This window comes from Paracoccus sp. (in: a-proteobacteria) (assembly GCF_035556475.1).
Taxonomy (GTDB): Bacteria; Pseudomonadota; Alphaproteobacteria; order Rhodobacterales; family Rhodobacteraceae; genus Paracoccus.
Genome location: NZ_DATMFA010000103.1, coordinates 1 through 48,715, shown reverse-complemented (window position 1 = coordinate 48,715; position 48,715 = coordinate 1). Strand labels below are relative to the sequence as shown.

At 66.0% G+C, this 48,715-nt stretch carries 41 protein-coding genes and 2 pseudogenes; 16 read left to right on the top strand and 27 right to left on the bottom strand.

The window, feature by feature from the left end:
* The 7 genes and pseudogenes from VNQ78_RS14180 to VNQ78_RS14150 all read right to left on the bottom strand — a co-directional run.
* Window positions 1-690, bottom strand: a pseudogene (locus tag VNQ78_RS14180) (hypothetical protein); the annotation flags it as partial.
* A 477-nt stretch (window positions 691-1,167) separates the two neighbouring features.
* Entirely contained in the window at window positions 1,168-2,295 is a 1,128-nt protein-coding gene (locus VNQ78_RS14175; protein WP_325690871.1) for a glycoside hydrolase family 19 protein, read from the bottom strand.
* 225 nt (window positions 2,296-2,520) lie between these two features.
* Complete coding sequence (locus VNQ78_RS14170) at window positions 2,521-3,564, bottom strand: carbohydrate kinase family protein (RefSeq protein ID WP_325690869.1); 1,044 nt, start codon at window positions 3,562-3,564, stop codon at window positions 2,521-2,523.
* 22 nt (window positions 3,565-3,586) lie between these two features.
* The gene (locus VNQ78_RS14165; RefSeq protein ID WP_325690867.1) at window positions 3,587-4,579 is read right to left on the bottom strand and encodes a hypothetical protein; all 993 of its coding nucleotides are present in this window, start codon (window positions 4,577-4,579) and stop codon (window positions 3,587-3,589) included.
* Window positions 4,579-5,415, bottom strand: a complete 837-nt coding sequence (locus tag VNQ78_RS14160; protein WP_325690865.1) for an ATP-binding cassette domain-containing protein — start codon at window positions 5,413-5,415, stop codon at window positions 4,579-4,581. Before VNQ78_RS14160 ends, VNQ78_RS14165 begins: the two co-directional genes overlap by 1 nt.
* The gene (locus VNQ78_RS14155; RefSeq protein WP_325690863.1) at window positions 5,391-6,413 is read right to left on the bottom strand and encodes an ABC transporter permease; all 1,023 of its coding nucleotides are present in this window, start codon (window positions 6,411-6,413) and stop codon (window positions 5,391-5,393) included. The genes VNQ78_RS14160 and VNQ78_RS14155 overlap by 25 nt, the downstream gene beginning before the upstream one ends.
* A 64-nt stretch (window positions 6,414-6,477) precedes the next feature.
* Complete coding sequence (locus VNQ78_RS14150) at window positions 6,478-7,512, bottom strand: sugar ABC transporter substrate-binding protein (RefSeq protein WP_325690861.1); 1,035 nt, start codon at window positions 7,510-7,512, stop codon at window positions 6,478-6,480.
* Window positions 7,513-7,664: 152 nt separating this feature from the next.
* Here VNQ78_RS14150 and VNQ78_RS14145 point away from each other — a divergent pair, with 152 nt between their 5' ends.
* Window positions 7,665-8,792 carry an ROK family protein gene (locus VNQ78_RS14145; RefSeq protein WP_325690859.1) on the top strand — a complete coding sequence of 376 codons (1,128 nt, stop codon included), beginning with the start codon at window positions 7,665-7,667 and terminating at the stop codon, window positions 8,790-8,792.
* Between the two features lie 36 nt (window positions 8,793-8,828).
* A complete protein-coding gene (locus tag VNQ78_RS14140; protein WP_325690857.1) occupies window positions 8,829-9,470 on the top strand; it encodes a nucleoside triphosphate hydrolase in 642 nt (213 codons plus the stop codon).
* A gap of 17 nt (window positions 9,471-9,487) precedes the next feature.
* Here VNQ78_RS14140 and VNQ78_RS14135 read toward each other — a convergent pair whose 3' ends face one another.
* Window positions 9,488-9,925 (bottom strand): helix-turn-helix domain-containing protein, encoded by a 438-nt coding sequence (locus VNQ78_RS14135; protein WP_325690855.1) that lies wholly within the window; start codon window positions 9,923-9,925, stop codon window positions 9,488-9,490.
* Between the two features lie 98 nt (window positions 9,926-10,023).
* Here VNQ78_RS14135 and VNQ78_RS14130 point away from each other — a divergent pair, with 98 nt between their 5' ends.
* Entirely contained in the window at window positions 10,024-12,249 is a 2,226-nt protein-coding gene (locus tag VNQ78_RS14130) for a heavy metal translocating P-type ATPase (RefSeq protein WP_325690852.1), read from the top strand.
* Window positions 12,250-12,299: 50 nt separating this feature from the next.
* Here VNQ78_RS14130 and ilvD read toward each other — a convergent pair whose 3' ends face one another.
* Window positions 12,300-14,135 (bottom strand): dihydroxy-acid dehydratase, encoded by a 1,836-nt coding sequence (ilvD, locus tag VNQ78_RS14125; protein ID WP_325690850.1) that lies wholly within the window; start codon window positions 14,133-14,135, stop codon window positions 12,300-12,302.
* A 164-nt stretch (window positions 14,136-14,299) separates the two neighbouring features.
* Complete coding sequence (locus VNQ78_RS14120; RefSeq protein ID WP_325690848.1) at window positions 14,300-15,832, bottom strand: winged helix-turn-helix domain-containing tetratricopeptide repeat protein; 1,533 nt, start codon at window positions 15,830-15,832, stop codon at window positions 14,300-14,302.
* Between the two features lie 133 nt (window positions 15,833-15,965).
* On the opposite strand from VNQ78_RS14120, the gene VNQ78_RS14115 reads away from it, so the two are divergent.
* The 6 genes from VNQ78_RS14115 to VNQ78_RS14090 all read left to right on the top strand — a co-directional run bounded on the left by VNQ78_RS14115 (window position 15,966) and on the right by VNQ78_RS14090 (window position 22,199).
* A complete protein-coding gene (locus tag VNQ78_RS14115) occupies window positions 15,966-17,045 on the top strand; it encodes a PLP-dependent cysteine synthase family protein (protein ID WP_325690846.1) in 1,080 nt (359 codons plus the stop codon).
* Window positions 17,046-17,056: 11 nt separating this feature from the next.
* Window positions 17,057-18,517, top strand: a complete 1,461-nt coding sequence (locus VNQ78_RS14110; protein WP_325690844.1) for a pyridoxal phosphate-dependent decarboxylase family protein — start codon at window positions 17,057-17,059, stop codon at window positions 18,515-18,517.
* Between the two features lie 196 nt (window positions 18,518-18,713).
* Window positions 18,714-19,643: a sulfurtransferase gene (locus tag VNQ78_RS14105; protein WP_325690840.1), complete on the top strand. Its 930-nt coding sequence runs from the start codon at window positions 18,714-18,716 to the stop codon at window positions 19,641-19,643.
* Entirely contained in the window at window positions 19,643-20,767 is a 1,125-nt protein-coding gene (locus VNQ78_RS14100) for a YeeE/YedE family protein (protein ID WP_325690838.1), read from the top strand. The genes VNQ78_RS14105 and VNQ78_RS14100 overlap by 1 nt, the downstream gene beginning before the upstream one ends.
* A complete protein-coding gene (locus VNQ78_RS14095; RefSeq protein WP_325690836.1) occupies window positions 20,764-20,928 on the top strand; it encodes a hypothetical protein in 165 nt (54 codons plus the stop codon). Before VNQ78_RS14100 ends, VNQ78_RS14095 begins: the two co-directional genes overlap by 4 nt.
* 74 nt (window positions 20,929-21,002) lie before the next feature.
* On the top strand, window positions 21,003-22,199 hold the full coding sequence (locus VNQ78_RS14090; RefSeq protein ID WP_325690833.1) for a winged helix-turn-helix domain-containing protein: 1,197 nt from the start codon (window positions 21,003-21,005) through the stop codon (window positions 22,197-22,199).
* 19 nt (window positions 22,200-22,218) lie between these two features.
* Here VNQ78_RS14090 and VNQ78_RS14085 read toward each other — a convergent pair whose 3' ends face one another.
* The 6 genes from VNQ78_RS14085 to VNQ78_RS14060 all read right to left on the bottom strand — a co-directional run bounded on the left by VNQ78_RS14085 (window position 22,219) and on the right by VNQ78_RS14060 (window position 27,677).
* On the bottom strand, window positions 22,219-23,307 hold the full coding sequence (locus tag VNQ78_RS14085; protein WP_325690830.1) for a mechanosensitive ion channel family protein: 1,089 nt from the start codon (window positions 23,305-23,307) through the stop codon (window positions 22,219-22,221).
* Window positions 23,308-23,480: 173 nt separating this feature from the next.
* Complete coding sequence (gene tam, locus VNQ78_RS14080) at window positions 23,481-24,254, bottom strand: trans-aconitate 2-methyltransferase (protein ID WP_325690828.1); 774 nt, start codon at window positions 24,252-24,254, stop codon at window positions 23,481-23,483.
* Window positions 24,255-24,263: 9 nt separating this feature from the next.
* A complete protein-coding gene (locus VNQ78_RS14075; RefSeq protein ID WP_325690826.1) occupies window positions 24,264-25,322 on the bottom strand; it encodes a 4-oxalomesaconate tautomerase in 1,059 nt (352 codons plus the stop codon).
* A complete protein-coding gene (locus tag VNQ78_RS14070; RefSeq protein WP_325690823.1) occupies window positions 25,315-25,986 on the bottom strand; it encodes a 4-carboxy-4-hydroxy-2-oxoadipate aldolase/oxaloacetate decarboxylase in 672 nt (223 codons plus the stop codon). The genes VNQ78_RS14075 and VNQ78_RS14070 overlap by 8 nt, the downstream gene beginning before the upstream one ends.
* Window positions 25,987-25,989: 3 nt before the next feature.
* Window positions 25,990-26,943: a VOC family protein gene (locus VNQ78_RS14065; protein WP_325690821.1), complete on the bottom strand. Its 954-nt coding sequence runs from the start codon at window positions 26,941-26,943 to the stop codon at window positions 25,990-25,992.
* Window positions 26,943-27,677, bottom strand: a complete 735-nt coding sequence (locus VNQ78_RS14060) for a PIG-L deacetylase family protein (protein WP_325690819.1) — start codon at window positions 27,675-27,677, stop codon at window positions 26,943-26,945. Before VNQ78_RS14060 ends, VNQ78_RS14065 begins: the two co-directional genes overlap by 1 nt.
* A gap of 316 nt (window positions 27,678-27,993) precedes the next feature.
* Here VNQ78_RS14060 and ahpC point away from each other — a divergent pair, with 316 nt between their 5' ends.
* The 4 genes from ahpC (at window position 27,994) to VNQ78_RS14040 (ending at window position 32,611) form a co-directional block, all read left to right on the top strand.
* On the top strand, window positions 27,994-28,557 hold the full coding sequence (ahpC, locus tag VNQ78_RS14055; RefSeq protein WP_325690817.1) for an alkyl hydroperoxide reductase subunit C: 564 nt from the start codon (window positions 27,994-27,996) through the stop codon (window positions 28,555-28,557).
* A 55-nt stretch (window positions 28,558-28,612) separates the two neighbouring features.
* Complete coding sequence (gene ahpF / locus VNQ78_RS14050; protein WP_325690815.1) at window positions 28,613-30,178, top strand: alkyl hydroperoxide reductase subunit F; 1,566 nt, start codon at window positions 28,613-28,615, stop codon at window positions 30,176-30,178.
* 9 nt (window positions 30,179-30,187) lie between these two features.
* Complete coding sequence (locus VNQ78_RS14045) at window positions 30,188-31,105, top strand: LysR substrate-binding domain-containing protein (RefSeq protein ID WP_325690813.1); 918 nt, start codon at window positions 30,188-30,190, stop codon at window positions 31,103-31,105.
* 153 nt (window positions 31,106-31,258) lie between these two features.
* Window positions 31,259-32,611, top strand: a complete 1,353-nt coding sequence (locus VNQ78_RS14040; RefSeq protein ID WP_325690811.1) for an amidohydrolase family protein — start codon at window positions 31,259-31,261, stop codon at window positions 32,609-32,611.
* A 48-nt stretch (window positions 32,612-32,659) separates the two neighbouring features.
* On the opposite strand, the gene VNQ78_RS14035 is transcribed toward VNQ78_RS14040, so the two are convergent.
* The 4 genes from VNQ78_RS14035 to VNQ78_RS14020 form a co-directional block, all read right to left on the bottom strand.
* Window positions 32,660-33,862 (bottom strand): ABC transporter permease, encoded by a 1,203-nt coding sequence (locus tag VNQ78_RS14035; protein ID WP_325690809.1) that lies wholly within the window; start codon window positions 33,860-33,862, stop codon window positions 32,660-32,662.
* Window positions 33,859-34,545, bottom strand: a complete 687-nt coding sequence (locus VNQ78_RS14030) for an ABC transporter ATP-binding protein (RefSeq protein WP_325690807.1) — start codon at window positions 34,543-34,545, stop codon at window positions 33,859-33,861. The genes VNQ78_RS14035 and VNQ78_RS14030 overlap by 4 nt, the downstream gene beginning before the upstream one ends.
* The gene (locus VNQ78_RS14025) at window positions 34,545-35,009 is read right to left on the bottom strand and encodes a hypothetical protein (RefSeq protein WP_325690805.1); all 465 of its coding nucleotides are present in this window, start codon (window positions 35,007-35,009) and stop codon (window positions 34,545-34,547) included. Before VNQ78_RS14025 ends, VNQ78_RS14030 begins: the two co-directional genes overlap by 1 nt.
* A 77-nt stretch (window positions 35,010-35,086) precedes the next feature.
* Window positions 35,087-36,841 carry an alkaline phosphatase gene (locus VNQ78_RS14020; RefSeq protein WP_325690803.1) on the bottom strand — a complete coding sequence of 585 codons (1,755 nt, stop codon included), beginning with the start codon at window positions 36,839-36,841 and terminating at the stop codon, window positions 35,087-35,089.
* Window positions 36,842-37,055: 214 nt separating this feature from the next.
* Here VNQ78_RS14020 and VNQ78_RS14015 point away from each other — a divergent pair, with 214 nt between their 5' ends.
* Window positions 37,056-38,180: an alpha/beta hydrolase gene (locus VNQ78_RS14015; RefSeq protein WP_325690801.1), complete on the top strand. Its 1,125-nt coding sequence runs from the start codon at window positions 37,056-37,058 to the stop codon at window positions 38,178-38,180.
* Window positions 38,181-38,220: 40 nt separating this feature from the next.
* On the opposite strand, the gene VNQ78_RS14010 is transcribed toward VNQ78_RS14015, so the two are convergent.
* The 6 genes from VNQ78_RS14010 to VNQ78_RS13985 form a co-directional block, all read right to left on the bottom strand.
* Window positions 38,221-39,126 carry a DUF2950 family protein gene (locus VNQ78_RS14010; RefSeq protein WP_325690799.1) on the bottom strand — a complete coding sequence of 302 codons (906 nt, stop codon included), beginning with the start codon at window positions 39,124-39,126 and terminating at the stop codon, window positions 38,221-38,223.
* The gene (locus VNQ78_RS14005; RefSeq protein WP_325690797.1) at window positions 39,123-40,697 is read right to left on the bottom strand and encodes a DUF3300 domain-containing protein; all 1,575 of its coding nucleotides are present in this window, start codon (window positions 40,695-40,697) and stop codon (window positions 39,123-39,125) included. Before VNQ78_RS14005 ends, VNQ78_RS14010 begins: the two co-directional genes overlap by 4 nt.
* A 137-nt stretch (window positions 40,698-40,834) precedes the next feature.
* Window positions 40,835-43,789 (bottom strand): ATP-binding protein, encoded by a 2,955-nt coding sequence (locus VNQ78_RS14000; protein WP_325690795.1) that lies wholly within the window; start codon window positions 43,787-43,789, stop codon window positions 40,835-40,837.
* A gap of 49 nt (window positions 43,790-43,838) precedes the next feature.
* Window positions 43,839-45,251 carry a hypothetical protein gene (locus tag VNQ78_RS13995; protein WP_325690793.1) on the bottom strand — a complete coding sequence of 471 codons (1,413 nt, stop codon included), beginning with the start codon at window positions 45,249-45,251 and terminating at the stop codon, window positions 43,839-43,841.
* A gap of 246 nt (window positions 45,252-45,497) precedes the next feature.
* A complete protein-coding gene (locus tag VNQ78_RS13990; RefSeq protein WP_325690791.1) occupies window positions 45,498-45,914 on the bottom strand; it encodes a DMT family transporter in 417 nt (138 codons plus the stop codon).
* Window positions 45,911-46,420 (bottom strand): DMT family transporter, encoded by a 510-nt coding sequence (locus VNQ78_RS13985; protein WP_325690789.1) that lies wholly within the window; start codon window positions 46,418-46,420, stop codon window positions 45,911-45,913. Before VNQ78_RS13985 ends, VNQ78_RS13990 begins: the two co-directional genes overlap by 4 nt.
* Before the next feature lie 32 nt (window positions 46,421-46,452).
* Between VNQ78_RS13985 and VNQ78_RS13980 the strand changes: the two genes are divergently transcribed.
* Both VNQ78_RS13980 and VNQ78_RS13975 read left to right on the top strand, forming a co-directional pair.
* Window positions 46,453-47,379 (top strand): hypothetical protein, encoded by a 927-nt coding sequence (locus VNQ78_RS13980; protein ID WP_325690787.1) that lies wholly within the window; start codon window positions 46,453-46,455, stop codon window positions 47,377-47,379.
* A gap of 254 nt (window positions 47,380-47,633) precedes the next feature.
* Window positions 47,634-48,338 (top strand): GntR family transcriptional regulator, encoded by a 705-nt coding sequence (locus VNQ78_RS13975; RefSeq protein ID WP_325690785.1) that lies wholly within the window; start codon window positions 47,634-47,636, stop codon window positions 48,336-48,338.
* Here VNQ78_RS13975 and VNQ78_RS13970 read toward each other — a convergent pair.
* Window positions 48,339-48,715, bottom strand: a pseudogene (locus tag VNQ78_RS13970) (hypothetical protein); the annotation flags it as partial.

The window sequence follows — 48,715 nt, the reverse complement described above, 5'->3', positions numbered from 1 at the left end:
CAGCTTGAAGGCGAGGATCTGGCTCGGAGCGTCGGTCAGGCGCTGCTCGACGACCGGTCGGGCCACCGTTTCGTAGAAGTCGCGGTTGAAGACCAGCCGGACCGCCGCGACGCCGACCGAATCCACCGACTTGCCCCAATGTGCGAAAAGGACGCCTTTGCGCGCGTCGAGGCTGCGGAACTGCACCGCGCCGATGCTCAGGCCCAGTTCATCATGCAGCCGCGCAATCGTGCCCGAATGGCAGCTGTCCGAGATCATCACGATGCGCACACCGCTTTTGAAATCTCCGAAGAGATGCCACAGCTCATCGTCGATCATCTGGTCGTCATAGAGGCAGATCGTGCTGTCGGGATTGCGGTTGGCGATCTCCTTCTCGTCGCCGTTGAAATCGGCGAGCTGGCTGCCGTGGCTCGCATTGGTGAACAGGAACTGGTCGCCCGCGTTGAGGTCACGGGCGGCGCGGCGCAATTCCTCGATGACCGCCTCCCGCGTCGCCTCGCGCGAGAGGAGGGTGGTGGTCGCATAGCCCTGCGCGTCGGCCAGATCGCGAAGGGCACTGGCATCGTCATCCGCCCAGCCATCCTTGCCCTCACCGTCAGGGCAGACGCCGTGATGGAAGAAGGCCTTGATGTCCGATCGCAGGCTGCGGATGCCGTCCTGTGCGGTGCCTTCGGCAACATCGTAAAACATCGCCATCCGATGAAGCATGGCAGCGCTGACCCGCGCGGGTGGCGGGTGCGGACCGTCGCGCTGTCGAAACTGGACGTCGATCTAGGGCCTGTCCCACGCAATTGCCACGCCTACGCTGATCGCACAGGTCGAAGGGCAGGATGCCGGGGCTGCCGGATGCGAACAGATCATACCAAGACAGATGCTCGGGCGGCAAAAGCTCGAAGCGCGGGACAAACATGTGATCACGCAGGTCGATGAGGTCGCGTTTCGCGCCGATTTTTGGAAATCCAGCGATCTCATCCATCAAATTACCTCAACGTCGCGATTATTAAAGGAAATGAGAATCTGACATGCAGTTGCGCGAAGCTGATAATATGCTGCCGCGATCAGCCATAAGTGACGCGGCGAAGTGACGCCTCAATTCACTCCGGTTATTTGGTCGTGGGTATTGATGATGAAATCATCTTTCGGGAAACGGGGATTGACAGGCTGTGTTCAGGCATGTTCCGGCGCAGGGCCGTCCTGATATTCCCGAGCCTTGCGGGGACGTGATCGTTTGCGCGCGGTTGCTGCCTTGGGCGGATCGGTTGCCTCCACCATATCCTCCGGCATTTCCGGGGCCATCGCATATATCGAAAGGCCGACATCCAGCGGTTGTATGGAGAGCCCGGCAAGCGCCCTATGCACGCCGGTTATCAGCCCCGGCAACTCGGCCTGGTCGATCCTGTTGCTGCTGGCCAGATAGCCCATGACGATTTCGACCGTGCGATCGACAAGATAATTCTGCTCACCGGCCAGAGCGTCCTGTGGCCCATCGTCGAAGGGGGGCGCGACCTCATCGGAGAACATGGTTGCCGCCGGGCTTTCCGCCGCGATCTCGGCATCGGCGAAGTCTGCGAAGGCCAGTTCCGGCATGAGCTGATCGGACAGGCTGTACTGTCCGGCCACGAGGTCTTCGGTCATCATGACCGCGTCGAAGCTGCGGGCATGGGGCATCTCGACGTCGCCGGGCGCCCTGACGCTTGCCCGCGCGGCGGCCGTGACTGCCTGCAGAAATGCCGCGTGATATTCGGCGATCACCGTCGCGAGCAAGACCCGCCGGCCGTTGATGGTCTTGAACTCGCGCCCGTTGATGATCTCGCGCGCGCCGACGGGGTCATTGACGTTGCGGTTGAAATAGCGGGCCAGCGTGTGTCGGCCTCGGGCATCGCCGCGAAACCAGCCCGCCTCGGTTCCCACGAACAGGATCGTCGCGGCGTATTCGGGCAGCATGGCCAGATCGGGATTGCGGACCAGATCCGCACCGACAAAGGCCCCGGCCCGGGCGTAGTTCTGCGGCCAGGTCAACTGGACATAGCCGCGCCCGTAATAGGGGTAATAGCGCAGGTTCCTGCGTCGCCAATCCTCGGACAGCCAGAACGCTTCCCGCACGGGCTGCATGGTGCGCGCGGTCTCGTGAAAGGCGGTCGCGAACAGATAGGCAAGCCAGCGCAGGTCAGAACCGGGCGCGCGCCTTTCCCAACTGTTCAGAATGGCGTCCATGCCTTCCACCTGAAGCTGCGTCAGGCGACCTCCGAACAGCGGACGGATCCGGTCAAAGAAAATGCGACGATCCAGCGACATGATACTTCCCTCATTAACAAAAACAGGGTCGACTCATGAAAATATCGAAATATCAGCCGATAATGCAGTGACGAAGTGACGACTTGCATGGGTCATATATACGACCAGGATTTATATTATCAGAATTGGCGCAAAATTTCTACTACCATGTTTTCGCGAGGCGCGTCCCTAACCGACAGGGTTCGAATATCGCGACGAAAGACTTTCCCGACCAATGCGATTTAGTCAGGCTCTCCCGTGCCCCGAAGGCAGGGCAAGCTGCAACGGCGCGCGCCAGCCATAGCCATTCGCGAGGTCGAGGCAGGTCTCGATGCGTTCCACCGCGCCATAGGTGTCCACCGATCGCAGCGATGCCGCGGCCGCCGCATGGGCGAAGGCTAGGCATTCGTCCAGCCCCCGCCCGCGCGAGATGCCGCAGAAAAAGCCCGCGACGAAGGCGTCCCCGGCGCCATTGGTTCCCGCGACGGTGGATTTCGGCACCTGAACCGAGGGATGGGATGCCACCGCCCCGGACCGGTCCACGGCGACCGCACCCGACGGGAAATGCACCACGACCATGGACATCGCCCCCATCTCCAGCGCGCGGCGGGCGGCCTGCAGGATGGCGGGCGCCGCCACCTCTCCGCCGGGCAGAACCTCGATGCCGGTCAGCGCGCCGATTTCGTAATCATTGACCACGAGGTAGTCGAGATGCGGCAGGCAGGGCAGGACCAGTTCCCGCAGCGTGTCGGCGGCGATGGTCATGACCTCCAGATTGGTGCGCAGCCCGGCACTCCGCGCCTTTCGCAGCACCGTCACCCAGCCATTCGGATCATTCTGCCAGGGCGCGTCCATGGCCGCATGGGTGCCCGGCAACCCCAGATGCAGGATGGCTGCCCGCGTATTCGAAAAGTCGAAATGATCCGGCGTCAGCAGGTCGCTTGATTCAGCCTGAAACAGATGCGTACGGCGGCCGTTCTCCAGCGCGGTGAAGGCCATGGTGCGGTGGGTGGGTGCGGGAACGACGTGGAAGCGCGCATCGATCCCGTTTTCGCGCGCGATGGAGCGCAGCAGCGCCCCATCGCTGTCATCCCCACAAAGCGCAATGGTCGAGACCGGGATCTCGGGCGCCAGCCGGCGCATGTCGACCGCGAAATTACAGCCCGATCCGCCGCCCTGCCGGGTGCTTGACAGGATCCGGGTCGCGGTTTCCTCTCGCGGCCAGTGGGGCAAGGTCATGTTGTAGTCGACACACCAGGTGCCGCCGGTGACGAACCCGTTCCGTTCCATTGATCCGACCTGTGCTTGGGGTTCAGGCGGCGGCTTTCAGCACCGCCTCGGTGATCTGGACATCCTCGTCCAGCGCGCGCGTGGGCGTGATGCCGCTCCGCGCCAGGCTGCCGTGATATTCGCGCACCGCCTGTTCGGAGTTCAGATCGCCATCCGCCACGGCGCGCATCATGCGCACCATCTCCAGCGGGTCGTCGGCAAGGTTGATCTTGCGCCCGAACAGCGCGACCCGCGCGCCATAGCGTTCGATCTGAGCGATCAGCTCAAGGCAGTCGCGCGTCGTGCCAGCACCCCCGCCAAGGATGCCGACGATGACCGATGGGTCGTATCCGGCAAGCTCCTCCAACGCGGCGGGGCCGTTATAGGGGATCTTCAGGAACTCCGGCCGCTCGCGCGTGCTGAGGCCGGCAAGGCAGCGGATCATGGCGTCATTGACGAAGCCGGGAATATCCTCGGGCGCGAGGTTCACGGGAGCGTTCGGGTTGAACACTTCAAGGAAATACTTGAAATCATTGTTCAACGCATCCTCGCGGAATGCCGCGAACTCTTCGAGCGAGAAGTAATCCGCGTCGAGATCGTTGTTGAAGGTGATCGAATAAAGACCCAGATCCGTGCCAAGGGACTTCGCCACGGCGGGGTTCGCGGTGCGGAACGGGCGCGATGGCTCGGCCGCATAGGTGGCGCCGCGAAACACCCAGCAATCGGTCGCGTCATTGGCGCGGACCACCGGCTTCACCCGGCTGTTGCTATAGACCCCGCGCGCGTTCAATGCCTCCAGATTGGAAACCGAGGTCAGCATGATATCCACGATGTCCTGCTCGACGATCGCCTGGATCTTGTCGAGGAACTCGGCCCGCGTGCGATAGCGCGTCCAGCTTCCGTCATTGGCGCGGTGCGGCCCTGAGGAGTTGATCGAAGGCCCCATGTCGCCGTCCTTGGCGTCGGCGATGATGAAATCGCCCTTGCCGTATTTGCCCGCCCTGATCCGCGCGAGCTTTTCGTCCATCCTGTACATCACGTTCTCCCTTGGTCGTCGTCGGTGGGTGGGGGCATGGCGCCGGTCATGATGGCGACGGCGTCGGACATGCTGATCTGGTCGGGGCGGACCTGGGCGATGCGCCGGCCCAGCCGGTGGATATGCACGCGGTCGGCGATCTCGAACACATGCGGCATGTTATGGCTGATCAGCACGACCGAGATGCCGCGGCGGCGCACGTCAAGGATCAGGTCCAGAACCTTGCGGCTTTCCTTGACGCCCAGTGCCGCCGTGGGCTCGTCAAGGATGATGACGCGCGAGCCGAAGGCGCAGGCCCGCGCCACCGCCACGCCCTGCCGCTGGCCGCCAGAGAGGGTCTCGACGACTTGGTCAATGTTCTGGATGGTGGCTAGGCCAAGCTCGCTCAGATGCTTGCGCGCCTCGGCCCGCATCCTTCCCCGGTCCAGCGCCCGCAGCCAGCGCCCGCGGAAGCCGGGCTTGCGATATTCGCGACCCAGAAACAGGTTGTCGACGATGGTGAGCGCCGGGGCCATGGCGAGGGTCTGGAAAACCGTCTCGATCCCCTTGGCGCGGGCTTCCATCGGATTGGCGAAGCGAACCTGCTCGCCCGCGAGCCAGATCTCGCCGCTATCGGGGCGGACGGCCCCCGCGAGCGCCGCGATCATCGAGGATTTTCCCGCGCCATTGTCGCCGATGACGCCTAGGATCTCGCCCGGATAGAGGTCGAAATCCGCCCCGTCCATGGCGACGACCCGGCCATAGGCCTTGCGCAGGTCGCGCGCGGCAAGGACCGGCTGGTGGCCCGCAGCGTCGGGGATCAGCGCCGCGCTCAATTCGAGATCCTCCGCAGCCATTGGTCGAAGCCCACGGCCATGATGATGAGGCACCCGATCGCGAATTCCTGCCACAGCACGTCCAGCCCCGCGAGGGCGAGGCCGTTGCGGAAAAAGCCCACGATCAGTGCCCCGATCAGCGTGCCGAGGATCGAGCCGCGCCCCCCGAAAAGCGAGGTTCCCCCGATCACCACGGCGGTGATGCTGTCGAGGTTGGCCGAGCCTCCGCCCAGCGGGCTGACCGCGCCGATCCGTCCGATCAGCACCCAACCCGCCAGCCCGCAGATTGCCCCGGCGATCAGATAGACGGAAAACAGCACGCGCCGGGTGCTGATGCCCGATAGGCGCGCGGCCTCGGGATCATTGCCCACCGCATAAATGTGGCGGCCGTAAGCGGTGCGGTTCAGCATGTACCAGAGGAGGCCCGCCAGCCCCAGCATCAGGACCGAGCCGAGCGTCAGCCGCCATGCGCCAAGCTGGAGCGCGGTCCCGGTCCATTGCAGGATCGCCGCGTCGGCCGCGATTTCCTGCTGGCGGATGGTCTGGCCGCCGGACCAGAATTGCACGAAGGCGTTGAAGATGCTCCATGTGCCGAGCGTCACGATGAAGGGCGGCAACCGCAGCCAGGTGATCAGCAGCCCGTTCAGCGCACCGCAGGCCGCACCGACCGCAATGCCGGCCAGCAACGCAATTTCGGGCGGCAGGCCAAGCGTCAGCGCCATCTGCCCCATCGCGACCGAGCTGAGGACCATGATCGCGCCGACCGACAGGTCGATCCCCGCCGTCAGGATGATCAGCGTCTGCGCCAGCGCGAGCATCCCGATGACCGTCACCTGTTGCAGCACCAGGGACAGGTTGAACGGATGGAAGAAGCGCTTGCCGACGATCAGCGAAAAGATCGCCAGGCCGATGACCAGCACCAGAAAGGGGATGATCGTCGGATTGCCGTGCAGGAAATTTATCACGCGACGGCCAGGCCCCGCATGTTCCGAGAAATGTGGCGTGTCGTCAGACGACATCCGTCACCCCCGTGCTGTCAGATGTGATTGGGCAGCCCGCAAGGACGGCGGGCCGCAGGCCGGGTCAGCCCCAGCAGATCTTTAGGGCCTCTTCGCTGGTGATCGATTCCAGCCCCTCGACGGGCTTGTCCGTCACCAGCTTGACGCCGGTATTGGTGAAGGTCAGTCCCTCGGACGGGGCGGGGACGGTGCCGTTCTTGGCATGTTCGACGATCGCTTCGACCCCCAGCGAGGCCATCAGCAGCGGGAACTGCATCGAGGTCGCGCCGATCACGCCATCCGCCACGTTCTTGACCCCCGGGCAGCCGCCATCGACCGAGGTGACAAGGACGGACCCGTCCGCCTTGCCCGCGGCCTTCAACGCCTCCCACGCGCCGGCGGCGGTGGGTTCGTTGATCGTATAGACCACGTTCACGTCGAAGTTCTTTTGCAGCAGGGTCTCCATGCCGTTGCGGCCGCCGACCTCCGAGCCTTCGCCCATCTCGTGACCGACGATGCGGGCATCGTCCTCGTCACCGCGGCGGGCCGGATCCTTGATGTCGATGCCGAAACCTTTCATGAAGCCCTGATCGCGGGCGACGTCGACCGTGGGCTGGCTTTCATGGGCGTCGATGAAGGCGACATGGGCCTTCGACGCGGCTTCGTCCCCCAAGCTGCGCCGCGCCCATTCGCCGATCAGCTCACCGGCGTGGAAGTTGTCCGTGGCGAAGGTCGCCTGCGCGGCATCCATCGGCTCCAGCGGCGTGTCGAGCGCGATGACCAGCAGTCCCGCATCCCGGGCCTTCTGGATCGTCGGCACGATGGCCTTGGTGTCTGAGGCGACGATCAGGATGCCCTTGGCCCCTGCCGCGATCAGGTTCTCGACCGCCTGGACCTGGGTGTCGTTGTCGCCGTCGAATTTCCCGGCGAAGGCCTGGAACTTGACCCCAAGCTCCTTCGCCTTTTCCGAGGCGCCCTCGCGCATCTTGACGAAGAAGGGGTTGGTGTCCGTCTTGGTGATCAGGCCGACCAGAATGTCGTCCTGAGCCTGGGCAGTCGAGACGCCGAGACAAAGCGCCGCAATGGCCCCGCCATAGGCGAGCCAGCTTCTTTTGCTCATTATTTCCTCCCTTTATGCGCGCTCCTCCACGCATGGGACAAGTGAACGGGCGGCGTCACATTCTGTCAATAAAAACATTGAATGCCTATCTTTTGCCCAATATTATTCATAAGTGGTGCGTGACAACTGCGACGCCGAAAGCCTAGGAAAACATGAGGAAAGACGCCGCCACGGCCATTTACCGCCTTGTCCGCAGCGGAGAGGCACAGACCCAGCGCGAGATCGAAGCGGCCACGGGATTGTCACGCGGCACGGCGGCGCTGAGAATCAGCGAACTCCTCGATGCCGGGCTGCTCTGCGAAGGGGCCGCACGGCCCTCGGTCGGGGGCAGGCCGGCGCGGGGCTTCGTGATCAATCCCGATTATTGCAATCTGGTCGGCATCGACATGGGAGAGCGGCGCGCACGCGCCTGCCTGTTCGACCTTGCCGGCCGGATGCTGGACCAGCGCATCATTGATCTGGACCTGCGCGCCGCTCCCGAGGTCACGCTGGGCGGGCTGGCCCGGATGACGGCCGATCTCGACCGCTCCGCCGCCGCGACGGCGCGGGTCGCGGCCGTGGGGCTTTCCGTCCCCGCGCCCTTCGATGTCGCCTCGGGGCGGGTCGCGATGCCCTCGGTCATGTATGGCTGGGAGGCGATCGACATTCGCAGCCGGCTTGGGGCGCTGACCGGCCTGCCGGCGGCGGTGGACAATGACGTGAACCTGCTCTGCCTGGCCGAGCATCGGCTGAACTGGCCGGGATGCCGCAACTTCGTGATGATCAAGGTCGGGACCGGGATCGGCTGCGGGATCATGGTCGGGGGCGTCCTGCTGCGCGGCGCGTCGGGAACTGCGGGCGATCTGGGCCATATCCAGCACGGCATCCAGCCCGCGCCCCTTTGCCGCTGCGGCAAAGAAGGCTGCACCGAGGCCCATGCCGCCGGCTGGGCGCTGGCCCGCGATCTGCGCGGGCTGGGCTTTGACTGTCAGGACGCGCGCGACGTGATGGAGCTTTGGCTGCGCGGAGAGCCGGAGGCGCTGAATTCGATCAATCGCGGCAGCCGGGTTCTGGGCAAGGTCAGCGCCGATCTGGTCGCCATGCTGAACCCCGAGGTGCTGGTGATCGGCGGCCAGCTTGCCCGCGCCGGCGAGGCCATGCTGGCCGGGGTGCGCGAGTTGATCTACAAGCGCTGCCTGCCGCTGGCGACACAACAACTGACCATCGCGCTCGCCAGCAATTCCGAGGATCTGGGCGTGCGCGGCGCCGCGCTTCTGGCGATGGAGGAGCTTCCGATCTGATCGGGCGCTCTGCTTGGGGGAGGGGAGGTTCTACCGATGACCGGCTATGATCAGGTGACGATCGACGGGCTGCTGTCGCGCCTCGGGGCGTTGGCGCAGCGGCGGCGACTGGTCGCCGTCGCCGGCCCGCCGGGCAGCGGAAAGTCGACGCTTTGCGACCAGCTGGTTCAGGCGCTGAATGACCGGCAGCCGGGGATTGCGGCGGTGGTGCCGATGGACGGGTTTCATTTCGACGATGCCGTTCTCAGGGCGCGGGGGACGCTGGACCGCAAGGGCGCGCCCCATACCTTCGATGTGGGCGGGCTTGCTGCCATGCTGGCGCGGCTGCGCGCCAATACCGAGGATGAGATCGCCGTCCCGGTCTTTGACCGCGACCTCGAGATCGCGCGGGCCGGGGCGCGGCTCATCCCCGCCTCGACGCCCCTGCTGCTGATCGAGGGGAATTACCTGCTGCTGGATCGGCAGCCATGGCTTCAACTGAAACCCTGCTTCGACCTGACCATCCGCCTCGAGGTTCCGCGCGCCGAACTCGAGCGGCGCTTGCTCGACCGTTGGCTGGGGCTGGGCCTGCCGCCCGAAGTGGCCAAGGCGAAGGCGCTTGGCAACGATCTGCCGAATGCCGATCTTGTCGCCTCGTCCAGTCGTCCGGCGGATATCACGCTGAGACAGCAGGGATAGCTGCACTCCGCTCTGCCCTAGAGACGGTCGCTGCCCGCACCTGAATGATCCTCGGCGCAGAGCCCGTGATTTCCCAGCACCTCGATCACCCGGCACTCGGCGATCGTCCCGTTTGAGCAATGCCCCAGCATCCTTTGCAGCTCGCCCCGAAGGGCTTCGAGGCGCGAGATGCGGGCATCGACCTCGGCCAGCTGGCGGCGCGCGATGTCGTCGACCGCCTCGCAGGACCGCCCCGGCTCGTCCGACAGGCACAAAAGCTCGCGGATCGAGTCGAGCGAAAAGCCGAGATCGCGGGAATGGCGCACGAAGGCCAGCCGGTCCCGCGTCGCCCGATCATAGAGGCGGCGGTTCCCCTCGCTGCGGTCGGGTTCGGGCAAAAGGCCGATCTGCTCGTAATAGCGGATCGTCGGAACCTTGACTCCGGTGGCCTGCGAAAGCTGTCCGATGGTGAGCATCGCGAAAAAACCTCTTGCTCCTCTAGGTGCTAGAGGAATTAGCAACGGGAATCGATGCAATCAAGCTGCCGGACCGCCCGGCAGGAGGGGAACTGGACATGGTCGAACAGATGGGCCGCAGGGAATGGACCGTAACCGGCATGGATTGCGGGGCCTGCTCCACCAAGGTGACGCGCGCGGTCGAGCGTTTGCCCGGCGTCAGCGGTGTGAGTGTCGCGCTGATGACCGAGCGGCTGACGCTGGACCTCGCGCCCGGCGCGACGACAGCCGCCGCCATCGAGGAGACGGTGCGCAAGCTTGGCTTCGGCATCGCGCCGAAGGGGCAGGAGCCGCCGCGCAAGAAGGCCTTCGTGATCCCCGGAACGCCCCCGCATCCCGAAGCGCGGCCCGCCGCCCCCCTTCCCGACGCGCCGTCGGAGGCCGGAAATATCAACCCCGGCCAAGGCTGGCACCAGACGGCCAAGGGGCGGCTGGTCCTGCTGACCGGCGGGCTGCTGGCACTGGCGTGGAGTGTCGAGCTAATCGCCCCCACCTCGCTTGGGTATTGGGCCTTCCTGCTCGCCTGTCTCATCGGCGTTGCCCCGATCGCGAGACGGGCATTCACGGCTGCCCGTCTGGGCCAGCCCTTCACCATCGAAAGCCTGATGACCATTGCGGCGCTCGGCGCCCTCGTGATCGGCGCCGCCGAGGAGGCCGCGCTGGTGGTCTTTCTGTTCGCTGTGGGCGAAATGCTGGAAGGCGTGGCGGCCGGAAAGGCGCGCGACGGCATCCGGGCGCTGGCCGCGCTGGTCCCGAAAACCGCGCTGCTGGAAACCGCCGGCGGCCCGCGTGAGGTGCCTGCCGGGCAGTTGAGGGTCGGAGAGGTCGTGCTGGTCCGCCCCGGCGACCGCATCCCGGCGGATGGCGTGATCCTCGAGGGGATGAGCGGGATCGACGAAAGCCCGGTGACGGGCGAAAGCGTGCCGCGCACCAAAGGGCCGGAGGACGAGGTCTTTGCCGGATCAATCAATTCCGAGGCCGTTCTGCGCGTCCGGGTCGCGAAGGCGGCGGCCGACAATACCATCTCCCGCATCATCCGCCTCGTCGAGGAGGCCGAGGAGGCCCGCGCCCCGACCGAGCGTTTCATCGACCGCTTCTCGCGCTGGTATATGCCTGCGGTTGTGGCGATTGCCGCGCTGGTCGTCCTGCTGCCGCCGCTGCTCGGGGGCGCGGATTGGGGCACTTGGATCTATCGCGGCCTTGCGCTTTTGCTGATCGGATGCCCCTGCGCGCTGGTGATCTCGGTTCCGGCCTCGATCGCCTCGGCACTGTCATCGGGGGCGAAACGCGGGCTGCTGATGAAGGGCGGCGCCGTGATCGAGGCGGCGGCCAAGGTCAGCCATGTGGCTTTTGACAAGACGGGCACCCTGACCCAGGGCAAGCCGGTGGTGACGGATCTCGTTCCCGCTCCGGGGCTGGACGAGGCCGGTCTGCTGGCCATCGCCGGGGCGCTCGAGGCCGGGTCGGGTCATCCGCTGGCGCTGGCCATCCTGCGCCGCGCGGCCGATGCCGGGCTTGCGCTGCCCCTCGCCACGGATGCGCGGGCCTTGCCCGGCCGCGGCGTGGAGGGGCGGGTCAATGGCGCGCAAACCTGGATCACCTCGCCACGCCACGCGGCCGGGATGGGCGGGATCGACGCGACCCTCGCGCGCCAGGCCGAGGCGCTGGAGGCAGAGGGCAAGACGGTTGCCGCCGTCTTTCGCTCAAACGAGCCGCTGGGGCTGATCGCGCTGCGCGACGAGCCGCGCGCCGATGCGGCGGATGCCATCCGGCAATTGAAGTCGCTGGGCATCGGGGCAACCATGCTGACCGGCGATAACGGCCGCACCGCCGCCGCGATCGCGGGCGGGCTGGGTCTGGACCACCGGGCCGAGATGATGCCCGAGGACAAGCTCGCGGCCATCCGCGACATGGATGCGGCGGGCGGCGTCATGATGATCGGCGACGGGATCAATGATGCCCCGGCGCTGAAGCAGGCGGGCGTCGGCGTCGCCATGGGATCGGGAACGGATGTGGCGCTGGAAACGGCCGATGCGGCGATCCTGCGCGACCGGGTGACGGACGTGCCCGCGCTGATCCGGCTGGCACGCCGGACCATGGGCAATATCCGCCAGAACGTCGCGCTGGCGCTGGGGCTGAAGGCGGTTTTCCTCGTGACCTCGGTTCTGGGGATCACCGGCCTCTGGATCGCGATCCTTGCGGATACCGGAGCGACCGTCCTCGTCACGCTGAATGCGCTGCGCCTGCTGGGCTATGACCCGACCAAAGACAGCCGGTCCGCGTGACGGGGAGCCCGCTTCGCCGCCGAAGGGGGGCGAGGCGGGCGGGGGTCCGCTTATTCCGGCAGGATACGGACCGCGCCCTTGTCGGCCGACGAGGCGAAGGCCGCATAGGCTTTCAGCGCCGTCGTGACATTGCGTTTGCGCGGCTGGGCGGGTTTCCAGCCCAGACGGTCCTGCTCGGCCCGGCGGGTCGCAAGCTCGGCCTCCGGCACGGCGAGGTTGATCGTGCGGTTCGGGATGTCGATCTCGATGATGTCGCCGTCGCGAACCAGACCGATCATGCCGCCTTGCGCTGCCTCGGGCGAGGCATGGCCGATCGACAGGCCCGAGGTGCCGCCCGAGAAGCGGCCATCGGTGATCAGCGCGCAGGCTTTGCCGAGACCGCGGGACTTCAGGTAGCTGGTCGGATAAAGCATCTCTTGCATCCCCGGCCCGCCTTTCGGCCCCTCATAGCGGATGACGACGACGTCGCCAGCCTGCACCTTCTTGCCAAGGATGCCGCTGACCGCCGCGTCCTGGCTTTCGAAGACGACGGCGGGGCCGGTGAATTTCAGGATCGACTCGTCCACGCCCGCGGTTTTCACGATGCAGCCGTCCAGCGCGATATTGCCGCGCAGCACCGCCAGACCGCCATCGGCGGTGAAGGGCGAGTTGACCGAGCGGATGACGCCATTCTGGCGGTCGAGGTCCAGCGTCTCCCACCGCGCATCCTGCGAGAAGGCAACCTGCGTCGGGATGCCGCCGGGGGCGGCGCGGAAGAAGTCATGGACGGTTTCGCTGTCGGTGCGGCTGATGTCCCAGCGGTCGATCGCCTCGCCAAGGGTCGGGGCATGGACGGTCGGGGTGTCGCGGTGGATCAGCCCGCCGCGCTCAAGCTGGCCGAGGATCGCCATGATGCCGCCGGCGCGGTGGACGTCCTCCATATGCACGTCCTGCTTGGCCGGGGCGACCTTCGACAGGCACGGCACCCGGCGCGACAGCGTGTCGATGTCGTTCATGGTGAAGTCGATCCCGCCCTCATGCGCGGCGGCGAGGATGTGCAGCACCGTATTGGTCGAGCCGCCCATCGCGATGTCGAGGGACATGGCATTCTCGAAGGCGCGCTTGTTCGCGACATTGCGCGGCAGGACCGAGGTGTCGTTCTGCTCGTAATAGCGTTTCGCCAGATCGACGACCAGATGCCCGGCCTCGACGAACAGGCGCTTGCGGTCGGCATGGGTGGCCAGCGTCGAGCCGTTCCCCGGCAGCGACAGGCCAAGCGCCTCGGTCAGGCAGTTCATCGAGTTCGCGGTGAACATCCCCGAGCAGGAGCCGCAGGTCGGGCAGGCCGAACGCTCGATGACCTTCACATCCTCGTCCGAGATGCTTTCATCCGCAGCGGCGACCATCGCATCGACCAGATCGAGCGCCACTTTCTTGCCGTGCATGACGACCTTGCCCGCCTCCATCGGTCCACCCGAGACGAAGATCGAAGGGATGTTGAGGCGCATGGCCGCGTTCAGCATGCCGGGCGTGATCTTGTCGCAGTTCGAGATGCAGACCATCGCGTCGGCGCAATGGGCGTTCACCATGTATTCGACGCTGTCGGCGATGATCTCGCGCGAGGGCAGCGAATAGAGCATCCCGTCATGGCCCATGGCGATGCCGTCATCGACCGCGATGGTATTGAATTCCTTGGCGATGCCGCCTGCCGCCTCGATCTCGCGCGCGACGAGCTGGCCCAGATCCTTCAGGTGGACGTGACCCGGCACGAATTGCGTGAAGGAGTTGACCACGGCGATGATCGGCTTGCCGAAATCGCCGTCCTTCACGCCGGTCGCACGCCATAGGCCGCGCGCGCCTGCCATGTTGCGGCCATGGGTGGTGGTACGGGAACGATAGGCTGGCATTTGGCTTTCCACTTCACTTGGCGGGTCGATCTGGCTCGGAGCGGGCCGGCGCAGATGCAGGGCATCAGGCCTTCATATACGCGTCATGCTCACCTACTGGAACCGCGTGGGGCAGAAAAGGGCAGAATCTCTCAAATCTCCGACAAACAGCGTGTCAGGCGCGCTCAATTCAGGCCGAAACGCGCAAGTTCCTTTCGGATACGCTCGCGCGCGGGCTGGTTCCTGAGCGGGAAGGCGGAGAAGAACATCTCGGCATTGGCGTCGGGCCGCTGGCGCTGCACCTCGCGCAGCCAGTCCTGTGCCCGCGCCTCGCGCCCGGCAAGGCCGTTGGCTGCCGCCGCGATCATCGCGATCAGGACATGGGCATGGGGTGCTGCCCCGGCGCGGTCGGCCCAGTCGGCGGCCTCGGCATCCTTGCCCTGCTGCAGAAGCGACAGGGCCCGCGTCCCGAACATGCCGTAAAGCAAGGGATCGAGCGGGCTCAGCCGCAAGGCCAGCTCGACCCCGTCCGAGGCGAGCCGGTTCTCGGCCATCATCGTCGCGGTCAGCGCGCGGGAATAGAAGCCTTGCGCGAAATTCGGGTTGAGGTCGGTGGCCCGCGCCAGCCAGCTTGCCGCCATGTCCATCTGGTCGGTCAGCCAATGCGCCCGGCCATAGGTATAGGCGGCAAAGGAATCCATCGGGTCGATCTCGAGGCTGCGCTCGGCATGGGCGCGGGCGGCCTCGGTCGCTTTGGACCGGTCGGGACCATAGCGCAGGAAGGCTTCCTGAAAGCTGGTGAACGACAGTCCCGCATATGCCCGTGCAAACCCCGGATCGAGGGTCGCCGCGCGGGCAAAGAACTCGGCCGCGTGGCGGTTGCCCTCGGCGGTGAAGCGAAACATCTGGCGCAGGCCCAGATGATAGTTCGCCCAGGCGTCGAGTTGCGAGATGTCGCGCCCCTCGGCCAGCCGCGCCTCGTTCAGCGGTACATGCAATTCCAGTGCGGTGCAGAGCGCCGCCACGATGATCCGCTGCAACTCGGCCAAGCTGTCCAGCGGGCGGGACAGGCGGTCGGTCCACAGGATGCGGGCCGTGGCGGTCTCGACCAGTTCCGGGGTGATGGTCAGGATGCCGCCGTCCAGCGCGACCGTGCCGTTCAGGATGTATCGCGCGCCAAGGCGGGTTCCGACCGCTCCGACATCCAGCCCCGGCTGGTCGAAACGAAAGGACGAGCCGCGCGCGATCACCATGAGCCAGCGCAGCCGCGACAAGGCGCGCAGGATCTCATGCGCCAGCGCCTCGGTCAGGATCGCCTGCCCCGAGGGCAGGCCGATGCCGCGAAAGGGCAGCACGGCAAGCGAAGGCCCGCCCGGCCGCGTGTCGATTATATCCCCGTCGCCCTGACCAGTCAGGCGGATGGCGGGGACGGCGCGAAAGCCTCGGCCGTGGACGGTGCGGATCACCTCCTGCCGCGCGCCATCGTCGCCGATCGCTGCGCGGGCGGCGCGGATGCGGCTGGCGATGCTGGCATCGGTGATGGCGCGGCCCTGCCAGACGGCCTCGACCAGCTCGTCCTTGCTGACCAACCGCCCCTGCGCCTGCATGATCCGGCAAAGGACAAGAAAGACCTGCGGCTCGACCGGGACCGGCTGGCCGTTGCGTCGCAGCTCGAACCGCTGATCGTCCAGTTGAAACTCGCCAAAGCTGCAGATCATGCGCAATTCTATCCGAAAGCGACGGGTTCTGCATGATTTCTTCATGATCCGGTCAAGCATCGCGGTCGCGGTTGCGCTAGTCTTGGACATCGGGCGCAGAAAGGCGCGCCGCATCCCAGCAGAGGGCAATCCCATGCGACAGCAGACGATTCGCACGACCGGCGGCCGTGGCCGTCTTTACGAGAGCATTCTGGACACGGTGGGCGACACGCCGACCATCCGCATCAACAACCTCGCGCCCCCCGGCGTGAAGCTTTACGTGAAGGCCGAGTTCTTCAACCCCGCCTCCTCGGTCAAGGATCGGCTGGCGCTGAACATCATCGAGGCTGCCGAACGCTCGGGCGAGCTTCGCCCCGGACAGACCGTGGTCGAGGCGACCAGCGGCAATACCGGCATCGGCCTTGCGATGGTCTGCGCACAGAAGGGCTATCCGCTGGTCGTCACCATGGCCGACAGCTTCTCGGTCGAGCGGCGGCGCCTGATGCGGATGCTGGGGGCCAAGGTCGTACTGACCCCGCGTGCAGAAAAGGGCACCGGCATGTATAACAAGGCGGTCGAGCTGGCCCGCGAGCATGGCTGGTTCCTTGCCCGCCAGTTCGAGACCTCGGCCAATGCCGATATCCATGAAAGCACCACCGCGCGCGAGATCATGGGCGATTTCGCTGGCGAGCGGCTGGATTATGTCGTGACGGGCTATGGCACCGGCGGGACCGTGACCGGCATTTCGCGCGTGCTGCGTCGGGAGCGGCCGGAGACCAAGATCGTGCTGGCCGAGCCTGCGAATGCGGCCCTCGTCTCCAGCGGGATCGCGCAGCAGCGCGGCGAGGGGCATGCGCCCGCCGCGACCCATCCGGCTTTCGAGCCGCACCCGATTCAGGGCTGGACCCCGGATTTCATCCCCTTCGTCCTGCAGGAGGCGATGGATTCCAAAGGCTATGACGATCTGGTCACGGTTCCCGGCCCCGAAGGCGTCGCCTGGGCGCAGAAACTCGCCTCGGGCGAGGGGATCCTGACCGGCATCTCGGGCGGGGCGACCTTCGCCGTCGCGATGCGGATTGCCGAAGCCGCGCCCGAAGGGACGGTGATCCTCGCCATCCTGCCCGATACGGGCGAGCGTTACCTGTCCACGCCGCTTTTCCAGCAGATCCCCGAGGAGATGGACGAGGCGGAACTGGCGCTCTCGCGCTCGACCCCCGGATACCAGATGGGCTGAAGGAGGGCGAAATGGAAACGCTGGACCCGGTGGACTGGGGTGATTTCGCACGCGTCGCCCATGAGGCGGTGGACCGCGCCATCCTTCACACCCGGACGCTGGGCGACCGGCCGGTCTGGCGTCCGCTGCCTGCTGAAAGCGGCGCGGCCTTCAGGCGGCCCCTGCCGCGCGGGCCGCAGCCCTTGCCCGAAGTGGTCGATGAGGCGTGGCAGGACGTCCTCTCCCATCCGATGGGCAATACCCATCCGCGCTTCTGGATGTGGTATATGGGGGCCTCCAGCCTGACCGGGGCGCTGGCGGATTTTCTTGCCGCTGTCGATGGCTCGAACCTTGGCGGCGGCGCCCATGCCGCGGCCGAGGTCGAGCGGCAGGTGATCGACTGGATGAAGGCGGTCGCGGGTTTCCCGCCCGAGGCAAGCGGCACGCTGACCAGTGGTGGTTCGGCCGCGAATCTGATCGCGCTGACCGTGGCGCGAAACCAAGCAGCCGCCTTCAACCTGCGCGAGGAAGGGGTCGCCGCCCTGCCGCGACCCCTGCGCTTCTACGCCTCGGATCAGGTGCATGGCTGCCACCGCAAGGCGGTCGAGATGCTTGGCCTTGGCAATCGCGCCCTGCGCCGGATCCCCAGCGGCCCGGATTTCCGCCTTGATCCCGTCGCCCTTGCCGCGGCCATCGCCGAGGATCGCCGCGCGGGCTGGCAACCCGCTTGCGTGATCGCGACTGCGGGCACGGTCAATACCGGCGCGATCGACCCGCTGCCGGAACTGGCCGACCTCTGCCAGCGCGAGGGGCTGTGGCTGCATGTCGACGGCTGCATCGGCGCGGTGGCCCGCCTGTCGGAGCGGTATGGCCATCTGCTTCAGGGGATCGAACGCGCGGACAGCCTTGCCTTCGATCCGCACAAGGGGCTGCATGTCCCCTTCGAGGCGGGCTGCGTCCTGCTGCGTGATCCCGCCGCGCATCTGGGCAGTTTCGCGCTTCATTCCGAATATCTCGATCAGGCCGCGCGCGGCATCGCCGCAGGCGGCTGGCTTCTCGACTATGGCTTCCAGACCTCGCGCGGGTTTCGTGCCTTGAAGGTCTGGATGATGATGAAAGAGCATGGCGCGGATCGTTTCGGACGGATCATCGGGCGCAATATCGACCTGGCGCACCGGCTGGCGGCGCGGGTCGATGCCGAGGCGCGGCTCTCGCGGCTGGAGCCTGTGACGCTCGACATCGTCTGCTTCCGCTATGATCCGGGCGGAATAACACCGGAGGCGAGGACCGCGCTCAATATCGAGATCATGATGCGCCTTCAGGAAAGCGGGGTCGCGGCCTTCTCGGACACCACGCTGCGGGGCGAGCATTGGCTTCGCGCAGCGATCTGCAACCACCGCACCACGCCCGAGGATATCGACGCGGCGATCACGGCGCTGGTCGAACTGGGCGATATGCTGAGTTCCGCCGCCACCCGTGGGGGCGCAAGGTGAAAAGAAATGCTCTTCCTCCTTAGGCCGCTCGCGCAGGAAAGTTTCCGGGCCGATCGTCCCTGAACCCGATCCCCGTCGGTCCTGTGCCTGCTGGAGAGGACTCTATTCGCCCGAAACCCACGCATGATGTATGATCCGGTCTTGCCAAGAGGGGTCCGGCATCAGAAATCGGACCCAACGAACAAAGGGGTGCGTGATGAGAACGCTTGCATTTTCGACCTTGGCTGCAATCTGCGTGGCGGGTGCCGCGATGGCAGCCGATTTCGGCCCGCTGGTCGCGCCGGATGAACTCAAGACCCTGACCGCCGCTCCCGACGCGCCGCTGGTCCTCGACATCCGGGGTGAGGCCTATGGCCAGGGCCATATCGAGGGCGCGGTCTCGGCGCCCTATGAACGCTTCCGCGGCCCGGCGACCAATCCGGGCGCGCTGGTCCCCGAGGATCAGCTTGAAGCCACGCTGCGTGAGCTGGGTGTGACGCTGGAGCGTCCGGTGGTGATCGTCCATCAGGGTGAGGACGACAGCGACTTCGGCGCCGCCGCCCGCGTCTACTGGACGCTCAAATCCTCGGGCGTCAGCCATCTTGCGATCCTGAATGGCGGCATGGGCGCATGGAGCGCCGCCGGCCTGCCGCTGGAGACCAAGGCGAACCAGCCGGCGCCGTCGGACGTGGACATCACCTTCTCGCATCGCTGGCTGGCGACGACAGACGACGTCTCGGCAATCGTCAAGGGCGAGCATCAGGCGAAGCTGATCGATTCCCGTCCCGCCCCCTTCTTCGAGGGGCAGAAAAGCCATCCCAATGCCGCGAAGCCCGGCACGCTGCCGGGGGCCGAGAATATCTCGCACGCGGTCTGGTTCAATGATCCGACCGAGGTGATGAACTCGACCGAAGCGACTGATATCGCCGCGAAACTCGGGATCAAGAAGTCCGAGCCGGTGGTGGCCTTCTGCAATACCGGCCATTGGGCCGCGACCGAATGGTTCGCGCTCTCCGAGCTGGCCGGGGTCGAGGACGCCAAGCTCTACCCGGATTCCATGGTCGGCTGGTCGCAGGCGGGCGGCGCGATGGAGAACACGCCCGGCCTGATGCAGAACCTGCTGAACCAGATCAAGGGTAGCAACTGATGACGGACACTGTCGCGGCCCCGGCCACGGGTCAGGCGGCGCAGCGGGGGCTGGTGATCCTCGCGGGGCTGGCGGCGATTGCCGCCGTCGCCCTTTTCGCCGGTGCGCGCTATGGCCTGCTGCTGGCGATCGGGCTTGGCTTCGGGATCGCTCTCGAAGGGCTGCGCTTCGGTTTTGCCGGACCGTGGCGCGCGATGATCCTGCGCCGCGAGCCGGCGGGGATCCTCGCGCAGCTTCTGGCCATCGCCATCGTCTCGGTCGTGGCCTTCCCGATGATCGCGAACCATCCGGGCGAGATCGCGGGGGCGGCGGCACCGATCGGCTATGCCATGATCGCGGGCGCCTTCGTCTTTGGCGCGGCGATGCAGGTGGTGCTGGGCTGCGGCTCGGGCACGCTGGTCAATGCGGGCAGCGGCAATCCGGTCGCGCTGCTGGCGCTGCCCTTCTTCGCCATCGGCAGCTTCCTCGGCGCTTACGGTCTGATCTGGTGGACCGATCTCGGCGCGCTGCCGATTCTGACGCTGACCGGCACCTCGGGCCTGATGCTGACGCTGGCGCTGCTTGCGGGCGTTTCCCTGTTGCTGCTGGTGCTGGCAGCGCCCGGCCAGCGGCGCGTGCCGGCAAGGCTGCTTATCGCGGCGCTGGCCGTCGCGGCGCTGGCGATCGGCAACCTCGTCGTGGCGGGGCAGCCCTGGGGCGTGGTCTATGGCCTCGGCCTCTGGGCGGCGAAGGGTGCGGTCGCACTTGGCGCCGACCTCTCAGGCTCGGCCTTCTGGAGCGCGCCGGGCAATGCCGCGCGGCTGGGCGAGAGCGTGCTGACCGACGTGACCTCGCTGACGAATATCGGCCTTATCGTCGGCGCGTTTCTGGTCGCAAGCTGGCGGACGGGCGGGCTGTCGCAGCCTTTGCCCAGGCTGCCCGCGCGGGCCTGGGTCGCGACGATCGTGGCCGGGTTCCTGCTGGGCTATTCCTCGCGCCTCGCCTTCGGCTGCAATGTCGGTGCCTTCTTCTCGGGGATCTCGACCGGCAGCCTGCATGGCTGGGTCTGGTTCGCCGCCGGTTTCGCCGGATCGGTCGTCGGCGTGAGGCTAAGGCCGCTTCTGGGGATGGAGGGGCGCGCATGACCCGCAGCGTCACCGCCCCCATCGCGATCCTGTTCCTCGGGCTGCTGATGGTCTTCGACCATGCCACCTCCGACCTGAACCCCTACAAGGCGCCGCCGATCATCGCCCTCGGCTCGGGCGTCGTGGCTTCGGGCGGCTTCTGCGGGGCAATGCCCGAATAATCCGCTTGCGCACTTGATCCCCGGCAGAGGCATGGCATTCTGCCGGGGCACCGGAACGACGCGAGCGAGAGGACATGACCCCAGCCCTGCTGACCAATCGCGACGCGCGCCGGCTTTTCCTTGACCGCCATCTTCTCCTCCGGCCCGGATCGGGCAGCGGTCGCGGTGCCGATCTTCAGGGCGTGCTGGGCGGGCTGGGCTTCGTGCAGGTCGACAGCGTCAACACACTGGCGCGTTCGCATGACCTGATCCTGTGGTCGCGCCGTGGGCAGTATCGTCCGCCCGCGCTGGACCGGATGATCGCGCGGGACCGCGCGGGGTTCGAGCACTGGACCCATGACGCGGCCATCATCCCGATGCAATTCTATCCGATGTGGCGGCTGAAATTCACCCGCGACGAGGCGCGGATGCGCCAACGCTGGCCGAAATGGCGGCGCGAGGGATGGGATTCGGAAATCGACACCGTCCTGCAGCGCATTGCCGATACCGGCCCCGCCTCTTCGCGCGACGTGGGCGAGGGGGAGGAGCGGGGCTCCTCGGGCTGGTGGGACTGGCACCCGTCCAAGACCGCGCTGGAATATCTCTGGCGTTCGGGCCGACTGGCGATCCGGCACCGGCAGGGCTTTCGCAAGGTCTATGACCTGAGCGAGCGGGTCATTCCCGCGGAATATATCGGCCAGCATGTCGAGGACGAGCGCATCGTCGACTGGGCGATGTCGGCGGCCCTCGACCGGCTGGGCTTTGCCACCAGCGGCGAGCTTGCCGCCTTTTTCGAGATCGCGACGCGAGACGAGGCGAAGGCATGGTGCGCGGCGGCGCTGTCCAGCAGCCGGATCGTTCCGGTGGATGTCGAAGGCGCGGATGGTGCGCTGCGCCGGTCCTTCACGACGCCCGAATTGCTGGATCTGCTGCCGGATCTGCCCGAGCCGATTGACAGGGTGCGTATCCTCTCGCCCTTCGATCCCGCCTTGCGTGATCGCGCCCGAGCAGAGCGGTTGTTCGGCTTTCACTACCGGATCGAGATCTTCGTCCCGGCCGAGCGTCGCCGCTATGGCTATTACGTCTTTCCGGTCATGCAGGGCGCGCGGATGATCGGCAGGCTCGACGCCAAGCGCGAGGCGGGCGGGCTTTCGGTAGCGGCTTTCTGGCCCGAGCCGGGGATCCGCATTGGCAAGCAGCGCCTGAAGGGGCTGCGGGCCGAGCTTGAGCGGATCGCCTCCTTCGCGGGGCTGGAGCGGATCGAGATGGCCGCGGACTGGCTGCGCGCGTGATCCCGCGCCTCACGGCTGCCTAGGACCGGCCGGGCTGAAGCGGGCTGCGGTCGATATTGACCATCGCGGCCCCGAGGCGCGGATCGGCGGCGACGGTCTCGCGATGCCGGGGCAGGGCGAATTGCTGCTCGCGTTGCAGATAGGCCAGAAGCTTCTCGCGGATCTCGCAGCGCAGGTCGAAGGCCTTCCCGGCATGGGAGGCGCTGGCGAGGATGCGGACCTCGACCACATTCTCGCGGAAATCGGTCACTTGCAGCACGAAGACATCGCGGTTCCACAAGGGCGAGGCGCGGACGATACGCTCGGCCTCGGCCCGAAGGTCGGGGATCGAGACCTCGTAATCGAGATAGATCAGCACGGTCCCGATCAGCGTCGCATCGCTGCGCGTCCAATTCTGGAACGGCTGCTCCATGAAGTAGTTGAGGGGCACGATCAGCCGGCGCTTGTCCCAGATCCGCACGACGACATAGGTGGCGGTGATTTCCTCGACATTGCCCCATTCGCCCTCGACGATCACCGCGTCGTCAATGCGGATCGGCTGCGTCACGGCAAGCTGGATGCCCGCGAACAGGTTTCGCAGCACCGGTTGCAGGGCAAGACCCACCACGATCCCCGCCGCCCCGGCCGAGGCGAGCAGGCTGACACCGTATTGCCGCACCCCGTCGATGGTCATCAGCGCCGCGCTGAGCCCGACCGCGACCAGCAGGACCGAGGCGACCCGTTCGAGGATGCGCGTCTGCGTGACATGTTTTCGCGCCAGCAGGTTGTCCTCGACATCCAGACGAAAGCGCCGCAGATGCAGCGTCATCCAGATTTCCAGCATGATGCGCAGCACCCATGTCACGCAGGCGATGAAGGCGATCAGCATTGCGTGGCGCAGCATTTGCCCCTCGCGCAGCGGCAGGGGCGCGATATTGGCGGCGAAGGACACCGCCATGATCATCATGCCCAGCTGCACCGGCCCCCGTGTCCGCGACAGCAGCTTGCGCCAGAACTCGTCACTGTGGCGCATGGCCCTTTGCGCCAGCAGGTAAAGCAGGAAGCAGGCCGCCCATGCGGCGGCCAGAGCGACGACAAAGATCAGGCTGGTTTCCATCCAGGAGCGCATCGGGCCTCCGGTTTCATGCTGGTTTCCGTTAAGCGCCAGGCCCGCCTCGATGAAAAGGCTGGATGGTCCGCCCGGCGGTCCATCTCCGGGTCGTCCTGACGCGATTGCGTTTTTGGAACGACTGCCGGGTGGGGATGTTCCCCCGGCTCAAGATCCCGTGAAGTCGGATGGGGTCAGGCTTCCGCGCGCGAAGCCACGAAGAACAGCCGCGGAAAGGCCAGAAGGCACCGCCCGTCGGATTCGGGATAGGCGGGCGCGATTTCCTCGCGATAGGCGTGCAGGAACGACGCCTGCTCGTCCACGTCGAGGGTGGCGAGATAGGGACGCAGGGCCGATCCCTTGAACCATTCCACGATGGCATCGACGCCTTCGAGTTCGTGGTTATAGACCGTCCGCCAGATATCCACCCGCGTGGCATGGGGCCTGAGCAGCGCGTGGAGCGCGGGCGGCCGCATCAGCGGCTTGCGGCGCGCATTCGCGGACCCCATCCGCGCCGACCAGCGCGGATCATCGGCCACCTTACGCATCGCGCGATGCGAGGGCTCGTCGAGATTGTCGGGCATCTGGACCGCCAGCGCACCGCCCGGCGAGAGCAGATTCACGAGGCGGACGAACAATGCCTCGTGATCCTCGACCCATTGCAGCGAGGCATTGGCAAAGATCACGTCGGGCGGGGTGGTGGGCCGCCAATCCTCGATCGTGTCGGGCAGGAACTCGCATTCCGGCAATTTCCTTCGTGCGGTCGCGATCATGTCGGGGTCGGAATCGATGCCGACGATCCGCGCCGCCGGATAGCGCCGCGCAAGCAGGGCGGTCGAATTGCCCGGCCCGCTGCCCAGATCGACGACAAGATCGGGCCGCTCTACCGGGACCGCGTTCAGAAGGTCGCGGGCGGGGCGGGTCCGGTCGTCCAGAAACCGGGAATATTGCGACGCGCTCCAACCCATGCCGATTCCCTAATCCCTTGGAAAGACCAATCCCTCAAAGAGCTTCCGCGCCGTGCGCAGCGTGCCCGCGCCGGTCACTTTGCCTTCGGCGTCCTGCTCGATCAAGACCTCGGCCGCGCCGCTTGGATGCTCGACCAGAAAGCGGCCGTCGGTCGGCAGGCGGGCCAATGCGGCGGCGGGCGTGCCGGGCAGGGTGCAGGCGGTCGCCACGCTGACGGCGGCAAAGACCCCGATCGAGGCATGGGCGCGATGCGGAATGAAGCTGCGCGTCCCGATCGTGCCGCCCGCGGCCGGGGCCGAAACCAGCGTCATCTTGGGCACGGATTTTTCGGTGACATCGCCAAGGTTCATCAGCGCTCCGGCCTTGAGGCGGATGGCCTCGACCCGCGCCCTGAGCTTGCCGTCGGCCTCCAGCGCCTCACGGTCCTCGTTGCCGGTCAGGCCGAAATCCGAGGCGCGCATGATGACGCAGGGCATGCCGTTGTCGATCAGGGTGCAGGCGACGCCCTCGATCACGTCGACCGCATTGCCGCTGGGCAGTAATGCCCCGCACATCGACCCGGCGATGTTCTGAAACATCAGCGGCACAGGTGCTGCGCTGCCCGGCACGCCGTCGATAGTGGCCTCGCCCGCATAGGTCACGCGCCCGCCGGGGGTCTGGACGCGGGCCAGCGCCACCTCGCCCGTGTTCAGCATGTGGATGCGGACCGGGGTTTCCTCGGCCGCGACAGGGACCAGCCCGCGCTCGATCGCGGCGGGGCCGACGCCGGCCAGGATATTGCCGCAGGCCTGCGCGCCCGAGACCAGTGCCTGATCGACAAAGACCTGCAGGAACAGGTAATCCACATCCGCATCCGCGCGCGAGGACGGAGACAGGATCGCGACCTTCGAGGTCAGCGGATCCGCGCCCCCGATCCCGTCGATCTGGCGCGGATCGGGGCTGCCCATGATCCTGAGCAGCAGGTCGTCACGCGCCGCCGGGTCATTCGGCAGGTCCGAGGCGAGGAAATAGGCCCCCTTGGAGGTGCCGCCCCGCATCCAGAGGCAGGGGATGCCCGCCTCAGACATATTTCAGCCCCTTGGCCGCGAGGCGGGGGCGCATGTCATAGATGTCGAGGCCCAGCTCTCCGGCAGCCAGTCGTTGCCGCTTGGCCTCCTCGGCCGCGACACGCTGGCGCGCGGCGTCCAGAACGGCCGCAGCATCGGCGCGGCGCACGACGCAGACCCCGTCATCATCCGCGACGATGACGTCTCCGGCCTCGATCGCCTGTCCGGCGCAGACCACCGGGACATTGACCGATCCCAGCGTCTCCTTGACCGTGCCCTGCGCGCTGATGGCCTTCGACCAGACCGGAAAGCCCATCTGGGTCAGGTCGCGGATATCGCGGACGCCCGCGTCGATCACCAGTCCCCGGCACCCCCGCGCCATGGCCGAGGTCGCGAGCAGATCGCCGAAATAGCCATTGTCGCAGGGCGAGGTGGGCGCAAGGACCAGAATATCGCCGTCCTGCAACTGCTCGATCGCGACATGCAGCATCCAGTTGTCGCCGGGCGGCGCGCTGATCGTCACCGCGCTGCCCGCGATCCGCGCGCCGGGGTAGATCGGGCGCATGTAGCTCGCAAGGCAGCCGATCCGGCCCTGCGCCTCATGGACGGTGGCGACGCCGGCCTCGGCCAGACCTGCGATGATTGCCGCATCGACGCGGGAAATGTTCTGAACAACCTTGGCCATGGCTCAGCCTTTCTTCACCGGCGGGGTGCCGTGGGTGTGGAATGTCTCGATGGTCTTCAGGCCCCAGGCCTGACCCTTCTTGCGGTCGGCCTCGGTCCAAACCACCGGCTGCCAGTCGGGGGCGAGGATCAGCCGCGCCCCGGCATTGGCGAGTTCCACCCGGTTCCCAGCCGGCTCCCAGACATAAAGGAAGAACGTCCCCTGAATCGCGTGCTTATGCGGCCCGGTCTCGATATGGACGCCGTTCTGCAGGAAGATGTCGGCGGCGCGCAGGATGTCCTCGCGCTGGTCGGTGGCATAGGTGACGTGATGCAGCCGCGCCTCGCCGCCGCCATGCTCCTCGGTGCAGGCGAGGTCATAGGACTTGTTGTTGACGGTGAACCAGCAGCCGCCGATCCGGCCATTGTCGAGCTGGATCATTTCGGTCACGCGGCTGCCAAGGCAGGTCTCCATGAAGCGCCGGAACTCGGTCACGTCCGAGGCCAGCAGGTTCAGGTGATCCAGCCGGCGCGGCGCGGCGCCGGTGAAGGCGCTGGCGGTGTTCTTCAGCGCGGCGCGCTCCGCCTCCTGCTCAGGACTATACCAGACCGTGTCGTAATAGATCTCGAAGACATGGCCGAAGGGATCCTCGAAGCGGAAGGCGCGGCCGTGGGACTGGTCGCCATCCACCCAGCCAAGGATCTTGTAGCCCGAGGCCTCGATCGCCGCGACGCGGCGCGCAAGGGCTTCGGGCGAGGCGGCGCGATAGGCGACATGGCCGATGCCGGTGGTCGCGGCCCGCGTCAGCTTCAGCGTGGCATGTTCGTAATCGTCCCAGGCGCGCAGATAGGCGCTGGTTTCGTCCTGACCCGAGAGCTTCAGCCCATAGATGCGGGTGAAGAAATCAAGGCTTTCGTCGAAGCGGTCGGTCAGCATCTCGACATGGGCGAGATGGGCAATGTCGTGGCAGGCTTCCATCAGAGTTCATCCACGGTGCGCGGGAAGATCGACTGGAAGCCCTCGGCATATTGGGCCTTGCGCCCGCCCGACTGGCCGCCCGAGTTCCGCATGAAATGGTTGGCGCGGTTCTGGGCGACGCGGGTATAGAACTCCCACAGATGCTCCTGTCCTTCCATGCATTCGATGGCGGCGCGCTTCTTGTCCCAGACCGGGGTGATGTCGAGGAAGGTGTCGGGCTTCCAGCCCATCTGCTCGGTCTGGTGCGGCTCGAACAGGTAAAGCTGCGGCGCGCCCAGCACCTTCTGGCCCGGCTCATGTCCCCAGGCCTGCGCGATCATCCGGCATTCCAGCGCCACCTGCGTCGCATACATGTGGTCGGTGTTGTAGGGATCATACTGGCTGTGGCTCAGCATGAAGCTTGGCTGCACCTTGCGGATCACATCGACCAGCCGGAACTTGTCCTCCTGCTCCAGATGCAGGGGATAGTCGCCAAGATCGAATTCGATCAGGTCATGGACACCAAGCGCCTGCGCCGCCTTTTCGGCCTCGGCGCGGCGGGCGGACTTGACCCGGTCGAGGGTCATTCCCGGTTCCTTCCACAGTTTCGCGCTTTCGCCACGCTCGCCGAAGGACAGGCAGACAACGGTGACCTCATAGCCCTTCTCGGCATGCAAGGCGATCGCGCCACCGCAGCGCCAGACGAAATCGGCAGCATGGGCCGAGATGACGAGGGCGGTTTTCTTGTCGGACATTATCTTCCTCCGGGTTTGTTGGGGGAAATCTGTCGCGGCCATTCTGCGGGCGCAAATTGGAAGCGCGGCAAGTGCGATAAATTTGTGCTATAGGGCGGCGGTCGGCAGGCCCTCTGGCCATGCTGCGTCTTCGATGTTCCGGGCGTAACGATCTGAATACGCGAGATCCGAACCATTCTTCGCCCGCCACGGTCGCTTTCAGATGGCCGCCACCCTTCCGATAGACAGAAACTATCGACAGGGTTGTAACAATCGATTTTACACTCATGCTGCAACTGCATAAGGAGGGGCCACGACTTACGGAAAGGACCATTTCATGGCGCTCATCAATACCAAGATCCGCTCGTTCAAGGCTCAGGCGTTCAAGCAGGGCAAGTTCGTCGAAGTGACCGAAGCCGATGCGCTTGGCAAATGGTCGGTGTTCTTCTTCTATCCGGCCGACTTCACCTTTGTCTGCCCGACCGAGCTGGGCGACCTGGCCGACCATTACGAAGAGTTGCAAAAGCTGGGCGTCGAGGTGTTCTCGGTTTCGACCGACACGCATTTCACCCACAAGGCCTGGCATGACAGCTCCGAAACGATCGGCAAGATCCAGTATACCATGATCGGCGACCCCGTCGGCCTGATCACCCGCAGCTTCGACGCGATGCGCGAAGAGCAGGGGCTTGCCGACCGCGCCACCTTCATCGTCGATCCCGATGGCATCATCCAGGCGATGGAAATCACCGCCGAAGGCATCGGCCGCGACGCCTCGGACCTCGTGCGCAAGATCAAGGCCGCGCAATATGTCCGCTCGCATCCGGGTGAAGTCTGCCCCGCAAAGTGGCAGGAAGGCGAGGAAACCCTCGCTCCGTCGCTCGATCTCGTCGGCAAGATCTGATCTGGCCGGGGCCGGTTCTTCCGGCCCCACCCAATGATTTCGGAAAGGACGCGCCATGCTTGACGCCAATATGAAAACCCAGCTCAAGGCCTATCTGGAACGCCTCGTGCGCCCGGTCGAGATTACCGCCCATGCCGATGATGGCGCGAAATCGCGCGAGATGCTGGCGCTGCTCGAGGACATTCGCAGCCTTTCCGACAAGATCACCGTGACCCGCGCCGAGGGCGGCGAGCGGGTGCCGTCCTTTGCGCTGACCTCTCCCGGGCAGGACATCCGCCTTGCCTTTGCCGGTCTGCCGATGGGGCATGAGTTCACCTCGCTCGTGCTGGCGCTGTTGCAGGTCGGGGGCTATCCGCCCAAGGCCGAACAGGCGCTGCTGGACCAGATCCGCGCGCTGAAGGGCCATTTCCGTTTCGAGACCTATTTCTCGCTTTCCTGCCAGAACTGCCCCGATGTGGTGCAGGCGCTGAACCTGATGGCGGTGCTGAACCCGGGGATCGAGCATGTCGCCATCGACGGCGCGCTGTTCCAGCCCGAGGTCGAGGCGCGCCAGATCATGTCCGTGCCCACCATCTTCCTGAATGGCGAGCCTTTCGGCGCAGGCCGGATGGGGGCCGAGGAAATCCTCGCCAAGATCGACACCGGCGCCGCCGACCGTGCGGCCGAGGCGATCAATGCGCAGGCCCCGTTCGACGTGCTGGTCGTTGGCGGCGGGCCTGCCGGTGCCGCAGCCGCTGTCTATGCCGCGCGCAAGGGCATCCGCACCGGCGTTCTGGCCGAGCGTTTCGGCGGGCAGGTTCTGGACACAATGGCGATCGAGAACCTGATCTCGGTTCCCCATACCGAGGGGCCGAAGCTGGCCCGCGCGCTGGAAACCCATGTCCGCGAATATGACGTCGAGATCATGAACGGCCAGCAGGCGACCCGCCTCGAAGAGGTGACGGACGGCTTCCGCGTCACGCTCGCCTCGGGCGCGGCGCTGACGGCGGCTTCGGTCATCCTTTCGACCGGCGCGCGCTGGCGGCGCATGGGTGTGCCCGGCGAAGAGAAATATCTGAACAAGGGCGTGGCCTTCTGCCCGCATTGCGATGGTCCGCTGTTCAAGGGCAAGCGCATCGCCGTCATCGGCGGCGGCAATTCCGGCGCCGAGGCCGCGATCGACCTTGCCGGGCTGGTCGCGCATGTCACCCTGATCGAGTTCGACAAGCATCTGCGCGCCGATGACGTGTTGCAGCGCAAGCTGAAAAGCTTGCCGAACGTCTCCATCCTGACCAATGCCCGCACCACCGAGGTCAAGGGCGACGGCAGCCGCGTCACCGGCCTCAGCTATGAGAACCGCGCCAGCGGCGAACTGGTCGACCTGCCGCTGGAGGGGATCTTCGTCCAGATCGGGTTGGTTCCGAACACCGAATGGCTGAAGGGCACGCTGACCCTGTCCCCGCGCGGGGAGATCGTCACCGACGCGCATGGCGCGACCTCGATCCCCGGGGTCTTCGCGGCGGGCGACTGCACCACCGCTCCCTACAAGCAGATCGTGATCGCGATGGGCGAGGGGGCGCGCGCCTCGCTTGCGGCCTTCGACCACCTGATCCGCATTCCGGTCGGCGAGAAGGCTGCCTGAGGACAGAAAGTGAAGCTGCGCGATCTGGAATATCTTGTCGCAATTGCCGATCAGGGCAACTTCCATCGCGCAGCCGATATCTGCGGGGTCAGCCAGCCGACGCTTTCGGCCCAGATCCGCAAGCTCGAGGAAGAACTGGGCCTGCCGCTGTTCGAGCGTTCGCCCAGAAAGATCACGCTGACGCAGGCGGGTAGCCTGATCCTGGCCCGCGCCCGGCGCATTCTGGACGAGGTGTCCCAGATCCGAACCGAGGCCGACAACCTGCGCGAGACCGGAACCCCCAGCCTGCATCTGGGGGTCTTTCCGACGCTTGGCCCCTATCTGCTGCCCCATACCATCCCACGGTTTCGCAAACGCTTTCCGGGCGTCGAGTTGCTGTTGACCGAAGAGAAAAGCAGCAGCCTGATCGGGAAACTGGTGGGCGGCCAGATCGACGCGGCCTTGCTGGCCCTGCCGGTCCATGACATCCATCTGACCGGCCGTGTCCTGTTCGAGGAGCCGTTCCGGCTGGCCGTTCCCTCGGACCATCCGGTGACGCGGCAGGGCACGCCCCTTGGCCTCGATGCCCTGGCGGGTCAAAGCCTGATGCTGCTGGAAAGGGGCCATTGCCTGCGCGAGCAGGCGCTGGACCTCTGCCGCGAGGTCGGCGCGAGCGAGTTCGAGGATTTCCGCGCCACGAGTCTGGAAACCCTGCGCCAGATGGTCATGGCCGGGGTCGGCATGACCCTGCTTCCGGCCCTTGCCTGCCGGCAGACCGAGGGGATGGTGGCGCTTCCCGTCGCTTCCGCGCGGTTCCAGCGCCAGATCGGCCTGTTCTGGCGCAAGTCGACCAGTCAGGACCGGCTCATGGCCTCGCTTGCCGATCTTCTGAGCGAGGTGGCGGCCGACCTTCTGGCTCTGGGCAAGGTTGCCTCGACGCAAGGCTGAAGCCGTAAGGCGCGGATCAGGCCCCGCCAGTTCCCCGAAGATAGCCGGAACCTGTTGACGCGTCATTTCCCCAGATCCATTGTCGGGAAACGGGCAAGAACGACCACCATCGAAGCGGAATTCCTGATTTTCATCAAGGAAAGCGAAGCGGAAATGACGATTGGACGATCCATGATACTCGCCTCGGTCTGCGCTGTGGCGGTGGCGATGGTCGCTGCTCCCGCAGCAAGGGCTCAGGCCGCGGGCGAGACATTGTTTCAGGACGTGCGGATATTCGACGGCAAGGGCGAAGCACTCTCGGCCCCGACATCGGTGCTGGTGCGCGGCAACCTGATCGCGGGGATCGGCGACGACCTCACCGCCGCCCCCGAGGCCACCGTGATCGATGGCGGGGGCCGGACATTGATGCCGGGCCTGATCGACGCGCATTGGCACACGATGCTGATCCGGCAAACGCCCGAGCAGATGATGTTCGGGGATGAGGGCCTCACCTACCTGCTGGCGGGTGCCGAGGCCACCGCGACCCTGATGCGCGGTTTCACGACCGTGCGCGATCTGGGCGGGCCGTCCTTTGCGCTGAAGCAGGCCATCGACATGGGGGTTGTTCCCGGCCCGCGCATCTGGCCCTCGGGCGCGATGATCACCGTGACCAGTGGTCATGGCGATTTCCGCCCACTTTCCGAACTGCCTCGCGACGGATCGAAGCCGCTTTCGCGGATCGAGGAACTGGGCGGCGCCATGGTGGTCGACAGCCCCGACCTGATGCGCCAGCGCGTGCGCGAACAGCTTATGCGGGGGGCAAGCCAGATCAAGCTGACGGCCGGGGGCGGCGTCGCCTCGCCCCACAGTCCGCTCGACGTTTCGACCTTCACGGCCGAGGAGCTGCGTGCAGCGGTCGAGGCCGCCGAGAACTGGGGCACCTATGTGACCGTCCATGCCTATACCCCGGCCGCCATCCGCCGCGCGATAGATGCCGGGGTGCGGGTCATCGAACATGCGCAGCTGATCGACGACGAAACCGCGCAATATATGGTCGAGAAGAACATCTGGCTCTCGACCCAGCCGATCCTTCAGGAGTTTTTCGGAGGCATGTTCCCACCGGGCTCGCCTCAGGACCAGAAGTCGCATGAGGTCACGGACGGCACCGACCGGCTTTACCAATTGGTGAAGAAATACAATATCAAGACCGCCTTCGGGACCGATGTGCTGTTCTCCGAGGCGATGGCGCGGCGTCAGGGCGAGATGCTGGTCTCGTTGAAGACCTGGTTCACCCCGGCCGAGATCCTGCGTCAGGCGACCTCGACCAATGCCGAGTTTCTTGGCCTTTCCGGGCTGCGCAGCCCCTATAAGGGCAAGCTCGGCGTGATCGAGGAGGGGGCCTTGGCGGATATCCTGCTGGTGAATGGCGATCCGCTTGCCAATATCGATCTGCTGGCGGATGCCGAACACAACCTGCCGCTGATCATGAAGGACGGCACCATCTTCAAGAATACGCTGGCCGAATAGGTCCGACGGGTCAAACGGAACGTCACCGCCCCGCTGGGGTGGTGACGTTCAGCTTCGCAGGGCCGCGACCGGGGATTGCCGATAGGCGAGCCATGCCGGGATGCCGGAAAGCAGGACGGCGAAGACACAGAGCGACATGAGGCGCACGCCATCCCCGGCCGCGAATTCGACTGGCAGGCCGAAGCCGTTCTGCGAGGTGAACCCGCGCGAGATCAGCTTGGCCGCGACATAGCCCAAGGCGTGACCAAGCAGGATGCCCGTCGCGATCAGCGCGAAAAGCTCGACCCAGACGATCCCGAACACGGCCGCGCGCGGGGCACCGAAGGCGCGGAGCGCGCCGATCTGCCGCCGCCTCTGGCCGACATGCATGATGGTGACAAGCAGCAGGGCGGCAGCGACCAGCGCCTGCGTCGCACCGGCGACGATCGACAGCACGCGCTTTGCATCGCCCAGCGTCGCATAGAGACTGGTCAGAACCTCGCCCGGAAACACCGCCATCGTCTGGGGATCGGCGCGGTATTCCTGCCGCAGGCGATAGGCGTCCGCGATGGTGCGCGGCTTCACGAGGATTGCCGGAACCGGAGGCGTCTCACCCGGATGCCAGTCCTCGTCCAGCGGGTCATCCGCATGGCTATGGCCGTGTTCCGCGCCCAGCCCATGAACCTCCCAGACCGAACGGATCGGGACCAGGATCGCGAGATCCCAGGCGGTGCCCGTCGGCTCCAGCTTGCCGACGACGCGATAGCTCGCCTCGTCATGGGCATGCCCGCCTTCGGTCAGCTTGCCATGGACAGGGCTGAACCCGGCGCCCGGATCGAGGGCGACGGATGCGCCGACCACAGCCTCATGCGGGCCGGTGAACATGCCCCCGGCGCGAAATCCCGTGGTCGTTTTCGCGATCAGCGTGCGGGTCGTGCCGATCACCGGATGGTCGCCGTGAAAATCGCCAAACCCGAGCGGCGCGGCCCAGTCGACGCGCGGATCCGCTGCCAGCCGCTCGAGGATTTCGCCCGGAACGAGGGGCAGGGCGGCGGGTTGCAGAAAGACCGACGAGAGGACGAGCTGCGTCTCGGACCCCGGCGCGCCGACGATCAGGTCGAATTTGTCAGCGGCCCGCGCACTGCCCAGACGCAGCGCACGTTCCTGCAACGTCACGCCGACGCCGATTGCGACGGCCAGCGTGATCAGCAGCACGATCACGGCGGCGCCGATCCGATGCCGGCGCAGGTCCGCCAGAACGAAGCGGATCATGCCGCGATCTCTTCCCGGCTGTCCGCGACGATCCTGCCCCCGGCAAGGCCGATCCTGCGCGGCATGGCGGCGATCAGCCGGGGATCATGCGAGACCACGACCAGCGTAGCGCCGGTTTCCTCGGCAAGGTCCAGAAGCAGCGCGCCGATGGCCGCGCCATTCGCGGCGTCGAGGCTGGCCGTCGGCTCATCCGCGATGATCATGCCGGGGCGGCGCAAAAGCGCGCGCGCTACCGCGACGCGCTGCATCTCGCCCCGCGACATGGTCTCGACCCGCTGATCGGGCCGGGCCAGTCCGACGCGGCCGATCAGATCCCCGGCCCGCGCCGTCAATGCGCCATCGGCCTTTCGTGCGAGGCGTGCGGGCAGCAGGACGTTTTCGCGGGCCGAGAGGCCGGGGAAAAGGTGGAAGTCCTGCATCACCAGCCCGACATGGGCGGCGCGCCAGCGATCGCGGGCGCCTTCGCCCAGTCCGGCAATGTCGGTATCGCCCCAGTTGACGCGCCCGGTCGGCGCCCTTTCAAGCCCGGTGATGATATTGATCAGCGTGGATTTTCCCGAGCCTGACGGCCCGGTAATCGCGACCCGGCTGCCAGCGGGTATCCGAAGCTCGGGGACGCTCAGCACCGGGGTGGCAAGGCCGGGATAGGTCACTTCGACCGAGGAGAGGCAAAGGGCAAGCATCAGGTCACGGCATAGCGCGCCTTGCGCAGGCGCAACTGGCTGACGAAGCCGGTCTCCGGGTCGGTCCAGGAGCCGCGCTCAAGCGTGCCCGTGACCTCGATCGTCTGGTTCGGCTGCGTGAAGGTCTGCCGCCGGTCCAGATAGACGACAAGGATATTGTCCGGCCAATCCGCGTCGCTAGAGCAGAACGGACAAAGCGCCATCGGGATTTCGGTCAGCACGAAGAACTGCGCCTCGGCCTTCAAGGGCGGGGCCATGAAGCCATTGATCCTGACGACCTGTCCCGTCGCTTCCTTGACCAAAGGCGAAAACTCCAGCCCGAGCGGGGTGAAGGCACTGTAAAGCTCGTCAAAGCTGAGACTATGAGGGGCGGCCTGCGCGGGTCTGAGTGTCGCAGCCATTGCCGCGACCGGAATTGCGGCGAGGCAGGTGCGCCGGGTCATCGAAGGCTGCGCGTATTTCATCAGGGCCCCTCCATCTGGTTCCGGGGTTCAAAAGGAAATGCCTGCCCGGATGGCCTCCGGGCAGGTTCGTTCTGCGATTACTTCTGGACGGTTCCCAGCGCGAAGGCGTCGACCAGAATCTTGTAGACGTCGGACTGTTCCATATAGCCCTTGAAGGCCTCGGCGCCGGGGCCGGTGGCCTGCAGGACGACATCATCGACCGTGTGGACGGCGGTGTCGCTGCTTTTGGGCAGGTTGCCGGTGCGCAGCACCGCGCCGGGAATGTCCTTGTAGGCCTCGTTGGCGACATACTCGCCCTTCTCGTTCTTCACCGCCGGTTCGAACGGGCCGTCCATCTTGGGACGCCAGGTCTCGTAATAGTCGGGGAAGTTGCTCGAGAACATGGCGAGGCGGCGGGTCACGTCGACCTTGTCGGGAAAGCCGTCCTTGTCCTCGTCGGTATAGTTCGGGAAACCGGCATCGTCATAGACGCCCAGCTTCGCGCGCATGTCGTCGCCCGGCTTCTCGTCGTCGATGGTGCCGACCACCGAGACGCCGTGGGTGTGGTCTCCGGTCACGACGATCAGCGTATCGGGATGGGTTTCGGCAAACTCGCGCGCGGTCGCGACCACCTGATCCAGCTCGATCGTCTCGTAGATCGAGCGGTCCCAGTCCATCGGATGCGACATCTTGTCGATCGAGGCGCCCTCGACCATCAGGAAGAAGCCGTCCTCGTTCTTCGCCAGCGTGTCGAGCGCAACCTTGGTCATCTGGACAAGGCCGGGCTGGTTCGGGAATTTCTCGGCCGTGCCCTTCTTCAGGAAATTGCGGTCAAGCGTGGTGTCCATGTTCCCGGTATGGAAAAGGCCGAGGATCTTGCCGGTATTGCTGCCGCGCGCGGCCTCCAGCTCCTCGGCGCTGGTCGCGAGCGCATAGCCCGCATCGCGGAACATCGCCACATAGTCCTTGTCATCCTTGCGCTTCGATCCCGGCACGTCTGATTTCAGGAAATAGGCCGAACCGCCGCCCAGAATGACATCGGGCTGGACCTTGTAGAACATGTCCACGATCTCGGGCTTGTCGGCGCGCTTGCGGGTATGGGCGACTACGGCGGCCGGAGTCGCGTCCTGAAGTTCCGAGGTCGAGACGACGCCGATCGACTTGTTGGTGGTGCGGCGCAGCGCCTCGGCAATGGTCTCGACCCTGGGGTCGTCGAAACTGTCGGGGGTGCGGTCGGCATAGACGCCAAGCGCGTTCACCCGCGACTTGTGGCCGGTCATATAGGCCGACATCGTATTGGCCGAGTCAGTCGCGATCGAATGGGTCGAGGAAGTGCCGATGAAGGCCATGTGATCAAGGTCATCCATGGCGAGGCGGCCATCGGCCTTGCCCTCGGTCATGCCCTTGGACATGATCCGCGCGGCGGTGCGATGCGCGACCGAAAGCCCGTCGCCGACGATGAAGATGACGTTCCGGGCCTTCGGCGCCTCGCCGGTGCCATAGACGTCCCAGGTCACGGATTTCGTCTGGTTCCCGGCCTTCACCTCGACGGTATAGGCGCCCGGCTCGGCCAGGGCGAGGTCGCGCAGGATTAGGGAGGAGCCCATCATCGCGTCATCTTCGCCCTTCTCCTCGGCGACGAACGCGGCGGGTTTTCCGAAAACCTCGGCATAGGGCTTGCCGTTCACGGTGACGGCGATGTCGCCCTCGGCCACCGTTCCGTCAAGCTCGACCTTGAAGTCGAAGGGCGAGTTCACCAGAATCGTCGCCCGGTCGAGCGGATAGATCGTGGCGGCTTGCACTGTGCCCGACAGCACCGTGCTGGCCGCAAGGGCGGCGAGAAGGGTCCGCATGTTCACCTCGTATTGGACGGCATCGCTCAGAAAGATGTCCCGCCCCCCTTAGTGGCCTTCCATTTCATTTTCTTGACAACCTCGGATGGCAGGCACCGCTTTTCGGCTGCGCGAACGGGCGAGGCGAAAGCTTTCGCGTGTCCTGCGAGATTTCTTGCACGATTGCGTGACCTTCGGCACTGTTCAGGCACGACACCCCTTCCCAGAGGCCATGATGCGTAGCGAATATCTGCCTGAAATTCGACGACTGCCCTTGGTGATGATGCTGGCGGCGACCCTGCTGACCGGCTGCTCGCGCCCGCCCGAGCTGATCGGGGTGGAAAATCCCGAAATCCCCTCGGAATCCCTCTCCCAGCTGCATCGGCACAAGATGTTCATCGCCACGACCCGGCAGGCCACGGAGGTCGTCGGCACCTTCTTCTCGGCCCAGCGGGCGCCCGAACTCGGGCTGGCCTCGGTCGTGACCACGGTGCCGCCAACGCACAAGCTGGGCGAGCTTGAGCGCCCGAAATCGCTGCCGCCCGATCCCCGGACCGAGTTCACCGTTGTCGAGCCGGTCGTCTATCGCAACGACGCCTCCTTCATCGCCGAGATCAACCGCGAGTTGGAGCGTCGGCCGCCGGGGCAGCGCCGTATCCTGCTGTTCATCCATGGCTACAACAACACCGCCAGTGACGCGATCCTGCGCCTGACCCAGTTTGTCGAGGATACCGGCTATGAGGGCGTGCCCGTCCTGATGACCTGGGCATCGGCTGCAAATGCGGTTCGCTATGTCTATGACCTGAACAGCGCGCTGATCGCACGCGGCAAGCTGAAGGAGATTTCCGACATTCTGGTTCGGACCAAGGCAGAAAGCGCCGATGTCTTTGCGCATTCCATGGGCACCTTCCTCGCGATGGAGGGGCTGGTCGATGCCCAGAAGGCCGGGACGCTGGGCAAGCGGCGCAATATCAACAACATCATCCTTGCGTCGCCCGATATCGACATCGACCTGTTCCGCACCCAGATCGAGCAGCTCTCGCCCGAGATCCGCAGCAAGATCTATCTGCTGGTGTCACAGGACGACCGCGCGCTGCTGGCCTCGCGCCGGATCGCGGGCGGGGTGCCGCGGGTGGGCGCGACCCAGGCCGCAAAGCTGGAGGGGCTGGGCGTGACGGTGATCGACCTGTCGCAGATCCACGATTCAAGCTCGGGCAGCCACTCGAAATTCGCCGGCTCGCCCGAGGTCGTTCAGCTGATCGGCGCGGGTTTGAACCGGCAGGGTGGCTTCTCGGCGGCACGGACACCGGGACTGAACGAGATCCTGTCGGGCGTGCCGATCATGATTACGGGGCGCTGACCCTGGGGCCGGGGCGCGTATTTCGCGCGCCCGGCCTTTCCTATTCCACCGGAGACCATTCGTCGGTCGGGTCGAACGCCTCGATCTTGGCGGCCTTTTCCAGCGTATCCTCGCCCAGATCGGCCTGATAGACGATACCCGGCTCGGCGACCATGAAGCTCATGATGCCGCTGTCACCATAGGCGGCGGGGTAGGCGACAAGCGCATGTCCCGCGACCATGTTCTCGCCGATCATATAGCTATAGGCCCCGCCCGGCGCCGCCGGTCCCTGCTTTTGCAGGATGCGGAAATAGTAACCTTCATAGGGTTGCGGCTCGCGGTCCTCGCCGTCGTGGTTGTAGCCGGTGAAATTGGCGCGGGCGAGGGTTTCGTCGAAGGGGCTTGGTTCCTCATCCGGGGCGTCGGCCCAATAGAGCCCGTCGCGCTTGCCGGGCGAGGAGAGGATGGAGGACGCGAATTCCATCACCCCGTCACCATCCTCGTCGGTCGCGCGGTAGTTTGCCTGGATCTCGCCGATGCGGTGCATGATGGCGATGATCTCAAGCTCGTTCCTGCCGATCCGGCGCGCCAGCACTTCCTGCCGTGCGCCTTCGGCGTCAAAGCTCCAGCCCGCATCGCTCTTGACCAGCTCGGCCGGAAAGGGCCACATCTCGCGCCCTGAAAGCAGGGTCATCCGCCCGTTCTCGGCCGGCTCAAGCCGGTGGATGGCATGGATGTCGGCCAGAAACTCACCCCATATCTGGCGGTCCTCCTCGGGATCGCCGCTTGAGACGACATCCTCGGCCTCGGGTCCGAAGATCGCGAGGACAGCGGCCTTGTCCTTGGAATCCAGCGCCGCGACAAGGGCCGCGACCGCCGCATCGGGCGTTTCGAAATACTGCGGTGCAGCCAAGGCTGGCGCGGCCGTGCCAAGCAGCAGGGCGAGGGCAGGTATGAGCCGTTTCATCTTCTTCCTCCCCGACCGCCGCCGCTGCGATGAACCATGCTGCTATGCCCGCGATGGCTTGCTGCGGAAGCCCTCGGACCAGATGGTTTCCTGAAGGCGTTGTTGCTGGACCGGCTGACCGTATGGGCCTTGGGCATCGCGTGGGCCTTCGGGCGCGAGGCCTGGCTCGCGCGCGGGGCTGCGCGCTGGCCGGCAGGCCGGGCTTGCGCCGCCTTTTGCGCGGCGGGCCGGGCCTGCCGATTGGCCGCAGGCTTGCGGTTCGCGGTGGCCTCGCTCACCCTCTTCTTCGTCTGCAGGTTTGCGGGCTTCGCGCCGGAGGTCTTGCGCGCCTCGATCTTCTGCCTCGCGGCCGCCCGGCTCGCCGGGTCCGAGATCGACCTCTGGTTCGGGCGGTTTGCGGCGCGCTCGCCGGCGGCATTGCGCAGGTTGCTGCGGTCGATCTGCGGCCGTGTGCTGTCGCCGATGCTGATGCGGTCGCCCGGTGAATTGCGGGTGCGGTCGATGTCGATCCGGTTGCCGTCGATGTTGATATCGCCCCGGTTGATCGTCCGGTCGCCGCGATTGATGGTGATATCGCCGCGATCCCAGTCGATATCGTCGTCGTGATGCCAGCCATGCCAGTCGTCATCGTCGAAAATATCGTCGAGCAGCACCGCGCTGCCCAGCAGGACGCCGCCGGTCAGCAAGATGTTGTCCCAGTTGGTATTGTCCTGATAGCCATAGTCATAGCCGTAGTGATACACTGGCTGGTTGCTGGGCACCGGGGTCGTATAGACCACGTTGCTGTCATAGGTCGGCACATAGACCACGTCCGGATCGGCGGGCGCGATCTGGATCTTGTTGTTCACCGTCTCGACCTTCTGGGCCGGGCTGTCGGCGAGGTAGCCGTTCTTCTGCGCCTCGCCCCTCAGCCGCTGGATCGAGGCGAGGACGTCATCCGTCTGCCCGACCACCGCCTCTCCGGCCTGCTCGGTCCAGTCGATATTGTCGCTCATCCGCGTGACGACCTGGGGGAAACCGGCTGCCAGTTCGCGAACGCTGTCGTCCCAGTTCTCGGACGCTGCCAGCTTGGCGCGATCCTTGTCCGAAAGGCCTTCGTTCTGTTCGACGAAATTGGCGGCCTTCACGACGTCCAGCGGAAAGGTCGTGGCGACAAGGGTGGGGGTCAGCAACTGATCCGGGAAAAGCGCCACGGGTCCGAAGAGCGTGTCCAGCTCATCCGCGGAAAGCTCGCCCTGGGCAGCGATGGCGGCCTGCATCGCGGGCGATGGGCCGGTGCCCGGCATGCCATCGGCGCAAGGAATGTTCAGCACCATCCCGACGGCAAGGTTCTCGGGCGTGCCGTTCAGCGTCGCGCGGTTCGCGTCGAGGATCAGGTCATAGCGGTCCGGGTTGCCATAGGCGCGGGCCGCGAGCCTGCTCAGCGTCTCGCCGCTGGTGACGGTATGGGGACTGCCGCAGGGCAGGCTGTCCTGTGCCAGAAGCGGCGGTGCGGTCGCGGCGACGATCAGGCCCGCAGCCAGTCCGCGGCGCATCAAGGGATGCAGTCGCCGCACGGGTATTCGAGACATCTGTGGCCTCCATCCCTGATTCCCCGCCAATATGCGGGGATTCACCAGTCGATCCTATGCCCGCGCTTGCGGTCCGAAAAGTGGTTTCAGACCTGACAGACTTGAAATCCCTCGACCTATGCCCGCCGCCTTGCGGGTCAGCCGGGAAAGCTCGCGGCGATCATCTGCGTCCAAAGGCCCGCGCCCTGCGCCTCGGCCAGTTGCCGGGCTTCGGCTGCTGCGGTTGCCGCCCGGTCGGGCAGGTTGCGGGCGCGAAGCGCCTCGGCCCGGGCCAGAAGCAGGGGTGCCCCGGCCTGCGCCTCGCCCGAAAGCGCGATCTGCGACAGATAGCGGTCGACCAGCGCTTCCGCCTCGTCGGGGCGACCGGCCAGGATCATGTCGCGGCCAAGGATGGCGGCGAAAAGTGCCTGCCAGCAGCTGAAGCCGGTGGCGGCCCAGCCCTCGAAACCCGCCTCCATCTCGGCCAGTCCGGCCACGGCCTCGCCCTCTCTGAACCGGCACCAGCCCTGCACGAAAAGCGCCATGGCCGCGAATTCGGGAAAGCCCTGTTGCAGGGCAAAGTCGCGGGCCTCGGCGCTGCCTGTCGCGGCTTCCTCGACATCGCCGCGCAGCATGGCCGTGTTGAACCGCGCCAACATGCCGAAGCCGCGGGCATGGGGAAATCCCATGCGCTGGCCAAGCGCGGCAGCCCGGCGCGCGGCATCGGCGCCGGCCGCGAAATCGCCCTGCACCGTCTTGGTCAGGCCAAGATAGAACAGGCTGAAGACGCCGAACTCCTTCAGAAAGACCGAATAAAGGTCGCGGTGAAGCTCTGGCCGATGCCGATCGACCGTGGCGCGCAGGCTGGCTTCGGCAAGGTCGTTCTTCCCCTGATGCCAGGCGACCAGCCCGCGCATCGTATGCGCCGCCATATAGGAGGCGTCATCCGGGGCTCCGGCCTCGATCGCGGCGATGGCATCGCCGATCCGCATGGCGCGGTCGAGGTCCGCGATCGCCCATGCGTGGAGCGCCGTGTTGTAGATCACCGGCACCATCGACCCCTGCAGGCCGAGCCGGTCCGAGAGTTCCATCGCTCTCGCCTGCGTCGCCCCGAAGACCGGATTGCCCGGACCGCCCGTCACCATCTGTGTCGGCCCCTGAACCGCGCGGACGCGCAGCTCCAGCCGGTCGCGTTCCTCCCCCGGCTCCAATGCCCCGATCGAGTCGAGCGCGGCCTCGAGATGGGCGAGGGCTTCGCCCGCCGCGCCGTCTCCGGCGGCCTGAAGCGCCGCGCCCAGATAACGCTCGATCGCCTCCTCAGGGCGGGCGGCGCGGGCCAGATGGCCGGCCAGAACATGTTCCGCCACTTCCATCCTGCCACCCTGGGACAGGTAGAAATCGGCGATTGCGCCGTGCAACCTCAGACGCTCGCCGCGGGCAAGGGTCGCATAGATGGCGTCGCGGATCAGCGCATGGGGGAAGGCCAGTTCAAGCCCCTCGCTCGCGCCGCCATGCCGCGCGATGATCTTCTGCTCCTCCAGTGCGGCGATATGGCCGCCCGCCTCGCCGTCGGAGTTGATGGCCTCGACCAGCCCGGCGCGGAAGGTGCGTCCGATGGCCGAACCGGCCTGCGCAAAGCGCCGCGCGCGACGGTCGAGGCGGTCGAGCTTGCCTTGCACCAGCCCGCCGATGGTCAACGGAACCGCAGCCTCGCGCAGGCCGTCCGGTCCCGCGGAGGCCAGCATCTCGCCATATTCCTCGATATAGAGGGGCACGCCGTCGGACTTCTCGAGGAGCAGGGCGAAGTGCCGGTCGCTGAGTCTCGCCTCGCCAAGGGCCTTGCGGGCGAGGGTCCGGGCATCCTCATCGGTCAGACGGTCGAGCGCGATCAGCCCCGCCGCGCCCGCGATGCCGTCGCCATAAGGCGCCTCGCGCCGCGTCGTCACCAGAACCAGCGCCGGATGCGAGGCGACGGTCTGGAGGACGCAATGCAGCAATTGCGCCGAGCTGGGGTCGAGCCAATGGGCGTCCTCGAACACCATGACCATCACGCCGCGGTTCGAGGCGGTGCGAAAGATCATCCGGCACAAAAGCTCAAGGCTGCGCTGGCGACGCAGCGAGACCGAGTCGCTGCGATCGACCTCCATCCCCGCCCCCAAGGGAGACAGCAGATCCAGAAGCAGCGCCAGATCCTCGCCCTCGGTGCCCCAGACCGTGCTGAAGAGGCGCGCCAGCTTGGCATGGCGCGCGCCGGTGTCGTCGCTGGCCCCCACGCCCGAGATCCATTCCAGATAGTGCCGGATCGGATAAAGCGGCGTGTCGCGCTGTTCGGGCGAGCATTGCAGCACGAAACTGGTGACGGAACGCAGGGCATCGGATTCCAGGAACTCGGCCACCAGACCGGATTTCCCGACGCCCGGATCGGCACTGACGACGACCACCCGCCCTTGCCCACGGCGCGCCGCCTCGAAATGCTGGCCAAGTGTCCGCATCTCGGCATCGCGGCCGATCAGGCCATGCGTGCGGCGCCCGCGGAGCGCCGCGTAACGCGTGGTGATGCCCGCGCGCCGCCGGTCGACGCGCCAGATCTCATGTTCGCCCTTCAGGCCCTTCAGCGGATGGCGGCCGAGGCTGCGAAGCTGGAACAGCTCGCCGATCATGCGGCGGGTGTCGTCGCAGATCAGGATGGTCCCCGGCTCGGCCATGGTTTCCAGCCGCGCGGCCTTGTTGATGCAGGTGCCGACCGCCTGCGCGCCGAAATCGCTGCTGTCGGGGTAGATCAAGGCCGAGCCCGTGGCCAGCCCGATGCGCGATTGCGCCGCCACGCCGGCCGTTTCGGCCTGTGTCGCCAAGGCCGTCAGGATGTCCAGCGCCGCATCGACGGCGCGCGTGGCGTCGTCCTCGTCGCCATGGGGATAGCCGAAATAGGCAAGGATGCCGTCGCCCTGATATTGGGCGACCGTGCCGTTATGCTTGCGGATGGCATGGTTGCAAAGCCCGTGGAACGAGCGGAGCAGATCGGAATAGGCCTCGGGCCCCAGCGCCTCGATATGGTCGGTCGACCCGACCAAATCCGCGAAAAGGACCGAGATTCCCCGGTGTTCGGATGGCATGTGACCGGCCGCCTCCCCCTCCTTTCCCTGAGCGTTCGAGGCTTTCAGGCTAGTGGACATCGAATTTTTCTTCCACGAAGGTATCGTTGCCGATCGCTGCGTTGAAATTGCTGAGCGCGAACATGATCGCCATGTCGTAGTCGAGGGCGTGGCCGCCGATATTGCCCGACATCGGCTTGTCCCCGCGCCGGTTCTGAAACCACCGCGCCCAGTCCCGCGAGCCGGGATCATACAGCAGGAACGGATCCCCATCATGTGGGAAATGCTGGTTGGGCGAGGGGTAGAGGTTGGCGGTGAACGGAAACTCCGACGCGCCATGGCAGCTGAGGCAGGACGACGCGCGCAGGTGGTGCGGGCCGGTGAAGCGCTGGCCCGAGGGCGTCAGTACATTGTGGCGGGTGGCGACATCCATCGGGCCGGCCAGCCGCATCCCCCAGCCCAGCGTATTGCGCACGAAGGCCGGTGCGGCCGGGTTGACCCAGGTTTCCTTCAGCGCCTCGTTGATTTCGGCATCGGTCGGGTCGGGATCGCCGCCCGTCGGGTCCGAGGCCAGTTCGGGGTCGTTGCCCCACATGATGCCCAGAGGCACGAACCGCTCCCACGCGGTCGCGCCATTGCTGGAGGAGTCGTAGACGAAGCCCAGAAAGACCCACCCGGTCTCGGGTGCCGCGACCGTGTCCTTGATCTTGATCGAAAGCTGCATCGGATGGGCGTCGATGACCTCGGCCTTCAGCGGTCCGTGGGGCTGCATCTGCTGCGCGATTGAGGGGCGATAGACCTTCCAGGTCGCGGCGCGGTCAAGGACGGACCATGCGGAATCCGGCATCGGCACCGCCTCGGCCTTCACGACGATCGACCCTTCGGGGAACTGGACCAGATCCGGCCTTGGGGCATAGATGTTGCCGAAGACCTGCCCCAGCATCGCGGCGGCTGTCGCGTCGTAATAGATGACTGCGTGGTTCTGGACCGGGCTTGAGGGCGTAAACGGTGGCAGGAAGGTCGCGGCGGGCATGATCTGCCCTGTATAGGTGTTCATCAGCGCCTCGCGCCCCGAGGTCGGATCGGTCGCGCCATTCGCGCCGGGCGAGCCTTGTCCCGACCAGACCAGATCATACCAGCCCGCCGCCACCGGATCCCATTTTTCGGGATTATCCACGATGGTGCGGAAGCTTGGCGTGATATGTTCGAAAAGCGCGCGGGCATAGGCCTCGGCCGTGGCCTTGGTCAGCCGCCCGCCGGTCCCGCCGCCCGGAACCCATCCATTGTCCACCGGAGCGTCGGGATAGTCGAGATTGGCCACGACGAAATGGCCCGAATAGACCTCGGCATCGGGATAGAGGCCGTTGTTGGAGGCCATGGGGTCGATGCCCTGCGCCCATCCCGCCCCGGCAATCGCGAATGTCGCAGCGAGCGTCGCCAGAACCCCGGTCCGCGTGCGGCGTTGCGTCCTGATACCGTGCATGAGAAATCCTTCATCCTAGAATTTCCGAACGACATTCCAACCTTAGGGGGACACGTCTTTGGTGAGAGGTTGCGAGTCCTTTCGCCTGCAAGCAAGAGATTTCCGTTTCGTCACCGGGGATTGCGATGAAATTTCGGGTCAGGCCGCAGCGATGGGTATGACCATCGGGCGGATTGCCTGCGGAGAGACGCGCTAGCGGAGCTGGCGGCGCAACGAGCCAGCAAGCCTCAGCGAACTGCCGCAGGATCACCGACGGCTGAGAACGACTCCGGTCAGGATCAGCGCAATACCCGCGAGTTGCATCCAAAGGATGGCGTCCTGCCCTCGGACGAGGTCGAGCAGCACTCCCGAAAGCATCTGTCCCGCCACCAGCAACCCGCCCGTCATCGCAGCCCCGAGGCGCGGGACCAGCCAGCTGCCGCTTGCCACGAAGGCAACGCCAAGGGCGCCGCCGATCCAGGCCAGCCATGGTGCCGTGGCCGCGCCCGCGGGCCAGAAGCTGCCGGCAAGAATGGTCACCACCGCCAGTGCCGCACAGCCGATGAGGTGGTTCCAGAATGAGGATTGCAGAGCCGATGTATCGACCGCAAGCCGCCCGTTGATCTGGCGCGACAATGTCACCAGTGCGCCGCCGAGAAAGGCGAGCAGGATCATCGCGCTCATGCTGCCGATCCCCGTGCGAGGATGATGAGCAGCGCCCCGGCGATGATGGCCAGCAATGCCATGAGATCCCGCCTGCGCAGCCGCCGCCTTTCCAGTCCCATCGCCCCGAGCAGATCGAAGATCAGCGCCAGCACCACCTGTCCGGCAAGACCTATGGCCAGCGTTCCCGTCAGTGCCAGCGCCGAGTTGGCGCTGGCCGAGGTCAGCATCACCGTCAGCGCGCCAGAGAGGCCCCCGAGATAGGCCCAGACCGGCACGCGGTTCCGGCGAGGCAGCGCATGTGACGCGCCCCGCCGAAGCCAGAGCGCGCCGAGGGCCAGGGCGGCAACGATGCTCCCCACCGCATGTGCGGTCAGCGACGAGAACAGCGGCGTGGTATGCGCCGCCATGGTGCTGTTCGACAGCAGCATCAATGTCAGCAACCCACCCGTGCCAAGGGCAGCCAAGATCTCGAGGGGGCGGGCCGGGGCCGGGCCGTCCGGCGCGGGCAGGCGTTCGTCCGGCACATCCATCTCCTCGCGATTGGGCGGGTTAGAACTTGGCCAATTCCGACCCGAAGGCAACCATCATCTTCATCCGATGCGGCGCAAAATCGGCTTCCATCTGCGGCGGGTGGCATCGACATTCGGCGACACCTTCTGTGGGCGGCGTTTCCCGGTACCGTGCCTTCGCCATGCTGGATCCGCGACTTGACGATCCCGTGACCGTCCAGAACCCGTGCGCATGGCGTCGCGTTGGGAGGCAGACAAGCGAATGGAGTAGCGATATGTTTGTGAAAGGAATGCTGACCGCGACGGTGCTGACGGCAGGTATTGGCAGCTATGCACTGGCGCAGACAAGCTCTGAAATCGTGACCGGGGGCGGGCAGACCGTCGTGGTCCCCGAGGCGGCCACGGAATCGAAAGGTGTCTCGCCGATCGGGACTCAGGTCGTTTCCGAATACCCGGCCTTCAACCAGACCATGAACAATGAGACCATCGCGAGCACATTGGTCGCGCAGGGGTTCGAGAATATCCATATCCTGCGGGAAGGCTCGCTGATGACGATCACCGGGACGCGCGGGAATGACGACATCAACCTCGTCTATAACCTCGTCGAGGGCCGCCTCATCAAGGTGAATGGTGAGCGCATCCTGAGTGCGGAGGAGCAGTCGTCCGGCAGTTCGGGCGATGCAGCCTCCTCGCCGCCTTCGGCGGCTCCCGGTGGAGTATCCGATGACCCCGCCGACGACGCGGACGGCGATGACGCTACCGATGATGCCGACGGTGGCTCCGATGATGCGACCGACGACGGCGGAATGGGCGATACCGGCACCGATGACGGGGCAGGCAGCGACGCCGGGGATACCAGCGACGATGGCGCCGGTGGTAGCGACACCGGTAGCGGCGATGCAGGCGGCGGTTCGGACACCGGCGGCGGCTCCGAAAGCGATGGCGGCGCCGACTCGGATAGCAGCAGCGGTTGATCCTGCACTCCGGCTGGAGGGATCAGGAGGGGCCGGGACGTGAAACCCGGCCCCGGCCTGTTCGTGAGCCAGGCTGTTCATTTTTGAACCCAGGCTAAGGGTATTGGCTTAGCCCCGCGGCTCTGTCCGCGGGTTGCGTTATCTGTGGGGGCGTCTCCGGTTCCACTGCGCGGAAAACCCAGCGGAGCGCAAAGCTTGCTGGAAAGGCAATGACATACTAGTATCCGACGGGCGCCTGAAACGAGAGAACCCCAATGGCCGACCCCCATCCACGTGGCTTTTTGACCGAGCGGATCATCGAGCGTTTGCGCAGTGCCATCATGGAGGGCGAGTTGCAATTGGGCGAACTCCTGTCCGAGGACAAGCTCGCCCTCAGCCTCGGTGTCAGCCGCAGCCCCGTCCGCAAGGCCTTCGCGGCGTTGGAGCAGCAAGGCCTGATCGTGGTGAGGCCCCAGCGCGGCAGCTTCGTTTTCTGGCCCACGGCGCGGGACATTGATGATCTTGCGCAGTTCCGCCGGCTGATCGAGGTGGAGATGCTGCGCCTCGCCTTTCGCGACAAGCGCGGCGTCACCCTCGCCGCGATGAAACATGCGGCCCAGACCATGCATCATGCGTTGGGAACCGGCGATACGCTGGGCGCGGCGCGGGCCGACATGGCCTATCACGACGCGATGCTTGAGAATTGCGACAATTCCTATCTGCTGGACGCCTATCGCATGGTTGCGGGCAAGGTCGCGGCGCTGCGCTCGCATCGGGCGGTGTCGCCCACTCAACTCCGCGCCAGCGCCGAGCATTTCCTGATCATCGAGATGCTCGAGCGCGGCGATCTGTCCGGGGCCAGCGACCTTCTGGGCGAACATATCCTGAAAATGGCGGACCGCTTCAAGGAAGAGCTTCCCATCGAGCGGCGGCCCGGTCGCGGTCCGGTGCTGGATCGCATCGGACCGCTGGAGGATTGATCACCCGGCAGATGCCGTCAGGAAGCGCCGGGTGAAATCCATCCCCTTCTGCGCCTTCTGGACGAAACCCAGCCCCTGATCGGCGCTATTCGGGGTTTCGACGCTGATCGCCACATCGGCGGGCAGAACCTGCATCAACTCGCGCAGCCACAACGCGCCGGTGCCCGGTTGCAGCCGTCCCGTCCGCGCTTCCGCGATGCAGGCGTCATTGTCGACCGGCATGGCGGCAGCGGCATCGCAAAGTTGCAGATAGAGGATCAGTTCCGGCGGCAGGGCGCCCACCTGCTCGGGCGACCCGCCCGAGCGTGACAGGTGCAGCGCATCCAACAGGATGCCGACATTCCCGGCCCCGAGAGCCGCGCCAGTTCGGCCGCGTT

Excerpts from the sequence above, each read along its gene's own strand:
- VNQ78_RS14175 (WP_325690871.1), bottom strand. The coding sequence starts at position 2,295 with ATGTCGCTGGATCGTCGCATTTTCTTTGACCGGATCCGTCCGCTGTTC.
- VNQ78_RS14170 (WP_325690869.1), bottom strand. The coding sequence starts at position 3,564 with ATGGAACGGAACGGGTTCGTCACCGGCGGCACCTGGTGTGTCGACTAC.
- VNQ78_RS14165 (WP_325690867.1), bottom strand. The coding sequence starts at position 4,579 with ATGTACAGGATGGACGAAAAGCTCGCGCGGATCAGGGCGGGCAAATAC.
- VNQ78_RS14160 (WP_325690865.1), bottom strand. The coding sequence starts at position 5,415 with ATGGCTGCGGAGGATCTCGAATTGAGCGCGGCGCTGATCCCCGACGCT.
- VNQ78_RS14155 (WP_325690863.1), bottom strand. The coding sequence starts at position 6,413 with ATGTCGTCTGACGACACGCCACATTTCTCGGAACATGCGGGGCCTGGC.
- VNQ78_RS14150 (WP_325690861.1), bottom strand. The coding sequence starts at position 7,512 with ATGAGCAAAAGAAGCTGGCTCGCCTATGGCGGGGCCATTGCGGCGCTT.
- VNQ78_RS14145 (WP_325690859.1), top strand. The coding sequence starts at position 7,665 with ATGAGGAAAGACGCCGCCACGGCCATTTACCGCCTTGTCCGCAGCGGA.
- VNQ78_RS14140 (WP_325690857.1), top strand. The coding sequence starts at position 8,829 with ATGACCGGCTATGATCAGGTGACGATCGACGGGCTGCTGTCGCGCCTC.
- VNQ78_RS14135 (WP_325690855.1), bottom strand. The coding sequence starts at position 9,925 with ATGCTCACCATCGGACAGCTTTCGCAGGCCACCGGAGTCAAGGTTCCG.
- VNQ78_RS14130 (WP_325690852.1), top strand. The coding sequence starts at position 10,024 with ATGGTCGAACAGATGGGCCGCAGGGAATGGACCGTAACCGGCATGGAT.
- ilvD (WP_325690850.1), bottom strand. The coding sequence starts at position 14,135 with ATGCCAGCCTATCGTTCCCGTACCACCACCCATGGCCGCAACATGGCA.
- VNQ78_RS14120 (WP_325690848.1), bottom strand. The coding sequence starts at position 15,832 with ATGATCTGCAGCTTTGGCGAGTTTCAACTGGACGATCAGCGGTTCGAG.
- VNQ78_RS14115 (WP_325690846.1), top strand. The coding sequence starts at position 15,966 with ATGCGACAGCAGACGATTCGCACGACCGGCGGCCGTGGCCGTCTTTAC.
- VNQ78_RS14110 (WP_325690844.1), top strand. The coding sequence starts at position 17,057 with ATGGAAACGCTGGACCCGGTGGACTGGGGTGATTTCGCACGCGTCGCC.
- VNQ78_RS14105 (WP_325690840.1), top strand. The coding sequence starts at position 18,714 with ATGAGAACGCTTGCATTTTCGACCTTGGCTGCAATCTGCGTGGCGGGT.
- VNQ78_RS14100 (WP_325690838.1), top strand. The coding sequence starts at position 19,643 with ATGACGGACACTGTCGCGGCCCCGGCCACGGGTCAGGCGGCGCAGCGG.
- VNQ78_RS14095 (WP_325690836.1), top strand. The coding sequence starts at position 20,764 with ATGACCCGCAGCGTCACCGCCCCCATCGCGATCCTGTTCCTCGGGCTG.
- VNQ78_RS14090 (WP_325690833.1), top strand. The coding sequence starts at position 21,003 with ATGACCCCAGCCCTGCTGACCAATCGCGACGCGCGCCGGCTTTTCCTT.
- VNQ78_RS14085 (WP_325690830.1), bottom strand. The coding sequence starts at position 23,307 with ATGCGCTCCTGGATGGAAACCAGCCTGATCTTTGTCGTCGCTCTGGCC.
- tam (WP_325690828.1), bottom strand. The coding sequence starts at position 24,254 with ATGGGTTGGAGCGCGTCGCAATATTCCCGGTTTCTGGACGACCGGACC.
- VNQ78_RS14075 (WP_325690826.1), bottom strand. The coding sequence starts at position 25,322 with ATGTCTGAGGCGGGCATCCCCTGCCTCTGGATGCGGGGCGGCACCTCC.
- VNQ78_RS14070 (WP_325690823.1), bottom strand. The coding sequence starts at position 25,986 with ATGGCCAAGGTTGTTCAGAACATTTCCCGCGTCGATGCGGCAATCATC.
- VNQ78_RS14065 (WP_325690821.1), bottom strand. The coding sequence starts at position 26,943 with ATGGAAGCCTGCCACGACATTGCCCATCTCGCCCATGTCGAGATGCTG.
- VNQ78_RS14060 (WP_325690819.1), bottom strand. The coding sequence starts at position 27,677 with ATGTCCGACAAGAAAACCGCCCTCGTCATCTCGGCCCATGCTGCCGAT.
- ahpC (WP_325690817.1), top strand. The coding sequence starts at position 27,994 with ATGGCGCTCATCAATACCAAGATCCGCTCGTTCAAGGCTCAGGCGTTC.
- ahpF (WP_325690815.1), top strand. The coding sequence starts at position 28,613 with ATGCTTGACGCCAATATGAAAACCCAGCTCAAGGCCTATCTGGAACGC.
- VNQ78_RS14040 (WP_325690811.1), top strand. The coding sequence starts at position 31,259 with ATGACGATTGGACGATCCATGATACTCGCCTCGGTCTGCGCTGTGGCG.
- VNQ78_RS14035 (WP_325690809.1), bottom strand. The coding sequence starts at position 33,862 with ATGATCCGCTTCGTTCTGGCGGACCTGCGCCGGCATCGGATCGGCGCC.
- VNQ78_RS14030 (WP_325690807.1), bottom strand. The coding sequence starts at position 34,545 with ATGCTTGCCCTTTGCCTCTCCTCGGTCGAAGTGACCTATCCCGGCCTT.
- VNQ78_RS14025 (WP_325690805.1), bottom strand. The coding sequence starts at position 35,009 with ATGAAATACGCGCAGCCTTCGATGACCCGGCGCACCTGCCTCGCCGCA.
- VNQ78_RS14020 (WP_325690803.1), bottom strand. The coding sequence starts at position 36,841 with ATGCGGACCCTTCTCGCCGCCCTTGCGGCCAGCACGGTGCTGTCGGGC.
- VNQ78_RS14015 (WP_325690801.1), top strand. The coding sequence starts at position 37,056 with ATGCGTAGCGAATATCTGCCTGAAATTCGACGACTGCCCTTGGTGATG.
- VNQ78_RS14010 (WP_325690799.1), bottom strand. The coding sequence starts at position 39,126 with ATGAAACGGCTCATACCTGCCCTCGCCCTGCTGCTTGGCACGGCCGCG.
- VNQ78_RS14005 (WP_325690797.1), bottom strand. The coding sequence starts at position 40,697 with ATGTCTCGAATACCCGTGCGGCGACTGCATCCCTTGATGCGCCGCGGA.
- VNQ78_RS14000 (WP_325690795.1), bottom strand. The coding sequence starts at position 43,789 with ATGCCATCCGAACACCGGGGAATCTCGGTCCTTTTCGCGGATTTGGTC.
- VNQ78_RS13995 (WP_325690793.1), bottom strand. The coding sequence starts at position 45,251 with ATGCACGGTATCAGGACGCAACGCCGCACGCGGACCGGGGTTCTGGCG.
- VNQ78_RS13990 (WP_325690791.1), bottom strand. The coding sequence starts at position 45,914 with ATGAGCGCGATGATCCTGCTCGCCTTTCTCGGCGGCGCACTGGTGACA.
- VNQ78_RS13975 (WP_325690785.1), top strand. The coding sequence starts at position 47,634 with ATGGCCGACCCCCATCCACGTGGCTTTTTGACCGAGCGGATCATCGAG.